Genomic DNA, 41672 nt, shown 5'->3' with positions numbered 1-41672 from the left:
GGGTTCGCTGCGGCCAGGGTGCGGTAGTGGCCGGTGGCTTCTTGGGTGACTGCCAGGCCTTCCGCCCGCCGCCCCGCGTCGCCGAGCCGGAGAGAGAGGCTGTTGAGGGCCATGGCGAGGCCGGGCAGGTGGGCGTCCGGATTCGCCGCGACCAGGGTGCGGTAGTGGCCGGTGATGGCGTGGGTGAGGCCGACCGCGCTGTTCGTGAGGCGGTGGCTGGTGTGGGGGAACAGATCGTGAATCGTGATGAGGGTGTCGAGGGGGGTGTCGGGGTGGGTGGTGAGGGTGTCGAGGGCGGCGATGAGGGGTGTGGGGTGGTCGGTGCGGGTCGCGGTGGTGACGATGTGCGGGGCCAGGAGCTCGTGGTGGCGGACGCAGAGGTCGGTGAGCCGGCTGTCGAGGCGGTTGGCGAAGACTGGGTGGGTGGCGGCGCGGCTGTAGACGGTGAGGAGCTGGGCGCTCTGGGCGTCGTCGGCGCCGTCGAGGAGCTGGTCGGCCAGGCGGGGGACGGCCAGGAGGGTGCGGCCGATGTGGCGTTCGGCGAGGCGGTCGGGCTGCAGCGAGCCCCACGGTGAACCGGGCACCGTGGCGGGATAGAGGGTAGCCAGCCAGGCGGTGACTTGGTCGCGGCGGTCGCGGGGCTGGTCCGCGAGGACGGGTAGGCGCCGCCACAGCAGGTCGGCGCTTTCGTCGTCGTCGGCGCCGGTCAGCTGGGCCGCGGCGAGCGCGGTCCTCAGGGTGTTCATGCCGAGGGTTGGGGCGAGGCCGCGGGTGGTGGCGGTGTCGCGCCAGTAGCGGGCTTCGTGGCCGAGGAGCCGGTCCTCGACGTCCTGTGTGTCCTCGTCGCCGCCGTTGCCCGCGGGTTCGGTGTGGGCGGTGTCGAGAAGGCCGGCGAGGACGGTCATGTGGAGGGTGAGCGCGTTCCCGTAGGCGGCGTCCCTGCCGAGGTGCCGGGGCGGCCGCAGGTTTGCGGCGGCTGCCGCCCAGTCGTGCCCGCTGAGGCCGGGCACGGTGGGGAGTTCAGCGGCCAGGGCGCGGGCGGCGTCGCGGTAGTGGACGGCGCGGCGGTCGGGGGCGTCCTCCAACGGTGCGAGGCGGTGGGTTCTGGCGGTGGCGAGGAGTTCCTCGGCCTGTCGGCTTCCCTCGCGGGCCTGCTGCCACCAGTCGCCCGCGGTGCGGGCCAGCAGCAGGAGCTTGAAGGGGCTGGTGCCGGGGTGGTCGGCGGCGGCCTCGACGAGGGCGCCGAGCTGGTCGGGGCGGGTCTCGGCGTAGTCGAGGACGATCAGCAGCGGCTTCGCCGCCCGTCGCAGCTCCAGTAGCTGGTCCGGGCGGGCGCCGGCGCGCGGCCACAGCACCGTCCAGCCCCGGGCGGTGAGTTCACGGCCGAGATGGTGGGCGAGGCGGGTCTTGCCCTGCCCACCCGGGCCGTGCAGCAGCCACGCCCCGAACCCGCCCTGGGCGCACCACCCTTCCAGGTCGGCGAGAGGCCGCTTGCGGCCGTGGAAGGGAACGGTCTGCCGGCCGGCTTCCAGCAGAGCCGCGGGGGTGACCGGGGGCGGGCCCGGCCGGACCGTGGGCGGAGTCGGTGAGGTGGTGGAACTCCACCGCCTCCAAGCCGTCGACCAGGTCGCCGCCGTGTGCCGTGAGTGCCGCCCGGAAAGAAGGGTCGTGGGTGAGGACGTAGGCGGGGACGACGTTCAGGCGGGCGTGACCGGAGCCGGCGCGGGCGGCGGCCACCACTCCGATCAGCAGCCGGTCGGTGAGGACGGCCGCGCCGGACAGCCCGCCCCACGGCGAGGCGCCTTCGGCCGGCCAGTGCGGGGGGTGCTGGTCGAGGTCCATGACGTACTGGTTGCCGACGAAGCCGGTGCCGGGGTTGATCCGGCCCGCCAACTGCTCGGCCTCCACCGCGGTGCGGAGACGCTGGGCCTCCTCCGGCACCCCCCACGTCTCACACAGCGCGCCGGGACGGGGGGTGACCAGACGCCCCCACCGCACCGGCGCCGTCGGCGGCTGCCAGTGCGGGGAGTCGTCGACCAGAACGAGCGCCGCGTCACCGCGCTTGCCCGCAGCGCCGGCCCACACCACCACGCCGGCCGCGGTGCCGGTGCCGCCGGGGTGGAACACGGCCACCTGTGCGCCGACGGGGCCGGTGACGTGCGCCGAGGTCAGCACCAGCCGGCCTCCGACCGCGTACCCCGAACCCGGCCTGCCCGGCCCGCTCACCCCGGCAAGACGTACCCGCTCCACCCCTGAACCCCCTACCCCCGCCCCGCATGCCGCTACCCGACTGCAGCGGCGACATCGTCCGCCAGCGGAACAGCCGTCAGACCTACCCCTTGCTCACAAGGCCGCGCAACCGTGCCGATGCCGACACCGTAGGGCCCGCGCCAGGGCCTTCACAGGGGAAGAACCGACTTTCCCGCGTCTCAGCTGATCTCATGGAGTGACACCTGCGGGCTTCACGGCCTCTGCTGGCGCGCCCGGCCGGGAGGTCGGCCCGCCCGCCCGGCCGGGCGGGCCGACAGCACACGGCTACACGCAGGTGTCGAGCATCTCGTTCAACGCGGTCTTCTCCGGCTCGGTGGTGCTGAGGCCGTAGACGTACTTGATGTCGGTCCAGGCACGGCTGTAGGTGCACCAGTACGACCGCAGCGGCGGGCGCCACTGGTCCGGCCCCTTGTCGGCTTTGGCCCTGTTGGACGCGGCGCTGACGGCGACGAGCTGGGAGTGCGCGAGGTCGTTGGCGAACGCGCGGCGCTTGTCGGTGGTCCAGGTGTCGGCTCCGGACCGCCACGAGGCGGCGAGCGGGACGAGGTGGTCGATGTCCAGCAGCTTGGCGTCCGTGAAGGCCTTGTCGTCGTACGGGCTCACCCAAGAACCTGACACGGCGCGGCACTGGTTGTCCTGGACGATGTCCACTCCGTCGCGTTGCAGGACGACCTCGCGGGTGTCGCAGGTGCCGTACTGCCGGATCCAGTGCGGGAACTTCTCCCGCGAGTACCCGTCCATGCTGTGCGGGGCCTCGACGACCAGCTCGTCGAGTTCCGCGCGGACCTGCTCGAGCGGCGGCGGCTCAGGCAGCTGACGGTGCTGGACGAGCGGGGCCGCGGCCGGCTCGGTCGCGCCCGCCGGGGCGGCCGCGGGGATCAGGGCGAGGGCAAGCGCGGCGAGAGCGGTGGCGCCGCGGCGCCACCGTGCTGAAGTGATCATGCAGCAAGGGCTACCGGTCTCCGCCCTGCGGCCGACGGTTCGTCACCCCCCGGGCGGCGTGCCGCTGTCCGGGTTGACGACGGCCGTCGCCGCTTCCGGCCCGGATCGTCTCGTCCTTCGGTCGGCGGCGCGGGCCTGGAGGTAGGCAGTCCAGTCGGTGGCCGCGCGCGTGCGCCACTTGGTGACGGTGATCAGGTGGAGGCCGAGCATGGGGGCGAGGACGGCCGGGGCATGTCCTGGGCGAGTTGGACGAGGGCGCCGGCCCGGGCCGGGCGGTTGGGGATGCCGTGGGCGGTGAGGCGGCGGGCCAGCGTGCTGCCGGTGATGTGCCGGCCGGGTTCGGCCGAGGGGAAGTGCCAGGGGTTGGGGTGGTTCGCCGCCCAGCCCGTCGGCCGGGGCCGGTCGGCGAAGGCGGTCAGGAGCAGGCCGAGGGGGTCGGGCAGGAGCAGGGGGACGCGGTCCAGTAACAGGACCGTGTCGCCGTTGGCCACGGTCACGGCGGCGGCGGGCAGGGCGGCGATCCGGGTGATCTCCTGGCCGAAGAGGAGGAGGATGGCGCCGGCGGTGCGGATGTCGAGCGGCATGGCGGTGTCGGTCAGGCACTGGTGGAGGATCTCCCAGTGGGAGTCCTCGTCCAGGGCGACGGGGTCGGGCCGTGGCCGCAAGGGGACGTCGAGGTCGCGGCGTCGGCCGACCCGGCCGGCGACCGATGGGATGCCGTCGACCAGGTCGAGGGTCCGGGTGACGTCGTTGACGTTGGCTGCGGTGGTGATCACATGGAACGGGATCCCGCCGCCGTCGCTGATCACGTGGTGCTTGCTGCCGGCCTTGCGGCGGTCGACCGGCGACGGACCGGTCGCCTCACCCCCTTTTTCGCGCGTACGTGGGAGGCGTCCACGCACGCGCGGGTCCAGTCGATCAGTCTGGCCGCGTTCAACTCGGCCAGGAGTAAGCGGTGCAGGACCTCGAACACCCCGGCCTTCTGCCAGCGGCCGAGCCGCCGCCAGCAAGTCTGCCCGGAGCCGAAGCCCAACTCGGGCGGCAACTGATGCCAGGCGATCCCGGTGTACAGCACGAAGAGAATCCCCTGCAGGCACAGCCGGTCGTCTACCGGGCGAGGGCCCGGCGACCGCTCCGGCCAGGCCGGCAGCAGCGGCTCGATCCGGGCCCGCAGCTCGTCGTCCACGATCCACGGCTTATTGCTCACTCCATCACGAACCGACGAATCGTCACATCGGTCACGCCCCACCAGCAACGGTCACCAAGATCGTGTTACGAGTTCATAGGTCGAACGGTGGTGGATGGGCCCGTGCGGCATTGCAGTGCCGTCAAGTACGCACGATGGAGCATATTTTCCTCCGGTCGGGCAAGTTCTGGTGCTGTTGCCAGCCGGTTCGACGTCGCGCTATTGCAGAGGACGGTAGGCAGTTACGCAGCACCCGTCCACTGCGTTGCCGTCACTACTGCCGTCACCGCACGCAGAAGCCCCGTCAGGCTACACCTGACGGGGCTTCAAGCTTACTGCCGCTACAAAGCGAACTACTCGTGAGTCCAGGGAGCGGAGCTACGTCTCACACTTCCGCTGACGCTCGGACAACACGACCTCCGACGCCCCGTATCACCAAGGCGCTGTGAAGTCTTCAGAAAATCTCGAGTTAGGTGGCTCTTTTGCCCCAAGTCGCCGAATCAAAGTTCCTCTGCTTTGAGGTCCCATGGGAGGCGATCCTCTGCGGCAACCTGAACCGCGCGGAGCCTATTTCGGTCCTCCTCAATAAGCATGAGCGACTCGAAGGCGTAAGCCGCTCCCGCCAGTGAGGTGCCATACATGACTTCTGCATACAAGAGCCATTGCCCCTGCCGTACGGCATCAACGCATTCCTTGGCGAAAGCATTCTCTGAGACGCTGGTACCTTCCACAGAAGTCGCCGCCCCAAGGATTTGCAGAATCGTACCAAGGGTCTCACGTCTGGCAGGTTCGGAAAGTGGCCCGGTGAGAGCAGCCATGGCCACCGCGAGGAACGCCGGAGATGCCGCCACGAGGCCGTCGGATCCCGTCAAGACGTGGTCGCGAAGTGACGTATTGAATGCCGCGCCACGACCGTGGTTCTGATCAAGCGTCACCAGTTCGGCGATCCTGGCTGGAAGATGCTCGGCACTCAGGCCGCAGCCGCATTCAATCTGCAGCCAATCAAATTTCTGTAGCTCAATCTCAAACATACTCATGGCGGTGCCCTCTTCTTTCATCTCCATGGACCACCAGGCTCGGCGGTAATTCCCGGCACGAAGTTGCCTCGACTCGGATAGTCTACTTGGCACCGAACACAGACAGGCTTGACGATAGCCGACCACGCTCCACTGCTGTCGCGACCAAGGGTATAGGCATGAGTGAAGATCACTTCATCCGCGTTTCCTCCCAGCGCGAGCAAAGCGTTCCCTTCGGCGCAGTACCCGCAACCGGAGGATGCGAGCACCGTATCTCCCGTCCGGGTGTTGAGTGCTCCGACATAAGTACGACTTCTTGTCTTGGCGCTGGAAGCGAACAGTGCGAACTGAGGTACTCGTTGCGAGACCTGTTCGAGACGCTCAGCCTGGGACCAGGCTGCCGGAGCCGGATCCACAACCACATCCGCGGCGCGACCGCCGGGCTCACCGCGTGTACTGGGTACATTGCAGTTGTGAACCAGGACCGGGCTCTTGCCCGCCAGCACATAGTACGTGTGGAGGTCAGCGACGGTGAGGTTGTAGGCGGTCTGCGGTCCGGTTCGGTAGGTGCGTACGGCTTCGATCGTGGCGGTGGTGTCGTCGGTGGAGAGGACTTGGTCGCCGGGCTTGAGGTCGCCGGCGTCCATCCAGCGGTTTGTGGTGATGTCCCAGTAGGGGTGGTGCTGGGTTGAGACGATGTTCGTGGTTTGGGCCTGGGCGGTGAGGGTGAGTTCGGTGAATTCGGTGTCGTTGTGGCCGATGATGGTCGCAGTGACCGGTTCGGGGTGGGTGGTGCGGGTTGCGGGATCGGTTGCGGTGACGGTGTCGTCGGTGGTCAGTTGGTCGATGGGCTTGGTGGTTCCGTCGGCCAGCAGAACCATGGTTCCGGCGGGGAAGCTGTTTTTGCAGCCGCCGCCATTGCCGCTAAGCCAGCCTCCGACTTTTTCGAGTGCCTCACCCCCAGCCTTCTTGAGTACCGGGGCTGCGAGTGCGAGGCCGGTCTCGGCTGTCACGGCGATTGCTGCGCCGGTCAGCTCGTCTTTGAGGAGTCCTCCCACTGAGTGGTCGGCGTTGCCGTCGAGCATGTTGTTGAGGCCGGCGCCGAGTGCTCCGACCGCCGCGGCGCAGCCGACCGCTGCTGCTACCGCGCTCGCGCCGCCGGTTGCGACGGCTCCGGCGATGCCGCTGGTGTAGCACATGGCGCCGGCGCCGATCTCGACCGCCATGACTACGACTGCGCGGACGACGGGGTGGTCGGTGGTGAAGTTCTGGACTCGCTTCGCGCCGTTACTTATGTGGCAGGTGAAGCCGGACCAGCCGCCGCCGCACTTCTTGGTGTTTCGGCCGTTTCCGGTGTTTCCGCCGCTGCCGTTGCCGTTGCTGTCGGTTGTGGCTGGGGTCTCGCTCTGATAGACCGGCTCGCTGTCAAGGTTCCAGACCGATCCGGAGTAGGCGTTGGTCATCAGTCCGGAGGGATCAGAGCTGTTGACGGGGTCGTTGTTGCTGTAGGCGTAGCCGTTCCATTGCTGGGGGTTGGCTGCGTCGATGAGTGGGTCGGGGTTGATGAATCGTCCGTGGACGGGGTCGTACTCGCGGGCTCCGAGATTGGTGAGGCCGGTTGCGGTGTCGAGGGTGCCGCCGACGAAGCCCTTGTCTCCGGACCAGGCGCCCGGTGCGGGTTGGGCGCCGCGGGGGTTGCCGAACGGGTCGACGGGCCTTCGGGTGACAGACTGGCCGGCGTCAGTGTTGATCTGGACGCTGCTGGTGCCGTGCGGGTCGGAGGCCTGGTAGACCAGAGTTCCGCCGCCGGTGGGCCCGGTGACGCGGGTGATGGTGAGGCCGCCGGGCGCGCTGTAGTAGCGGACGTCCGACATGGAGCCGGTGGCGGTGTCCAGGGTCAGTTCGTCGGAGCCGAGGTTGAGCGTGGTCTTGCCGGGGTTGCGGCGGATGAGCTGGTTGCCGTCGGCGTCGTACAGGTAGGAAGTGCCCTTGGCCTCACCGGTCTTGGTGACCGATTCGAGTTTGTCCTCGCCGTTCCAGGTGAGTGCGGTGGTGCCGCTGGTTTCGGTGATGGAGGTGGTGTGGCCGATCGCGTCGTACTGGTAGGACGTCGCGACGGTTCCAGACGCCGACTTGGTGGAGGCGTTCTGCAGGCCGTGCGGGCCGCCGGTGCCTCCGCCGGTGTTCGGGGCGGTGGTGGGGGTGTTGACGGACTTCGGCGCGCCGAAGGTCTGGGTGGTGGTTATGTCCTTGGCAGTGTTTCCGGTGACGTCGTGTTGCACCAGGGATTTGCGGTTGCCGCTGGGGTCGTAGTCGTAGGTCTGCCAGTACGGCGAGGGGCCGCCGACGCTCGGCTTGGCTGGGGTGCCGGTCATGGCGGGACCGGTGGCGTTCACGCAGCCGCCGATTCCGGGGACGGAGGGGCTGGCTTTGGTGGTGGTACCGGCGGTGTCGGTCCAGGCGTTGGTGAGCCGTCCCAGGTAGTCGTACGTGAAGCACTGGGTATCGGTCGCCGAGGCGTTCTGGATGTCGCTCACCGAGGTGATGCGGCCGGCCTGGTTGTAGGTGTAGGTGGTGACGTCGAGCTCTTTCGGGCCGACCTGACGTTCGAGAGTCGACTTGACGACGCGTCCGGTGGCCGGGTCGTAAATCGGCGTGGACGACACCTGGGTGCCGAAATCACCAAGAGTGGTCTGGAGTGTGCGGCCGAGTCCGTCGTATTGGACGCTCTGGGCGAGGGTGCTCAGGCCCGCGGAGCCCAACAGGAGGCCTGTGTCGCTGTAGAGGTAGTCGACCTCTTCGGCGGGCAGGCCGCCCATGGCGGGCAGGTTGGTGTGGTCCAACAGCCCCGTGATCGGGGTGTAGGCGTTGGTGGTGGTGTAGGTGCCGGCGAGCGCTCCTTCGTTGGCGGGGATGGTGACGCTGCTGCCGGTGGGCCGGTAGTTGGTGTCGTATGCGGTGACCGTCTGGGTGTAGGCGTTGCCCGTGGTTCCGCCCACGTACCGGGTGGAGGAGGCCGGCTTGCCCTTGGCGCCGGCAACGGTGTCGTAGGTCCAGCCCGCCAGTTGGTTGGCCGGTGCGACGCTGCCCGCATATATGCCGGTCTTGCGACCCAACAGGTCGTAGCTGTAGGCCAGCACGCTGCCCTTGGCGTCGGTGGTCGAGGCGACTCGGGAGTTGACGTCGTAGGCGGTGCGGGTGGTGCCCGTGTCGGGGTCGGTGACCGAGGTCTGTCGGCCGCGCAGGTCGTAGCCGTAGGTCCAGGTGTTGCCCTGACTGTCGGTGCGCGAGGTGGGCTGACCGGACGGAGTGAACGCGTATGTGGTGACGTCCGCGTCGGCGGCCCTTCCGGTCACAGCGGAGCCGCGGTACTGCCACAGCGCTGTGGTGCGTCCGCGTGCGTCCGTGAAGGTGCTGGTCGGCGTGCCGCCTTGAGGGGGTGTCACATCGACCCGGTCCGCACCGGGGTAGGCCGTGATGGTCGACCACTGCGTCTGGGCGTTGGACCTGAAGTCCGACTTGGTGACCCGACCCATGCCGTCGTAGGTGCTCCAGGTCTGCGCCAGCACTTCCGAGTCGACCTTGGGCACCACGACCGTCCCGTTGGGGGAGGAGTCGGGGTTGTAGTACGGGGCGGACGCTTTGGTCACCCAGCCGTGCGAGTCGTACTGCGTGTCGGTGACATAGCGGCCGGGAATGGTGGTGAGCGGGGTGGTCTGGGTCTGCCGCAGCCGGCCCAGGCCGTCGTACAGGTCGGTCTTCGTCTGGTACAGATCGCTTGCGGTCTCGTTGTGGGACTGCGACGTGACGACCGAGGGCCCGGAGACGCCGTTGACCGCGTAGGAGAACTTGTAGTTCGGGGAGAGGCTGGTGGCCCGGCCCGGGATCCACACGGCGGTCAGGCGGCCGAGGCCGTCGTACTGCTCGGTGGTGGTGCGGCCGTTGAGATCGGTGGAGGCCAGCGGCAGGTTGCGACCGGGGTCCTGGGTGGCGGTGGAGGTCCAGCCGCTGCCCATGGCGCCGGTCGAGGTGACCTTGGTGGGTATCGCTCCGGTGGCCGGGGTGTAGGTGGTGGTGGTCGTGGCAGCGGTCGCGGCCGGGTTGCGCCCGGTCAGCTGGTTGCCGTCCGTGTCGTATGTGGAGCCGTCGCTCTCGGTGTTGGACACCGGACGGCCGTACACGTCGAACGCGGTCGTGGCGGTGTGGATGTACACCGGGTTGCCGGCGTCGTTGTAGTGGTCCAGCGTCTGGGCGCCGGTTGCCTCGGCGAGCGTGCCGGCCTGGCCGAACGGCTTGGAGTCGTAGAGAGTTCGGGTGTTGCTGACTGTGTTGGAGGAGGTCGCCGTCGTGCCGCACGGGCCGGCGACGGACTTCTTCTCGCTGACCAGGGCCACCAGCGCGCTGTTGCTGCTTGTGGCGTATTTGGTGGTGGTGCAGATCTCCGGGGTGGCGGCGGTGCCGTCGCCCTTGTCGTCGACCTGCAGTTCGCGGTTGGCGTGCGCGGGGTCGCTGGTGGCGGTCTTCGTGGTGGTGCGCCAACTGCCGTCGGCCAGCTTGCTCTTGGCCACGGTGGTGACCTGGTCGGCGGGGTAGCGGGCCACGAGGTCGGGCATGCCGCCGGACTGCTTGTGCGTCGCGGTGGCTCGCTGGCCGCTGCTGGTGGTGCCGCTCACGCTGACGACCTGGCCGCCGGCCCGGTCGTAGACCTCGGTCGTGATCGGCGAGCCGGCCAGCCAGTCGCTGTCGGTGACGCTTCCGCCGAGCGGGGTGGTGACGCTCACGCTGCGCTGCGTGCCGTTGGCGAGAACATCGCCGTCCATGCCGCGCAGGTAGGTGACCCTCTGCTGGGTCTTGGGTGCTTCGCCCGTATTGCCGCTGCCGAGGAAGGCGTCCACCGACTGGTAGCCGCGGAAGCTGTCCCAGGTGCGGGTCTTCGGGTCGGTCCACTCACTGTCGTTGCGGTGCCAGGCCGCGCCGCCGTTGTAGGTGTAGGCCGTCGTCTTGGTCATGGCCCAACCGGTGACTGCGTCCGATTCGGCGACCGAGGTGACCAGGTACTTGTTGAACCAGTCGTTCACCGGGTCCGGAGAGGACGAGCCCGGCAGGTACCAGTGGACGGGTTGGCAGGCCATCGTGTTGCCGTCCTCGGAGGACGGCATGTGGTTCTTGACCCGGGAGCACTCCGGGGACGAGTAGTACACCAGGATCTTGCCACCGGTCTCGGTGGTGATCTGCTGCATACGCGGGCGCCTGAAGGCAGGCTGAGCGGGGACCAGGCCGTCGACTCGGTTGTCGAGTTCGACCGGCGTGAAGGAGACGAGTGGAAGCTCGGCCTTCTCCTGGCCGTTCGTGCCGGTGCGCTTGATCGATGCCAGCCACAATGCGGCCCTTGTGGTGTCTCCGGGGTCCTTGAAGATGTGGGTCAGATCCCAGGTGTCGACCGTGCGATAGTCGGTTGCGACCAGCACCTGTGTGGAGATCCCGGTCAGGCGCTTGGTGCTGAAGAAGGACGGCCCGGAGTTTGTGCAACTGGTGTCGCACAGCTGGTCCAACGGAACGTCCGGCCACTTGGTGGCGTTCGCTGAGGTGCGCTGCGAGGGGTCGCAGGCGAACGTCTTGTCCTCCGGCAGGCAGCGCTCGAAGGTGGTGAAGATTGCCTTGGCGGCGGGCTTGAGCGTGCCGTGGGCCGCGACCTGCTCGGGCAGGCGCTGGCCATAGGAGATCTGCGAGAGGGTGCCACCGCGAACGTACGACGTCAGTGTGCCGTTGCCGCTGTTCTGGCCGGCGCCGCGGCTGTACTTGTTGGTCTCGGTGGCGTAGCTGTAGCTGATGAGGTTCTGGTGGGTATCCACCACGTAGTCGAGGTTCCAGCGCCAGCCCATGGAGCACCAGGAGCCTTTGCCGGTACCGGAGTTGTAGCAGGGGTCGCCGCTGTTGGGCGAGTAGACCGGCTCGGACCAGGCGGAGTTCGACGCGGGGTCGGCATTGTCGCCGCCTGGCAGGTGGTTCTGGCCGAACCAGTACTGGGTGCCGTCGGCGACGGTGACCTTCCAGTACTCGCCGTTGTACAGGCCGTTGGGGGCACCCGTCAGCAGTTCGAGCTTCGTGCCGTCGTCGCCCTGCAGGTGCCACACGCCCGTGTCGTCGTCCCGGACGAGGGCGCCGGAGTGGCCGGCCAGCGACATGGAAGCGTTCTGGCCTCCCCAGCAGAGGTCGCCGGAGCCGTCAATGCCGTCCTTGGAACAGCTCTTGTACGACCGTTCGATGAAGCCCGGCTCGTAACTCCAGCCGTCACCCAGCCACGACGACTGGGAATTGGACGCGGACGTCTTGCCGTCCACCGCCGACGAGTCGTACGACAGCGCCACGGACGGCGCCGCCCCGGCTATGCCAGCGGGCATCTGGATCGGGTACGAGTAGGTGAAGTTACCCATGTTCGAACCCGCACCCCACGCCGCCGACGTCGACAGGGAGGTCGCCGCGTACGAGCCGGTGGGGCCCGAGGAATCCGACAGCGTCGCCAACACCATGGGCGCAGCGTTCCCGATCGGCAGGGTGACGTCGGCGCTGAGCCGGCTGGAGGACGTGTCGACCTTGCTCTCGATCCGCGTCTGGGTACGGCACTCGGGCTTGTCCGGGGTGGTCAGTGCGCAAGCGGGCAGTGCCACCAGCCGGGCCCGGTCCGCCCAGAGCGGCCCCGACCAGGCGTTGAGATCGATGTCGACGGTCACCTTTCGGCCCGCCGAGCCCGCGGCGGCCGCAGAGTCGGTCAGCGCGACGATCGGGCCGACCGCGCCGGCGGCCTTGGCCTTCGCCTGATCTGCGACCTCCACCTTCACCTTGTGCGCGGCGACGGAGTCGGCGGCAGCCACTGCCACGGGCAGTGAGCCCGCCTTCACCAGACCTCGGCCGCCGGCCGCGGGCGCAGCCCCGCCCGTGGCGGCGGCGGCGTCCTTCGCCTCCGCGGAACCGGCCCCAACGGTGACCTCCGCGCTGCCGCTCGGCGGTGTGCCCGCAGCGGTAGAACGCCAGTCCTTCGGCACCGGGAACTCGGGCTTGTTCGGCTTCGCGGGCACCAGGTCGGTGCCCTTCACCGGCTTCGTGTCAGACAGCTGGGCCTTGGGCTTCCAGTCCTTGCCGCGGTCCCGGTTCGCTGCCATTGCTTCGACCGACGGTGCCGTGAGCAGCGTCATCAAGACGGCCAGAAGTGCGACGAGGCCGATCCCCCGCGTTCGTTCTCGTAGCCATCGTCCTAGTGGTGTTCCGGCACGCCATGGTCCCACCCGAGTTCTCCAATCGGATTTCATCGCCGATCGATGTGCAATTTCGCAGTCGCGAGCACATCGAGCAGATCCTATGGATCAGCAAAGGCCCGGTACGCGGTAACTGGGAAGCAGCCACCTTGCCGATGCAATCGTTATCAAAAAACATGACGATCCGTCAGGATATGTCCGCCTGATGCAGGTTTCGTTGCATCGACACCAGTTGAGTCTCCGTCATGCGATTGTTATCGGATCTCAAAGTGGATATTTCAGGCATATGGCGACATTACTGTTTCGCTTCTCAAGCGCACGTCGAGACCATCGAGAAATCACAGCCGCACACTCGGTCGGCGAACTACAGAAATTGAGTACGATTTATGTCCAGCCGAAGTTCCGACCTGCGTAAACCGCGACTCCCGGGTCCCGGGAGGGGGCAGGTGCCCCCTCTGATTGCCCTGCTCGCGTCCGGTGCTCTCGGCCTCGGCCTGCTCGGGATCCCGACGGCCGACGCGGCCGCCCTCAGCGCCTCGCCGTCGCCAGCGCCGTCCGCTTCCGGGAACGAAGTTCTCGCCACGACGCCGGAACAACAGGCAATCGCGGATGCCCGCGCGCACGCCAAGTCCACCGGGCAGCAGGTCGTAGTGGAACCGTTGACCACCGAGTCATCACGAACCATGGCGAATCCGAACGGCACGCTGACCACTACCGACAACTCGATTGCCGTACGTACCAAGCGGTCCGGCAAGTGGGCCGATCTCGACCCAACCCTGCATCGCAACGCGGACAATTCCATCAGCCCGGCTGTCACGCAGGACTCGCTGTCGTTGTCGGGCGGCGGTGACGGCCCGCTCGCGACGCTCACCACCGTCGACGGCGAGAAGCTGGCCGTCACCGCCCCATTCACGCTTCCCGCGCCGTCGCTCGCTGGCGCCACAGCCACCTACGCCAACGTGCTGCCCGACGTCGACCTGGTGGTCAGCGCGCTTAGCAACGGCGGGTGGCGGGACGTGATTGTGGTCAAGACCGCAGCTGCGGCCGCCGACCCGCGCCTTAAGACACTGCACTTCCCCATGTCCGTGACTGGCCTGAGCATCGAGACCGACACGGCCGGCAACATCAGCTTCAAGGACTCCGCCGGTAAGGCACGCCTCCAGGCGCCCACGCCGCTGCAGTGGGACTCCACCGTCGCACCGGTCGCCGCTACCGGCTCGGCCGCGCCCTACTCGCTGACGTCAGCTCAACAGACCGAATCCGGGGCGCTGTCGAGTGCCGCTGGCCCTGGCCACACCGCTGTTGTCGCCCCCATGACCGTGAAGTCGACCGGTTCCGGTCTCGATGTGACACCGGACGGGGCCACCTTTGGCAAGGGCACCGGCCCGTGGTACTTGGACCCGACCGTCGGTGCGGTCAGCTACAAGACAGCCTCGACCCAGGTGCAGGAGTACCTCCGCGACGCCAAGTACTTCAGCACCGCCGACCAGGACCTCGGCGTCGGCTATTGCGGCTACAGCGGCTCCAACCCCTGCCCGGCCTACGGTCGGGAGCGTGCCTACATCAGGGTCGGCATCGCGCCCGAGATCTACAACCAGCCCAGCGGTGCCCCGGCCCCGCCGACCGTCTACGACTCCACAATGCTCGTGAACGTCGTCGACGCCTCGTCCCCGACCACCAGCACCACGTTCGGCCTTTACTGGACCGGGACCATCGACGCCGACACCACCTGGAACAACCAGCCGTGCAACGGCAGCGGCACCTTCGGCGGCTGCACCAAGGTCGCAGACTCCGCCGCGCCGATCACCGGAACCGGCACGATCTCCTTCAACGTGACCGCGCAGATGCAGCAGGCCGCGTCCCAGAAGTGGGGCGACTGGACCGTCGGCATCGCGCCCAGCGACGAGAACAACAAGCTCTACCGCCACCACATCCGGAGCAACGTCTCCATCACCACCAACTACGACATCACGCCCAGCTCGTGGTGGCCCCGCAGCAGCCCGACCCCGGGCTTCGCCAACACCGACGGCAAGGGCAAGCCGACCGGCGGCGACTGCTTCGGCAGCAACAACCCAGGCTGGATCGGCGCTACCCAGAACCTCACGCTGGGCCTGAGCCAGTGGTCCCCGACCGGGCAGAACCTCACCGACAACTTCGCCGTCTGGGACGAGACCGCCAACACCTTCCCCGGGGTGTGGTCCACCCCCGCACCCGCCTTCGGAGCCGGGTACGTCAACGTGCCGGGCTCCGCTCTGGCCGACGGCCACCAGTACCGCTGGTGGGCCAATGCCAACGACGGCCTGCTCACCTCTCCGAACTCCGGCCCCTGCTGGCTCCGCGTCGACAAGACACCGCCCAGCGTGAACGTAAGCTCCACCGACTTCCCGCCCTCCGGCTCCCCGAACCCGTCCAAGGCGGTCGGCAGCGCGGGAATATTCACCATCACCGGCAGCGACCTGGCCCCCGCCGGCACCAGTGCCTCCGGCCTCGCCTGCTTCCGGGTCAGCACTGACCCAAGCCCGGTGACCGGCTGGAACTGCGACCAGATCGGCGCCCTACTGCCCGACGCCAGCGGCACAGCCTCCTACAGCTACACCCCGCCGCGCTGGGGCACCAACGTCCTCTACGTACAGGCCCAGGACAACGCCGGCAACTACAGCCAGCCGTTCGCCTACAGCTTCTACGCCCCGTGGAGCGCGGCCCAGGGCGTCGTCTATGGCGATGTCACCGGCGACCGGCGTCCCGACATCCTCCTGCCGGACAGCACCGGCAACCTGCGCGTCGTCCAGAGCACCATCGACCCGACGCACGCAGGCTGGCTGGTCGGACCGGCCGTCACCTCGCCCACCGGCACCTGGCAGGCCGTCCAGGTCACCCATCACGGGTCCCTGCGCGGTGGCGTCACCCTCGATGATCTGATTGCCCACCCGGCTGGAAGCCCACAGCTCTTCCTGTACCTGAACTCGGCCGCCGGATTCACCACCCGCACCGCGTTCTATCTGAACGGCACCACCACGCAGGGTGCGGTCACCTGCACCGACGCCAACGGCCTCACCATCACCTGCCCGACCGAGCTCGGCACCGACTGGAGCAACGCGACCCAGATCCTCGCGGTCGGATCCGTCGAGGACGAAGTCGCTGCCACGCCCGCCAGGACCTACCTGATCGCGGTGATCGGCAAGAAGCTCTGGCTGTTCTCCCCCGGTAGCAACAGCATCAAGCTGCTCGCGCCCAAGGACACCCAGATTTCCGACCTCGACTGGAGCAACTACGACCTGATCGGCCCCGGCCCCGCAAACGGCACCACCACCTGCACCACCACCGCCGGAACCACGACGACCACCAAGCAGGCCACCCTGTGGACCCGCGAGCGCAGCACCGGCAAGATCCTCTCCTACCCGATCACCAGGAACCCCGCCAATAGCTGCGCCATCGACTACTCCGCGCTCGCCGATCCCACCAAGGGGACCGTCATCGGCAGTGGTATCAACCCCGCCGCCTACCCGACGGTCGGCTCGGTCGGTGACCTGACCGGTGACGGCATCGCGGACCTGTACGCGCAGAACTCGGCCAGCCAGCTCACCGTCTGGCCCGGCAAGATCGGGGACCCCGCCGGTCACCCCGGTGTGGTGACCGGCTTCACCGGCGTCAACACCGTCGGCGACCTGCGTCCGCCGCTCGCCCGCTACCCGCTCGCCGGCAACGCCAACGACGCCATCGGCCGCAACAACGGCACCGTCACAGGCGACGTCAGCTGGATCTCCACCGGCCGGGCCGAGCCGGCCAACGCCGCACTGCTCAACAGCACCGGCAACAACGGCGAGATCGACACGACCCTGCAGGTCAACACCCAGCAGTCGTTCACCGTGAGCGCCTGGGCCCGCGCCGACCAGCTCACCGAAGGCGTCGTCGTCAGCCAGGACGGCACCGGCACCAGCAACTTCATGATCTGGCCCAGCCTGGTCAACGGCGTCACCTACTGGAAGTTCGCCATGGCCACCGCCGACACCGCGAGCGGCTGGCCCTACGACGCCACGGACGCTGTCAACTCCGCCGGCCGCGTCCAGCCCGGCGCCTGGACCAAGCTGACCGCGACCTTCAACGCCACCACCAAGCAGATGGTCCTGTTCGTCAACGGCGCCCCCGCCGCCTTCGGCACCCACAACACGACCATCCCGGCCACCGGCAAGCTCGTCATCGGCCGCTACCGGGGCGGCAACGCCAACAGCAACTACTTCAAGGGCGCCGTCGCCGACGTCTCCGTCAGCAACTTCGTCGACACCCTTCCCACCACCCTCACCGGCGGCAGCATCCTCCGCCCCGGCGACACCGTCTACGCCGCCCACACCATGCTGGTCATGCAACCGGATGGCAACCTCGTCCTCTACGCCCTCAACATCCAGAACACCCCCACCGGCAAAGCACTCTGGGCCACCAGCACCAACGGAAACCCGGGCGCCTGGGCCACCATGCAGACCGACGGCAACCTCGTCGTCTACAAGCCCGACCCGACCTTCACCACCCCCGGCAGCAGCGCGAACTCCCTCTGGAACTCCGCCACAGCCGGAAACCCCGGTGCCGTCGCCAAAATCCAGGACGACTGCAACTTCGTCATCTACAAGCCGTCCGGAACCCCCGCCTGGGACTCCAAGACCTACAACCCCAACCCCTGAACCCTCTGCGACCAGGCCCGCCGGACGAACCAGGCCCGGCGGGCCCCTCACCCACCCATCAGACTCCAACCCCAAGGAATCCCATGCCCAAGCAGCCCATCCAGCTCAACAAGGACAGCGCAGTCGGCGGCCCCCTCGCCGGCATGAACGGCTGGCAGTTCCTCCTCACCTTCCTCCCCCTCGGCCTCGCCCTGGCCTTCCTCCTCGGCGCCGTCGGCGCAGCCATTGGAGCAGGTGCCGCACTGGTCAACATCAAGGTCGCCAAGAAGGAACTGTCTACGCCTACCAAGGTACTCGCCATGATCGGCGTCGACCTTGCCGCGGCCGTCCTCTGGTTCATAGTCGCGCTCGCCCTCAACGCAGCGATCGGATAGTCCCGCCGGCTCGAGCGCGCCTGGGTAGGCCAGCGCATCGGCTTCGCGCTCACGGGGGCGCCAGGAGACGTCGCACCGTGACCAGCGGCCGCTTAACCGCTGGCCCTTCCTACTCCCCCGTACTACCCGGGCTGCGCAACCAATCCGCAAGGAACCACACCCGCCGGGGATCGAAAACAGCCAATCAGGACCACGGCACTTAACGCTGCGACGGTGCCTGCATGTTGACCACGGCCAACACGCAGGCACCGTCACCGCATCGAACGTCATTTCGCGAGACCCTCCGCTGCGCCCTGGTCGCGACTGCGGCCAACAGGCCACCGCCCTTCGGCCAGTCCTGGACGACGACAGCTACACGGCCCTCATCGAGGCCCTCCACGCCCAGGTCCCTCTGCCGTTGCCCGCAGACCCACGGGACGTCCTCCCCACCGATGGGCGCCGCTCTCAGCCCCCCGAAGCCTCCACCGAGCGCACATATCGCCCGCGGACAACATCCCGCCGCCGCGCTACCACCACGAGCCGATCGCTACGGGAAAGGCCTCACATCCCGATCCCGGCCGCCTACCGTGGAGTACCAACTACCGGCGGGGGAACGGGGGAGCGGCAGCATGTCGTGGCTAGACGCGGTACCGCTGGCCCTGCGGATGCTGCTGCAGAAGGACAGCCGTGTCGACCCGCACCTGGAGATCCTGCGCCTGGGCGTCGAGCACGAGGACGTCGCAGCCCGCGACATCACCGTCACCCTGGTCCTGGACGGCGCACTCGTGACCGGAACGGTGAACAGCGGCGTCGCCAGCAGCAGCTCGACCAGCCCCCCGAACAGGCTACACAGAGTACTCCGCAGTAGCCACCGGTGCCATCACCGGCGAAACCCCGTCGGCCCGGTGCTGCCTGGTGGTGGCACAGGACAGGCGGCGGCCGGCCGTCCGGTGGCCGTGTGGGGCTGGCGGGGCGAGGCTCGACGGCATGGGGATCATCGTGCTCTTCGTCCTGCGGGCCGACCAGGAAGTGGGCTCGGGCGGCGTTGAGTCGGCCGTGGTCGCGGTCCACGCCGTCGGCGCTGACCCCGACGTGCCCGAGGACCCACTGCCAACCACACTGTGCGGCCTCGACACTGCATCGATGGAGCACGCCCGCTACGAGCGCACCGCGCCGGGCCAGCCCTGGTACCCGCCCCACCTCGCCGCGCAGCGCTGCCCGGAGTGCGAGCGGGCGCTGCGGGCGCTGTAGAGAGGGGTGCTGACGGGGTGTCGGAGGCGGCGGAGGTACTGCGGCGGGCGGCTGGACTGCTGGAGCAGCGGGCGGTGGCGGCCGCCGAGGCCGGGACGCGATGGATGGTCGACCAGGACGAGCACGGGGCGCCGGTGCTCGCCTCGTACCGGCCCGACGACACCATCGCCGGCGAGCCCGTCAGCACGAGCACCATCGCGTCGTACGCCTACACCGACCACCCCGACCGGCACGCCCCGCGGCTCTCGCTCGCCGCAGCCGCGCACAGCGCCGGCCACCGCGCTGGCCCTCACCGCCTGGCTGCGCGCCACCGCGGCATTCGCCGACCGCGCCGAGGAACTCGACGGCCTGGCCGACGCGGCGCCGCTGCTCGACCTGGCCGGCGCCCTCGCCGTGGCCTACCTGCGGCACGACCCGTAGCCGTGTACCCGTCCCGGCTCACCTCCCAGGCTGCCCTGGCGAACGGTGCCCGTCGGAGGCTTGCGCCTGCCGGGCTCTATCGTCCGGTGGCGCCCACGATGTCCTGGACGATCCGGCCATCGGTGCACTGCGGCTCGGCGTGGCCCTGGCGCGGTGACGGCACCGGCCAGGCGCTCGCCGAGGTCCGGGCATAGGGCGTTGGCACTATCGAGCTGGCTGTCACTTTTGTCCGAACTTTTCCCGCCAGGCGTCGCGTGCAGTCTCGAAGGTGTCGGTAGCTCGCAGCCACCGCCCCTCGGCCCAGTTCCGTACCGTCAGTCGGGCCGAGGTCCATCGGAACCACCAGGTCAGCTGCCGGAACGGGATGTAGGTCAGCGTGTCCTTGATCGCCGAATCCGCCGGTCCGCCCAGCCCTTCGGCTCGCAGCGCCGCGTAGATTCCGGGGGTCAGCCGGCCCGAGGTTCTGGCGAGGTCGCCGGCGGCCACGCAGGCCAGCCGGCGGACCTCGGGGCGGGCGGCTCCCAGGGCACGTTCGACCCTCGCCGCGACGGCCTCGAAGTCGCCGTCGGCCGCGTGGACCAGCTTGATCACCTCGGTGCCGACGTCGGGGTCGTCCCGGTCGAGGCCGGCATCGACTGCGGCGAGTCGCTGGTCGATCCCGTCCGGGGTCGGATCCGGCATGGCTGGCGTGCCCTCCTCTGTTTCGCTCATCCGGTCCTGCCTACTCCTCGCAGGGCTTCGGCGGGGGCAGGACTCGCTGCTTCTTGATGTTGTCGATCATTCCAGCCTTCTTCAGCTTGGTCAGGTCTCCCTCGGTGACGCTCTTGGACGGGTACTTGGACTGGACGTGTCCGTGGTAGTACTCGGTGACGTTCCCACGCGTGTCGGTCACCTCGCGGTGCCGGTCGAGGACGACGATCTCGTTGCTGTCGTAGTCGACGCCGAGTCGGCGGGTGACGTCCGGGTTGTTGGGGTCCATGTCGATCGACCGGTCCAGCGCGGCCTGCCCGTTCGAGGGCGCCCGGCTGACCTCACCCTTGCCGGACGAACTCGACGCGCTCCCGTGCTTGTCGTACTCGGAGTCGTCGAAGATCCGCCGGGGCTCGTTTCCGCTGCCGTTGCCGCCGCTGCTGTTGCCCTTGCTCTTGCCCTTGAGGCCGAGCGGGTCCGTCCACCACAGCGGGTTGGCGACGTAGCGGTGGTGGTTCGGCGCGGGTTCCAGGCCGAGGGGGTCGGGCGACAGGTAGCTCGCGGTGTCGGCGTCGTAGTAGCGGGCGAGGTTGTAGTCCAGTCCGGTCTCGGCGTCCCGGTACTGGCCGGGGAACCCGAGCGGGCAGTCGACGTCGCCGCGCCGTGTCTCGATGGGCCGGCCCCAGAGGCTGGCGGTGGTGCGCCACGCGATCTCGCCGTCGGCGGTGACGAGTTCGGCCGGCGCGCCGGCCAGGTCCGTGACGATCGCGTGGAATCGACGGTCGATCTCCTCCCGGGTCGCGCCCGCGAGCCGCCAGGACCGGTCGACCTGGGTGGCGGCGCGGTAGCCGGACGGCTCCCAGTCCCACGTGGTCGCCCGCTCCACGCCGGGCAGTTGGAGGAGCCGCTCGGCCAGGTGGGTACCGTCCCAGCTGAACAGGGCCTGCTCGACGACGGAGCCGTCCGGGGCGAGGCAGGTCTTCGACACGCGGCGTCCCAACGCGTCATACCGGTAGACCCAGGAGCGTCCGTCGGGTGTGTCGGCCCGGACGAGCCGGTCGTCCGCGTTCCAGGTGTAGCGCCACTCGCGGGCCTGGCCGGAGAGCGAGCGGCGGATCGTGCGGACGACTCGGCCCTGGTCGTCGTGCTCGTAGCGGGTGCGTCCCGCGCGGGTGACCAGCGTCCCGGCGACCTCGCGCTCGCCCTGGGAGTCGTCGTCGGTTGCGGGGAAGTCCGCGCGGGTGACGTTGCCCGCCGCGTCGTAGGCGTACGTCTCGGTCCAGGTCGCGGCCCGCACCGCGGTGACCCGGCCGACGGCGTCCAGCTCGAAGGACCGGTCGCCGGCCAGCTGGTCCGCGACGGCGATCGGGTGGCCGTCGGCCCGGTAGGTCCAGCTCCGGGCCTGGAGCTGCCGGTAGCCGCTGGCCTCCGCGGCGTCGGCGCCCCACAGCGCCTGCCCGGCCAGCCGGTGCGACGCGTCCCAGCTCTTGGTCAGCGCGACGCCGGCACCGAAGTGCCTCGTGGTCTCCCGGCCCAGCGCGTCGTGCTGGAACGCCAGCTTCTGGCCGTCCGTCGTGAGGCGCGAGGGCAGGCCGTTCCCGTCGTATGTCCACTCCGACACCACGCCGCTCGGGGTGACCCTGCGGACGGGCCGGCCGAGCAGGTCGTACTCGTTGGACACCGCCCGGCCGTCCGAGCGTTCGCGGATCACCTGCCCCAGCGCGTCGTAGCCGAACTCGACGACGGAGTCGGCGGTGGCCGCGCGGAGCATCCGGCCCGCGCTGTCGTATGCGAAGGAGGTGGCGGTGCCGTCGGCGGACCGGCTCTCGACGACCCGGCCGGCGCCGTCCCGGGTGTACCGGACGGACTGGCCGGAGCCGTTCACCCGCTCGACCAACTGGCCCGCGGCGTCGTACCCGTACCGGAGCGAGCGGCCGTTGAAGTCGTTCTCCCCGACCAGGTTCCCGGCCGGGTCGAACTCGTAGCGCCATCGCGCCCCCTGAGGGCCGGTCACCGCGGTGAGCCGCAGCTCGGTGTCGTGGGCGAACTCGTAGCGGACGCCGTCCGGACCGGTCCGGGCGGTCGGCATGCCGAACGGGCCGTACTCGAAGGCGGTGACCCGGTTGTCGGCGTTCCGGTACTCGACCACGTCGCCACGCGCGTCGTAGCCCCAGCGCTCGGTCCGCCCGTCCTGCCCGGTGTGCCAGGCGAGCAGCCCGTCCGCGGTCCATCCGCGTGTGGTCACGCCGCCGAGAGCGTCGGTGACGGTGTGCGCCCGTCCGAAGGCGTCCCGGGCGCTGGTCGTGACCCCGCCCAGCGGGTCGGTGACCGAGAGGATCAGGCCGGCAGGGTCGGTGGTGTACACGGTGGTGTGGCCGAGCGCGTCGGTGACCGACTCCAGCCGGCCGAACTCGCCGTACTGGCATCGGGTCTGCCCGCCGTTCGGCGCCGTGGTGACCAGCAGGTTGCCCCGCTCGTCGTACTCGTACTGCCACCTCGCGCCGTCGGGCTGGACTGCTTCCACCGGCAGGTGCAGGTCGTTGAACACCGCGGTCGACCGGGTACCGTCCGGCAGCCCCACGGCGACGAGGTTGCCGTCCACGTCGTACTCGTAGGAGGTGGTCCGGCCGAGGGGGTCGGTCTGCGAGAGCAGGCCGTCGCGGCGGTCCCACTCGGAGGTGGTGACCCCGCCGAGCGGGTCGGTCTCGGAGACGGTCTGGCCCGCATCGTTCAGCTGGTAGACGGTCCGGTTGCCGAGCGAGTCCCGGACCGTGGTTACCCGGCGCTCGAGGTCGTACGTGAACACCGCGTCCAAGACGCCGTGGTCGCCGCGGGTCTGCACACAGCGGCCCGCACGGTCATAGATGTACCGGTAGCGGAAGCCGCCTCGGCCGGTCCACGAGGTGACCCGGCCGGCCTCGTCGTAGGTGAGGCGCAGCGGGATGCCGGCGGCGTCGAGGATGTCCGCGAGGTTGCCGTTGCCGTCGTAGCGGAATCCGGCCAGCGGCGCGTCCGGGGACTGCTCCGAGGGGCCCGCACCGATCAGCCGGTATGCGGTGATCCGGCTATTGGTGGACTCGATCGCAATGCGGTAGCCGCCGCTGTGCCGGACCTCGACCGGTACGCCTGCCGCGGAGTACTCGATGTCGATCCGGTTCCCGTTGCGGTCGGTGATCGCGCGCAGCGGCAGCTGCACCGGGCCGTTCGCGGGATCGGTCTCCTCCTCGAGGGCGTCGAAGTGCAGTGCCAGGCCCTTGAAGGGGTCGCTGACGGAGATCCCGGTGCCGGACTCGGTGTCCCGCGTGAGGGGCAGCCGCGGGCCTTCCACCGGGAGTACCGGCTCGCCGGGAAGGGGTGTCGGGTAGACGAGGAGCATGCCGTCGGCGGAGGCGAAGACGACGCCGTCCTCGTCGATTTCCAGTCGCTGGTCCAGGGTCGAGGCCCACGAGCGGCCGAAAAAGCGGCCGGACCGGTAGGAGGAGATGTGGGTGCGGTTCAGCACCAGGGGCAGCACGCCCGGCAGGTCGACGTCTTCGTGCTGCATCACCATCTCGCCCGAGGCGATGTCGACCGGGTCGCTGCGGCAGTTGCGCCGCTTCGCCGGCACCGCAGTCTGCCGGGGCTCGGCCGCGCCGTCGCGCAGCCGCGGCGGCCGGGGATTCGCCGAGCCTCCGTGCCCCGCGCTACCGCCCCCGTGGCCGCTGCCCTTGCCGGTTCCGGTGCCGGGGTGGTGGAGGGCGTCCTTGCCCTCGCCCTTGAGGATCTTCTCGAGGTCTTTGACGTGCTTCTGCTCGATCTCGCGGGTGTTCTTGGCGACGGTCTTCAGGTTGTCGCCCGCGTGCCGGTAGAAGTTCTTGAGCGCCTTCCCGGCGTCCTCCGCCAGCGTCTTGCCAAGCTTCTGCGCGCCGTGCTCCAGCGCCTTGACGATCTGGTTGCTCATTCGAAGCTCACCCCCGCGATCTTGGACTGGAACGCCTGCGCGTGACCGGCGACCGCCTCCGCCTGGTCGTGCATCATCCGGGCGTGCTCGTCCAGCGCGTCCGGGTCGATCTGGAACCCACTCCCGCCACCGCCGCCACCCCCGCCGAGCGCGGACTCGGCGGCCTGGAACACCATCCCCTGAACGGCGTTCGCCACCGTGTCCACCAGCGGGCCGATCGCGGCCTCCACCACCTGCGCGATGATGTACTGCTCCAACTGCTGCTCGAGATAGTTGATCAGGCGCTTCGCGGTCTCCTCGATCAGGATCACCGCCGCCTCCGCCGCACCGAGCGTGGCGACCGCCGCGGCCTGGTCCGCGATGAACGCGGCCGCCAGCGCGATCAGTTCGCCGATCGTCTCGACCTTCATCGCCACGATCACGTCCGCCGCGATGTCCAGCGCGTCCGCGACCACGTGGCACGCCTGCACCAACTCATTCAGGTGCTGGTCCGAGACCGACGCCCACTTGGCGAGCAGCGCCTCGTACGACGCGCCCTGGTACGCCTGCCCCAACTGCTGGATCGTGGACGTCGACTGCTGGTGCACCGACTCCACGTTCTGCGCGAAGTCCCGCACATGCGCGCCGAACTCCCGGACCTTGTCCTCGTTCACCGTCGGCCAGTTGATACCGATGAACGACAGGAACTCCACTACCTCACCAGGCAGTTCAATTGCCACAGCATGCCCCCCGACAGCGACCAGAACTGGACAGACAGTAGTCGAACTGCCGGACACTGCTGGTGCTGTTTCAGGTTTGTGACGGAAGAACCAGCCGTCGACGGGGCCCGGGGCCACTCAAGCCCGACCCAGGCCCGCGCTCTACGGGGTGTCGCCCGCCCAGTCCCATCTCTTCGGGTCGTCGGGACGCGGCTCGTAGTGGGCGCGGCCCCACCGCCGTAGTGACCGAGCTCGGTGACCAGCGCGGCGCCGCATTCGAGCATGTCCGTTTCCCAGCCGGTGACGTCCAGCAGCAGCCCGTCCAGCGGACCACCCACCAGCTCCCGGTACTCGTGGCCCGGGCGCGGACCCGGATCGTCGTGCTCGGCGCCGTACACCCGGCCGCGCAGCAGCTGCTCGTCATACTCGTCCACCAGGCCAGCGTGGCACCGCCGACCGACAGCGCGCGGGTAACCGGCACCACCGGTAGGCGGCATCCGTCATCGCGACCGACAGCACCGGCACGGCGGCCGCGGACGCGGCCGGACTGTGACGGCGGCGACCGGGCAGAGGCGCGCTCCGGCCGGGTCCGCCAAGGGCAGCCAGCGCACTTCCGTGGGTGCCCTCGACGGCCAGGATCAGGCCGAGCGCGCGGCGGCCGGCTCCTCTCCGTCGGCGACCAGGCCGCCGGGCAGCGAGTGCTGTGCGTCACTGGGCCGGTGACAGCGCGGATCACGCACACCCGGCTGTCGGGGTCGACGAGCACCGCACACGCCCGCACCGGGATCGCGGCGGGCGGCGCGGGTCAGTCCTTGTCGGGTCGGCCGAGGCTCCAGCCACCGACTGCGGCGATCGGTCCGCGCCACAGCGCCAGGGTGTGCCTGGTGCGGCCGGCCTGGTGGGTGACGTCGCGCAGGTGCAGGAAACGCTGGTCGATCTCACGGCGGCGACGCCCCGTGTCCGCGGCGGAATCGAGATGGCCGACAGCGTCGCGGACGACCCGGCGCAGCGTGTCGTCCTGGTCGCCGAGTTGACGCAGGTACAGGCGCTCCCAGGTGTCGGTGGAGATCACCGTTCCGGTGACGAGCGCGCCGTCCAGGACCAGGGTGACGGTGATGTCGCGGGCTGCGACGTCCTCGTGCTCGACGCCCAGGCGCAGGATCTCCAGGTGCGGGTCGACCCGGCTGTCCTTCTGCAGCAGCATCCGCAGGGCCAGCGGTACCGCGTCTCGCCACGACATGCTGCTACTCCTCAGGTCTGGTGGGTGGTAGTCCTGCGAGGCAGCGCTGGCGGGGGTCTCTGGTGCTGGTGACGTTCTGTCCGCTGGCGTCCTGTCAGGAAATTAACCGCGGTTAATTCTGGTGCGGCTCGCCGGTGTCTGCGGGGGATTCGGTCTGATGGGTGGTTTCTGACATGCTGGGGCGGTCCGAAGTACCGGTGCTCGCCGGGAAGTCGACGGACTCCGAAGTACCAGGTCAGAAGCCTGGGAAGTCAACGGATCAAGGATCTGATTCATGGCAACAGTGATCGTCGTCCTCAATCGCAAGGGCGGCATCGGCAAGTCCACGATCACGGTGAACCTGGCCGCGACCACCGCGGCGGTCCTCGCCCCGGACAAGGGCTCGGCCCAGGACGGCGTGTTGGCGCCGGTGGCGGCCGTCTCGCTCGACCCGCAGGGCTCCAGCGCGTGGTGGGCGGAGAGGGTCGGTGAGGATCTCCCCTTCATCTTCGCCGAGGCGTACAACGATCTTGATGATCTGAAGCGGCTCCGTGAGGCGACCGCGGTGGACATCGTCATCGTGGACACCCCGGGATGGACCCCGCCGGAGGCCCGCGACGAGAACTCCGGCGACCCGCTCGGTGAGGGCCGCGTCGCGGATTCGATCCGGGCGGCGCTCGACAACGCCGACCACGTGATAGTCCCCATCGAGACCGAGTCGCTCGGCTGGAAGCCCACCGCCGAAACGATCGAGGAGGTCATCAAGCCCCGTGGCATCCCGTTCACGGTGGTGGTCTCGAACTGGGACCCACGTGATGGGGAGGGCGACCGGGACGACACGAAGCAGTTCGTGAGGGACAACGGCTGGCCGCTCGCGAACACCGTGATCCGCCACTACAAGCTGCACTCCAAGGCAGCCGCGCTCGGCCAGGTCGTGACGCAGTACGCCAAGAGCCGCACGGCACAGGAGTGTCAGGCCGACTTCAGCAACCTGGCGCTGGAGATGCAGCTGCGTATCGCCCGTGCCCGCGATGGGAGGAACTCCTGATGGCCGGCCGTCGTGTGAACGTCGCGGATCTGCTGGGCAAGCCGGCCGCGGTCAAGGAACAGGAGACCGAGGGAGCAGCTGACGCTGCGTCCTCCGACCGTCTGATCCACGTCAAGACCGCGCGCCTGGCACCCAACCCGCACAACCCGCGGGACTCCGTCGGCAACCTGTCCGACCTCAGCTCGATCGTGAAGATCCAGCGCCAGAGTCTGCTCGTCGTGACCCGCGCCGCATACCTGCTCCTCTACCCGGACGAGGCGGAGCAGCTGCGCGGCTGCGACTTCATCGTGGTGAACGGCTGCCGGCGGCATGCCGCCGCGTTGGAGTACGGCCGTGAGACGCTGGCGTGCGCGGTCAACGACACGGTTGCGCGGTCCCGGGCGGCGCTGCTGCGTGCCGCTCTCGACGAGAACGTCGAACGCAAGGACCTCGACCCGATCGAGGAGGCCAAGGCGGTCATGGCGATCGTCGCAGAGTACGAGACCGCCAAGGCCGCTGCGGAGGCGGAAGGCTGGACCGCTGCATGGATCTCGCAGCGCAAGAGCCTGCTGAAGCTGCACCCCGATCTGCAGGCGATGGTGCGGGCCCACGCTGCCGGCGAGGAGGCCGGCCTCTCGATCCGGAGGGCGCGGCGCCTCGGCACGGTCAAGGGCATCGAGGGCATGACGGCCGAGCAGCAGTTGGCGCAGCTTGACGTGCTTGAGCGGGACGACGCTTCGAAGAAGGCGGCGGCTGGTCGGCAGGCGAGTTCCGTCTCCCCCGAGCAGGCACCGGCCCCCGCCGGCAGTCGCAGGGCCCAGGATCCGACGACTGCCGGGGCGGAATTTGCCGCGGTTAATTCTGCGGCCCGGCTGGCACTTGCCGTGGAGGATCCTGCGCCTGCTGGCTCGCCTGCGGCACCGGCGTCCACGTCTGACGCGGCCGCCGAATTTACCGCGGTTAATTCTGAGCCTGGCGCCGGCGTGCCGGACCAGCGTGGTGAAGAGGCTGAGACGACCCAGCAGGTGCTCGTCGACTTGGCCGCGATGACCATAGATGATCTTGCTCAGGTCATCTTCTCCACGCTCAGTCTCGATGACACCTACAGGCTCGCCGACGCGCTTGCCACGAGGGTGCTCGAAGCGTCCGACTAGCCCCGCAAATGACGATGGCCCACACCCCGAGCCGGGTGTGGGCCATCGTCATGTTCTGGGATGTCAGGCGGCGGTGTTGAGGGCGGCCGCGGAGAGCGCGACCAGGGCGGCGATCGAAGCGTCGGACGCCCACCGCAGCATGACCATCTTGCGGTCGCAGATGGTGGCGAGGTCGCCGAGGCGGTGCAGGCGGCGGTCCGGACGGAGGGCGGCTCGCAGCTGGTCGTGGTCGAGGCCCGACCAGTAGGCAGGGGAGGAGCGGTCCCGGTCGCCGGCGGCCCGGACTTCGCGGCGCGGCCGGACGACGAGGACGGCGAGGACGGTGGCGGCCAGGAGCAGTGCGGCGGCTGGGGCGATGACGGCGAGTCGGGCGCCGTGGGATTGGGCGAGGATCGCGACGGCGGCCGCGAGGACGCCGTCCAGGCCGAGGAGAACGCCAGCTTTCTGGTCGGTGCGGGCGATGTCGCCCACGGTGTGCGCCAGCGCCTCGGCGAGATTCTGGTCGCCCCGATCAACCGCCGCGTCGGGGACGGTGCTCGTCTCGGTGGCGGTCACGGGCGCTCTCCCTGGGCGGCGGTGGCGGGGGTGAGGGCCATGCGGTGGCGGGCGGTGGCGAGGGCGGCGGTCCAGTCGCCGCCGAACTCGATGGCGCGGTCGTCGATGTAGCAGGCGGCGCCGAGCTTCTTGTTGGTGACGAGGATGCGGCCGCGGGTGGTCCAGTAGCAGCGGTCGGGGTCGTCGTCGACGACCGCGTCGAAGCCGTGGGCGGTCAGCCACTCGGCGATCAGCGGGTGAAAAGTCCGGTGTCGGGCGGTGACGATGAAGACTGCCCTCACCCTGAGCAGAGCGCGCAGGCTCTCCAGCGCCCCGGGGATCGGCTGGCCGTAGATGCGGCCGTCCTGCCATCCCTGGTCGTGCCGGATCAGGGTGAGGTCGAAGTCGACGCCGACGGCCTGGGTGGCGGCGGACTCGGCGCGGTAGGGGACAACGGTTCCGAACAAGGGGTCTCCTCGGTGGTCGGCCGCGGTGCGGCAATGGGCGGTCCGGTGACGGCGGGGCCGGCCTGCTCGTGGCGGCCGGCCCCGGCCGGTAGCGCGTCAGGCGCCGCGGTGGTGGCGGTACCTGAGGTCATCGGCGAGGACGACGCGCAGGGTGCGGGTGAGGGTCTGTCCGCAGCCGGGCAGTGGGCGCTGTAGCCGGTGCGGCCGGTGCAGTCGCTGGAGGGGTCGCGGGGCTGGCCGGTGCGGGGGTGGACGCGGTGGTCGCAGGTGGTGCCGTCGGCGTGGACGGGGCGGATCGTGGCGGTGGTCGTGGTCACGGGGCGTCCTCGGGTCGGGGCTGTCGGGTGCGGGTGGCGTCGCGCAGGCCGGTGATGCGGTGGGCCTGGCGGGCGATGCGCTCGCCGAGGGCGGCCAGGCGGTCGGCTGCCTCGGGGTGCGCGCGGTCGTGGCGCAGGTCGTCCTGGTAGCGCCGGGTGTCGTCGGCGAGTTGGGCGACGTCCAGGGCGTGGGCGCGGAGTTCGTGCGCGACCGCGCGGTCCGAGTCGAGGTGGTGGTCGGTCATGGGGTCCTGTCGCAGGCGGCCGGCCGGGCCTCCGGTGGGTGCCCGGCCAGGCGGTCGGGTCAGTGGTGGTGGGGCAGCGGGGGCAGGAAGGCGCAGGCAGCGGCGTGGGCGGCGACATCCTGGCGAACCGTGTAGAGGGCGGCGGCCTCGGTGCTGGTGCGGCCGTCGCGGCAGCCGGTGCAGTGCCACCAGGCCGGGGTGCCGGGCCGGGCCGGGGTGCCGGCAGGCCACGGCTCGGGGCCGATCAGCTCGACGGCGGCGCCGCCCTTGGTGGGCTGGTGCATCCAGACGTGGCCGGGGCCGCCGCCGGTCGGGGCGTCGCCGATGTGGACCTCGCCGAGCGCCAGGCGGACCTGGCCGTGGTCGGCGGCCTGCCGCAGCAGGGTCATCAGGCGGCGGTGCCCGCCGAGGGCCTCGCCGCCGGAGAGAGTGCGCGACCAGGTGTGGAGGTCGCCGATCGTCGTACGGCGCCGGCCGAGCGACTCCAGGTGTCCGAGGGAGGCGAGGACGACGGTGTATGCGTCGTCGTGGTGGAGCAGGCCGGTGGCCGGGTCGGCGGCCATGCCGTCGAGCAGGTCCTGGGCCGCCCGTCAGGGCACGGTGGTGAGCATCTGTCCTCATTCTTGGGTCGGGTGTCGGCCGGGCGGCCGCGGCGCGCACCGGCCCGCGCCGTCGGCGGTGGCCGGGAGCGGGTCGGTGCGCACCGTGGTGGTCCGGGGCGTGGTGGTCAGAAGAAGGCGAGCTGCTCGCGCTCCGCGCGGGCGGGTGCGAGGTCGGGCAGGCCGGGGGAGTCGGTGGGTGCTGGGCCCTTCTCGCCGGCGGTGTGCCAGTCGGCGAGGGCTTGGGCGTCGGCCGCGGTGCTGCACCAGGCGTCGTCGGTCAGCGCTCGGCGGGTGATAATCCGGCGGCAGCAGTTCACCCACCACCGGCCAGGCCGGGTCGGCCCGCTCGCCTGCTGGATGAGGGGCTGCTCGTGGTGGCAGGCGCAGCGGCAGATCTGGCGGCAGGGTGGTCCGGCGATCCATACCCACGCGAGGTTGTTGGTGCCGGAGTACTCGCGGCTGGGGTGGGTGTGGGGTTCGGGGTGGCGGGCCGGGTGCAGGGCGGCGGTCTGGACGACGGTTTCGTGGATCGGGCGGCGGTCGTGGCGGCACTCGGCGTGGCGGCCGGCCTGGCAGGCGGAAGACGGCGGCCGGTGGCAGGCGCAGTCGGTGAACGTGCCGGGGATGTGCTCGAAGGAGCGCAGCCAGCCCGTGGGCCAGACGTTCTCCCTCACCCAGGCGGCGGCGTTCGGGGGCATGGCGTCGGGGTGGTGGGCACCGGTGTCGTGGCCGTCTCGGGCGCGCTCGGTGGCGAGGCGGGCGCGGCCGGCGTCGGTGAGGCGGGGGCCGTCGGGGTGGTCGGTGATCAGCCCGCCCCAGATGAGCTCGACGACGTTGTTGGGGACGCCGTGGATGCGGTAGCGGTCGTGGTCGTAGTCGAGGAGGCCGCGGTCGGCGAGGTCCAGCCAGCGGGCGTTGACGGGCTTGCCGTCGGGCCAGGGGTCGTGCACGGCGGTGTCCTTTGTGGTGGATGTGACCAGAAGCGGCCCGGCCGCGTGGTGCGGCCGGGCCGGTGATGCGAAGTCAGGGGCGGGGCGGAGTCAGGCGTGGAGGTCGATGACGCCGTCGATGTACTCGGCGCGGCTGAGCGGGTAGCCGGCCATCTCCACCGGGGCATCGGCGGGGGCTTCGGCCAGGGCGGTGAGGAGGTCCTCGGCGGTGAGGCGGTTGGTGCGCTCGGAGGCCCGGGTGAGGTAGCCGGTGCCGCTGTCGGCCGCGGCGGGGCGGGGTGGGGGCCGTGGCGGGGGCGCGGTGGAGGCGGGCGCCGAACAGGTAGCGGCCGACCGGGTACTCGCCGTCCGGCTCGTCGGCCGGGACGGGGTCCGGGTCGGCGGGGAGGTCGAGCGCGGTCTGCCCCTCGGCGGCCAGGGCAGTGCGGGCGGTGAGGGCCTGCTCGGCAGTCAGGTGCGCGGGGTCGGTCTCCGCGCAGACCAGCTCGCCGCCGGCCAGGGTCCTCCAGCCGTGGTCCCGGGCGACGGCGACGACGTCCTCGGGGGACTCGTAGTAGCCGTACTCCTCGTCCAGCGGCTCGTTGCAGATCGCGCACCAGGCGGAGAACAGGATGTGCGGGTGGACGCTGCCGGTGCGGGCCTGACGCGGGCGACGCCACGCGGTGCCGTGGTGCAGCACCACGGCGTGCACGACCGCGTTGAACGGCGAGCCGTCGTCCAGGTCGGCCGCGACCGCGTTGTGCTCGGCGGCCTCGATCAGGGCCTCGCCGAGACTCGGCATCGGCACGACCTGGCCCACGGCGGTCAGCCACAGCGCCCACTCCTGGGACTCGGCTCCGACGACGAGCGGCTGCTCGGCGAACAGGCCCCGGCGGGCGATGGACTGGGCGGCGGAGGCGAGGACCGGCGCGGGCGCGGCCGGGACGGCGGCGGGGGTGGCGGTGGTGTTCATCGTGCTGTCCTTCCTGGAGACGGCGGGAATGGCGGGGAGCGAGTCAGCGGCCGTGGACGGCCGCGGTGCGGTAGTGCGGGTGGGCAGTGGTAACGCGATCGACGCGGTCGAAGCCCTCGGCCAGCAGCTGGTCGACACCCGGCACCAGGCACTCCTGGTCGAGGAGGACGTGGTCCGGGACGACCCGCTCCCGGACCGCGTTCAGCCGGCGGCGCAGCTCCAGCGGGAGGTCGAAGAGGATCGCGTGGGTGGGGCGCTGCCAGTAGCGGGCGCGGGCGAGGAGGTGGGTGCGCCAGGGCTGTTCCAGGGCGGTGGAGTCGATGACGGTGGGCAGGCCGCGGGCGAGGCGGGCGTCCAGGAGCAGGTCGAGGACGGCGGCGGCGACGGTGCTGGCGGACTGGTCGGCTGCGTCGTCGGTGGCCATGGCCCGGTAGGTGTCCAGGCACAGGAGCGAGGTGGCCGGCCAGCGGGCGGCGGCGAAGGTCGACTTTCCGGCGCCCGAGCCGCCGACGAGGACGATCAGCGTGTCGGGTTCGAAGGTGAGGTTCACAAGGGTCCTTCCAGAGGAGGTGGCGGCGGTGCGGGCCCGGGGCTGTCTCCCGGGCCCGCAGTGGTGGACCGGGTCAGCGCCCGGAGATGATCCGGAGGAGCTGGCGGGCGTCGGCGAGGATCTGGGCGTGGTCGAAGGCGAGCTGCTCGGGCAGGGCGTGAGCGGGACCCACTGGACGGCGGCGGCGTCGTCGCCGGCGACGGCCACGACGTTGTCGGGGACGCGGGCCAGGTAGGCGACGCCGACGTACCGGCCGCGCGGGTCGCGGTCGGGCTCGTCGTACACGCCGATGAGGACCAGGTCCGCGGGGGCGACCAGGATGCCGGTCTCCTCGCGCAGTTCGCGGGCGGCGGCGTCCCGGCCGGTCTCGCCGGCGTCGACGTGGCCGCCGGGCAGCGCCAGGAGGCCCTGGTACGGCGGCCAGCCGCGCTCGATCAGCAGCACGCGGCCGTCGAGCCGCACGGCGACGACGTCCGCGGTGTAGCGGATCGCCTCAGCCTTTTCGAGTTCGGTGTCGGCGGTGTCGGTCATGAACGTGTCCTCCAGGGAGTGGACAGATGGGTGCGGGCTCCTGGGTGCTTGCTTCACCCAGGAGCCCGACCGGGCCGCGGCGCGTTGTCTCAGAGCTGCGGCTGCTGCCGTTCGGCTCGGAGGTCGGGGTGGTCGGTCGGGGCCCGGATGCGCACCGCCCGCCCGGCTGGGTGGCGGGCGGGCGGTGTGGGCGGGGACTGGGCGGGTTGTCAGGCCGTGGTCTCGACGGCTTCGAGGGCCTGGCCGGCCTTGCGTTCCTTGCGCTTTGTCCCACCAGCTCCGCGCGTCCCAGTCGGTGGCGTAGCTCAGGAGCATGTAGGCCAGCGTGGTGCCGATCGCGAGAATCCCGTGGGCCCACCCCCACTGGCTGGTGTTGAGAGTGGCGCTGATGGCGCTTCCTCCGCCGATGGCGCTGAGCAGCGTGATGATGCCGCTGGCGAACAGCAGGGCGAACTCGGAGTCGGTGACCTGGCCGATGCTGTGGTGGATGGCGTGGCGGACGTGGAGGGCCAGCACGGTGAGCTGGACAGCCCACAGGGCCAGGACGACGGCGGCGAGGCCGGACAGGGTGACGAGGTGGTGCATCGGGTTCCTTTCGTGAAGGGTGCGCCAATTTTCGGCGGTCGTGCGGTACTTGATCCGGTCTTTGGTGGCTTTCGGCTGATTAGTAGCGGTCGGCGGCGAGGGCGCTTGGTTCGGCGGGCGAACCTGTCCGGCGCCCTCGGGTCGGGTTGTTCGCGAACCGGCCCCGGGGGTCGTGGTTCGCCCCGGGGCCGGTTCGCGGTTCGAGCGGTGAACCGGTTCGCGGTTCGCGGTTCAGGCGGCGGCACGGTTCGCGAACTCGCGGCGGGCGGAGGCGAGCCGGTGGTACGCGGTGGTCTTCTTCAGGCCGAGGTTCGCCATGACGTAGTCGAGGTCGACGGTGTCGTAGCCCACGGCTTCGATCAGGGCGAGGACCTGTCGAACCTGCTCGTCCGCGAGTTCCTGGGCGGCGCTGCGCCGGTTCGAACCGTCCGGGTCCGGGATGGTGCGCTGCTGGTCGGCGGCGGTTCGCGGACCGGGCCCGGTCCCGGCCGGTTCGCCGGTGGGGGTGGTGCGGTTCGCGGCTTCCAGTTCTCGGCGGCCGCCGGTCGCGCCGGAGCGTGCTGCGGGCAGTGCCGGGTTCGGCGAACCGCCGGGGCGGTTCGGGATGTGGTTCGGCGAACCGGCGCGGGTGAGGCGAACCGCGAACCGGGGGATGGCGGCCGGGTTCGGCGAACCGGAGGCCGCGACGATCAGGGTGCGGTTCGGCACGGCGGGCAGGGCGCGCAGCGGCATCCAGTCGCCGACGCCGATCGCGGCGGCGATGAACCGGCGAACCGGTCCGAGGCCGGTTCGGCGAACCATCGCGCGGTGTTTCGCGGCGGCACTCCAGGCGAGTTCGACCGTGGACAGCGACTCGTCGGTGATCGCCAGCGACCACGCGGTGAAGCTGTGCCCGGGGTAGCGGGCCCAGCGGATCGCCCCGATCGTGGGCCGCGACTTGGCGACCTTGCCGTCGGCGCGGAGCTTGGTGCGGTGGATGAGGCGGGCGTAGAGCTCCCACAGCACCATGCCGGTGATGCTCATGGCCGAGAACGCGACCGCCTTGGGGGTGGGGTCCCAGTAGGTGAGCTGGTCGACCATCTTCATCGCGGCCGGGTCCCACTTCTGGCCGGTGACGGTGGCGGAGGCGTGCCAGTAGTTCATGACGGCCGCGCCGACGGCGAACGCCCAGGTCGAGATGCGGTACAGGGTGCCGCTGTCGCCGACCTTGCGTGCCTCGTGGTACATCCACGCGACGAATGCCGTGGACAGCTCCCAGGCGGCGGCGAACAGCACGGTGAACGGAGCGATCCAGCCCAGGATGTCGTGGGCGAAGCCGGCCTGGCCGGTCCAGGCGACGGCCATCGGCGCGGTGATCGGCACGATGGCCAGCAGGCGCCGCGAGTTGGCCTTGGCGAACGCCTTCACACGGCTGGCGGCCGTGGCCTTCCCAGCCCGTTCGGCGGCCCGTGCCTCGCGCTTGAGGCGGCGATTCTCCAGCTTGCGGGTGGTGCGGGCGGTGGCCCGGTGCAGCGTCTGCGCGGCGTCGTCGAGGACCTGGGCGGCGAGTTGCTTCATCTCCTGCGCCTGGAGCGTCGCCTCGTTCGCCTCGGCCAGCGCCTGGTCGGTCTCGGCCTTGACCGCGGCCGCCGCCTGCTCGGCCTGGCGCAGGATCCGGTCGGCGTCCTTCTTCGCCTGCTGCAGCAGCCGGGCCGACTCGGCGGCGGCCCGGGCCTGCTGCCTGCCGGCCTCCTGCTCGGCCCGGTCCCGGACCTGGTCGGCCTCGGCGGCCGCCTTGGCCCGCACCTCTCGGGCGGCGCCGGTGGCCTGGTCGACCTCCCGGTCCGCGTCCTCGCGCAGCCGGCGGGCCTGGACGCGTAGCCGCTCGGCGTCGTCCTCGGCGGCGCGGCGCAGCTCGTCGGCCTGCGCGCGGGCCGTCTCCAGCAGGCCGGCCGCCCGGGTGCGGGCGTCGCCGATCAGGGTGTCGGCCTGTTCGGCGGCGTCCTTGCAAGCCTGCTCGGCCTGCTGCTCGGCGCGGGCGCGCAGGGCCGCGGCGGCCTGGTCGGCCTGGATCCGGGTCCGGCCGGCCTGCTGCTCGGCGGTGCGGGTGAGCTCGGCGGCCGTCTGCTCGGCCCGGGCCAGGATCTGCTCGGCCTCGGCGGCGCCGGCGCGCCGGGCCCGCTCGGATGCCTGGACACGGATCTCGTCGGCCTGCTCGGCCGCGGCCCGGGTCAGGGCCGCCGCCTGCTGCTCGGCTTCCTCGATCCGGCGGCGGGCCTCGTCCTCGGCCTCGCCGCGCCGCTGTTCGGCGTCCTCCGCGGCGGCCTGACGGATCAGGTCGGCATGGTCGGTGACGATTTCCAGGGCCCGCCGGGCCGTCTCCTCGGCACGCTGCGTGACCGTCTCGGCCTCCGCGGCAGCAACGGCGCGCAGCGTCTCGGCCTCGCTCGTCCACTGCTGGGCAGTGGCCAGCTCGGCGTCGGCGGCCAGGCGGGCACGGCGCAGCAGGGCGTCGGCGTCGGCCCGGGCGAGGTCGCGGATGTCGGCGGCGCGGTCGGCCGCGTCGGCCAGGACCGGGTCCGCGGCGGGGCGTCCGAACGTCGCCGAAACGGTCAGGGTCGGGGTCTTCGGCGGGGTCCCGGCGGGCTTCGGCGCGGCGGCCGGACGCGGCTTCTGGGCGGTCTTCGCGGGCGGCTTGGCGGGGGCGGTACGGGTCTTGCGGGGGGCGGTGGTGCGGGCCGGGGTCATGGCCGGTCTCCTCTGATCGGTCACGGCGGGTGAACATCTGGGCGGTGGAGCGGGCTGGGGGGCGGGTGGAGGTGCAGCGGGGTCGGAAGCGGCCCCGGAGGGGGGTCCGGGGGCCGTTTCGAGGGGGTGTGCGGATCTGATCCGTCTGATCTGTTTTCGCAGGTCACGATCCGTTTTCTGATCCGTCGCCGATCTGTCTTTGATCTGTCGCGGAGACGGATCAGGGACAGATCGGCGACGGATCGGGCGACGGATCGTCGTGGGCCGCTGACGGTGACTCTGGGTGTCAGTCCGGCAAGCCCTCGAAGGCGGCTTCGACGTCGCGCAGCCAGTAGCCGGAGGGCGGGTTGTCCTTGTTGAGGTCGACCCGGCGGTCCGTCTTGAGAGGAGGCAGGCCGGCCTTCTTGAACTCCCGGGTGATCTTCTTGACGGCTTCGCGGCGGCGGTCGACCGGGTCCTTGTCCTCCCACTGGCGCCACTCGGGCCCGGTGGTGGCGAGGTGCTCCAGGACCTGGTCGGTGAGCAGGAAGTCGGGGTCGCCGTGGCTGTCGAACGCGGCCCGGATCGCCAGCAACACCGGCGGCAGGTCCTCGTCGCCGTCCACGTCGGCGGGCTCCGGGGTGATGGTGACAGTGCCTGCGGCGAGCCGCTCCTGTGTACGGAGCGTGGCGGTCTCGGCGTTGAGGAAGGTGGCCTTGCGCAGGATCGGGTCACGCAGGCCGGGGGCGACGATGTAGAACGCGCCGGCGTCGGCGAGGTCCCAGTCTCCGGGGCTGGGGACCAGGCGGTGCGGCATCCAGCCCTCGGAGATCGCGGTGTCCGAGCCGACCACCAGCGGCACGTCGGCCTTCCGGCACGGCAGCATGATCCGGATGCCGAAGACGTCGGCGATGGCGTCGCCGACGACGTCGCTGGTCGCGTCCTGTGAGAGCAGCACCACGGTGACGCGGGCCTTGCGGCCGATCCGGCCGAGCTTGATGACCTTGGCCTTCTGCGTCTTGGTCAGCTGCGGGTGCTCGTCGACGATGACGAACACCGCCGGCGAGTCGTCCGTCACCTGCCAGTTGTCGACGTCGTCGCCCATCTGCTCGGTGCGGATCTCCGCCTCGCGGATCGCCCAGTCCAGGACGTCGTCGATCCGCTTCTCGTCGTAGGCGGTCATCGCGGCCAGGTGGCGCAGCGGCCCGAGTCCGCGGCCGGTGGGGTCGACGTCGACCGCGATCGCGTCGGTGCAGCTGGTGATGTAGTCGGCGAGCGTGCGCACGATCGCGGACTTCCCGCCGCCGGGGACGGCGATGACCATGATGTTCTGCCCGGCGATGGTGACCTGGGTGGGGCTGCCGTCCATGGACGGGCCGAGTGAGAACGGCCGCAGGATCGAGTTCGAGCGCGGGGCGTAGACCGGGTGGGGCGGCATCGGGTCGAACGGGTCGCCCAGCAGGATCCGCAGCACCACCGAGCCGGCGGCGGCGGTCTGCGGCTGCGCCATCACACCGCCGGCGCGCACGCCGAGGGCGACGTCCAGTTGCGGCAGGCGCAGGACGAGGTCGGCCGGCTTGCCCTTGACGAGGTGAGCGGTGGCCTTCCATCCCCACTTCTCACGGGTCACGTCGGTGACCGATCCGACGGTCAGGCCCTCCCCGAGCAGGGCCTGGAGGACGGCGGCGCCGGCCTGCTCCTCGGTGGTCGCCTGGCGGATCGGCAGCGGCGGGGCGTCGGTCGCGGTCGCGGTCTCCGTCTCCTTCTTGTCCTTGGCGGGCTTGCCGGTGGCGATCTCGTAGGCGAGGGCGGGGACGTCCGGGAGTTCGCGGCGCCAGCCGGTGATGCGGCCCTTGGCCCAGGCGGTGAGCAGCAGGCCGGCGGTGGTGATGGTCGGCAGGACCAGGTTTCCGATGGCCAGTTCGAGGCCGCCGAGGGCAAGGGTGAGGGTGGCGAGCGCGGTGCGGCGGCGGTTGGCGGTGCGGCGGCGGTGGCGCTCCAGTTCGGCGTCGGTCGGGTCGATGTGGCCGGTGTAGGGCTGGCGCTGGATGTCGCGGGCCCGCTCGCGCCAGTCGGCGGCCTCCTGGTACATAGCGCCGGAGAGGGTGGTGGCCTGCTTGTGGTCGGCGGTGCTGGCTTCGTCGGTCTGCCCGGCGGCGAGGGCGCGCTTGGCCTTCTTCTCCAGTTCGGTCGCCTTCTCCTCCAGGCGCTCGACCTCGGCGGCCTGCTTGGCGGTCCAGGTCGCGTAGCGGCGGTTCAGCAGGGAGGCGCGCAGGTGGGCGGGCGTCTCGCGGGAGGCGCTGGCCCAGGTGCCGGTCTCGGTCTTGAGGACGGTCAGGCCTTCGCGGAGGGCTGTGTACTCGCGGCGGCCCTGGCTTGCCAGGGCGGCCGCGAGTCGGGTGGCGAAGCCGGTGCCGTTGCCGTCGGCGCCGGTGCCGGTGCCGGTGCCGGTGCCGGCGGTGGGGCCGTCGGCCGGGCGGCCCGGGTGGGGCTGGTCGTCGGTGAGGAACTCGCCCTCGGCTTCGAGGTCGATGACGATCGGTTCGGGCGAGTGGGTGGTCACGGCTGCCTCCGGGGCGGTTCGGGCGGGTGGGTGGTCCGGGCGGTTGCGGCCGTCCGCACACGCCGCGCCGCCGGCTTCCGCGGGTGCGGGCCGGATGGCGGGTGGGTGCGGGCGACCGGTGGCGTCCGGAGGGTCAGGCGATGGTGCCGACGAGAGCGGAGCCGAGGTTGTTGGCGGCCGGGATGACGGTGGCCATCACGGCGCCGCCGAGGGTCGCGGACAGGCCGAGGAGAACGCCCGAGACGATGCCGACGCGCATCCGCGGCTTCCAGTCGGCCGGGATCTTCTTCCAGCCGCCGAGGACGACCACGGTCAGCAGCAGGAGGACCAGGTTGCCCATGCCGCTGAGCTCGTAGCCGGGGGAGCGGACGGCGAGGTCCGCGTCGCCGCCGGTCGCGCCCCACATCGCGAGGGTGCCCGCGCCGTTGCCCAGCCAGGTGATCGCGCCGGTGGCGAAACCGAGCAGACCGGACGTGGTGGCGGTGGCGATGCCGCCGTAGGCCATGCCTGCGGCGAGCGGGACCAGGTCGTCGACCGCGCCCTTCATCGCGCCCGCGCGGTTCTTGATGTTGGCCATCGCGAAGCGGCTGGTGTGCCACAGCGGGATGGCGATGCCGACGAAGAGGCCGCCGATGGTGAGCGACGCGGCGGGGATGTTCACGGGTGACCTCCGGAGAAGGGGAAGGAATGAGGGCAGGGGAGGGCGGCCGCCGTCGGGCGGCCGGGGTTCAGGACTGGCGGGTCTGTTCGGCGTCGCCGTCGTCGTGCGCCCGGATCCAGCGGTCGGCGGCGACGATCATGGCGATCGCCGTGGCGAGGACCGCCCAGCAGACGATGTCGATCCAGCCGGGGTGGCCGGTCAGGGCGATGCGGGCGGCGTGCCGCAGGGCGGGCGTGCACGCCGCCGTGCCGACGGCCGCGCCGAGGACCGCGCCGCCCAGGTAGTGCCGGGGCCGGATCGCCTCCCAGGACGGGCGCGGCACGAGGAGCGGAAGGGCGTCGAAACCGGCGCCGAGCAGGGCCGCGACGGGGATGCGGTAGAGGTGGTCGAGGTCCATGGGCACATCTCCTGACGGCTGGTCACTGGAGCGCGCCGAGGAACTGGGCCCCGGCGGCGTTGACGACGGGGACGAGGGTGATCGCGGCCAGGCCGGAGACGCCGGCGGCCAGGCCGAGCGCGGAGCCGGACAGCACGCCGGTGCCGATCTGCGCGCGCAGGCGGGCGTCGCAGCAGCGCCACAGCAGCACGGTGGCGACGACGAGCAGGAGGGTGGCGACGCCGCCGGGGCGGGTGAGGCCGGCCTCGCCGGGGTGGGCGAGCAGCTGCCCGCCGTCGTGGCCGAGGGCCTTGTTGCCGAGCGGGTTGGTCGCGCGGGTGACGAGCAGGTGGGTGGCGAGGCCGAGCAGGCCGCCTGAGCACAGGGCGGCCAGCAGGCCGGACAGCAGGCCGCCGGCCAGCGCGAGGGCGTCGGGCAGCGGAAATCCCTGGCGCCACCAGCGCAGGGCGGTGGCGAGCAGAAGGGCCAGGCCGAGGGCGAGACCGCCGACGGACAGCTGAGTGGATGTCATCTCCGCCTCCGGCGGGGTCAGGGGGCGAGGACCAGGTGGACGAGCACGGGTACGACGTGGACCCCGGTCAGCGCGGACACGGCGGGCGGGGTCAGGAGCACGAGGAGGTCGCCGGCGGCGGCGCGGGTGTGGGCGGAGCCGCGGCGGGCCAGGCGCCACAACCTGACGGCGGCTAGGAGGTAGACGGCTCCGGCGGCGGCGCGGCCGGGCCACCACGGCACGGACAGGGCCAGGCCGGCGACGTCCGCGACGATCGCGACGGCGGGGCGGCGGCCGGCCTCGGCGAACCGGCCGCCTGGGGCGGGCAGGTAGGGGATCCCGGCGGCGGCGACCACCAGGTCACGAATGATGATCACGACATCCCTCACGGAATCGGGCGGTGCCGGACGGTGGGTCAGGTCAGCAGGCGCGCCAGGCCCTGGACAGCGGCGGCCGCGGCGTACAGGACGGCGGCGGCGACCATCGCCCACAGCAGCGGGGCCTGACGGCGGCGCAGTTCGTCGCCGCTCCACGGGCGGCCGAGCCGGGCGGCGACGGCGTGCGCGATCACCACGTACGCGGCGTACGGCACCGCGAACACGGCCAGGACGGGCAGCAGGATCGTGGGCATCAGGCACCCGTTCCGATCCAGGCGATCCCGAGCAGGCCGGCCGGGGTGATGAGCCCGGCGGCGACCCACGAGCAGGTGTGCACCCGCACCAGCCACCGGAGCTTCCGGTGGTCGTGGTAGGCCCATTCCAGGACGCCCGCGGCAGCCAGCATCGCGACGATCACGCCCCACGAGTCGCCCGCGACGTGCAAGAACTTGTTCCAGACCGTCTCGGTCAGGACGACACCGAACAACATCGCGAACCCGTTGCGAACGGGGTGCACGAGGCGGACGTCGAACCGCGACGGGGGCGCCGCCGCGGACGCTTCCGCCATCGCGGCGACGAGCTCGCGGGCGCCGACCCAGGTCCCCGGCACGGGCTGCGCCCAGGCGGCCGGGGCGGTCATGGTCGCCGTCCC

The 41672-nt window shown here is 70.8% G+C and carries 32 protein-coding genes and 2 pseudogenes; 6 read left to right on the top strand and 28 right to left on the bottom strand.

Annotated features, from left to right (window positions below; genetic code table 11):
- From KCH_RS43105 to KCH_RS36270, 8 genes and pseudogenes are all read right to left on the bottom strand, one after another.
- Positions 1 to 1433 (bottom strand): annotated as a pseudogene (locus KCH_RS43105) (hypothetical protein); the annotation flags it as partial.
- Positions 1378 to 2175, bottom strand: coding sequence for a hypothetical protein (locus KCH_RS36295; RefSeq protein ID WP_035875975.1), 798 nt, complete (start codon positions 2173 to 2175; stop codon positions 1378 to 1380). The pseudogene KCH_RS43105 and the gene KCH_RS36295, both read right to left, overlap by 56 nt.
- Positions 2176 to 2535: 360 nt before the next feature.
- Positions 2536 to 3213, bottom strand: coding sequence for a GmrSD restriction endonuclease domain-containing protein (locus KCH_RS36290; protein WP_051654118.1), 678 nt, complete (start codon positions 3211 to 3213; stop codon positions 2536 to 2538).
- A 42-nt stretch (positions 3214 to 3255) separates the two neighbouring features.
- The gene (locus KCH_RS42045) at positions 3256 to 3423 is read right to left on the bottom strand and encodes a hypothetical protein (protein ID WP_157032497.1); all 168 of its coding nucleotides are present in this window, start codon (positions 3421 to 3423) and stop codon (positions 3256 to 3258) included.
- Positions 3405 to 4022 (bottom strand): hypothetical protein, encoded by a 618-nt coding sequence (locus KCH_RS36285; RefSeq protein ID WP_035875972.1) that lies wholly within the window; start codon positions 4020 to 4022, stop codon positions 3405 to 3407. The genes KCH_RS42045 and KCH_RS36285 overlap by 19 nt, the downstream gene beginning before the upstream one ends.
- Positions 4019 to 4399, bottom strand: a complete 381-nt coding sequence (locus tag KCH_RS36280; protein WP_167574270.1) for a transposase — start codon at positions 4397 to 4399, stop codon at positions 4019 to 4021. The genes KCH_RS36285 and KCH_RS36280 overlap by 4 nt, the downstream gene beginning before the upstream one ends.
- Positions 4400 to 4899: 500 nt before the next feature.
- Positions 4900 to 5463: a hypothetical protein gene (locus KCH_RS36275; RefSeq protein ID WP_035875966.1), complete on the bottom strand. Its 564-nt coding sequence runs from the start codon at positions 5461 to 5463 to the stop codon at positions 4900 to 4902.
- Positions 5454 to 12608, bottom strand: a complete 7155-nt coding sequence (locus KCH_RS36270) for a polymorphic toxin-type HINT domain-containing protein (RefSeq protein ID WP_157032495.1) — start codon at positions 12606 to 12608, stop codon at positions 5454 to 5456. Before KCH_RS36270 ends, KCH_RS36275 begins: the two co-directional genes overlap by 10 nt.
- Before the next feature lie 65 nt (positions 12609 to 12673).
- On the opposite strand from KCH_RS36270, the gene KCH_RS42040 reads away from it, so the two are divergent.
- The 4 genes from KCH_RS42040 (at position 12674) to KCH_RS38460 (ending at position 18945) form a co-directional block, all read left to right on the top strand.
- Positions 12674 to 12874, top strand: coding sequence for a hypothetical protein (locus KCH_RS42040; RefSeq protein ID WP_157032494.1), 201 nt, complete (start codon positions 12674 to 12676; stop codon positions 12872 to 12874).
- 240 nt (positions 12875 to 13114) lie between these two features.
- A complete protein-coding gene (locus KCH_RS36265; protein WP_167574268.1) occupies positions 13115 to 17341 on the top strand; it encodes a LamG-like jellyroll fold domain-containing protein in 4227 nt (1408 codons plus the stop codon).
- Positions 17342 to 17424: 83 nt separating this feature from the next.
- The gene (locus KCH_RS36260) at positions 17425 to 17715 is read left to right on the top strand and encodes a hypothetical protein (protein WP_035875960.1); all 291 of its coding nucleotides are present in this window, start codon (positions 17425 to 17427) and stop codon (positions 17713 to 17715) included.
- Positions 17716 to 18681: 966 nt separating this feature from the next.
- A complete protein-coding gene (locus KCH_RS38460; protein ID WP_157032492.1) occupies positions 18682 to 18945 on the top strand; it encodes a hypothetical protein in 264 nt (87 codons plus the stop codon).
- A 639-nt stretch (positions 18946 to 19584) separates the two neighbouring features.
- Here KCH_RS38460 and KCH_RS36250 read toward each other — a convergent pair.
- The 5 genes and pseudogenes from KCH_RS36250 to KCH_RS36230 form a co-directional block, all read right to left on the bottom strand.
- On the bottom strand, positions 19585 to 20076 hold the full coding sequence (locus KCH_RS36250; RefSeq protein ID WP_157032491.1) for a hypothetical protein: 492 nt from the start codon (positions 20074 to 20076) through the stop codon (positions 19585 to 19587).
- A 10-nt stretch (positions 20077 to 20086) separates the two neighbouring features.
- Positions 20087 to 23995 (bottom strand): DUF6531 domain-containing protein, encoded by a 3909-nt coding sequence (locus KCH_RS36245; RefSeq protein ID WP_051654114.1) that lies wholly within the window; start codon positions 23993 to 23995, stop codon positions 20087 to 20089.
- Positions 23992 to 24687, bottom strand: coding sequence for a WXG100-like domain-containing protein (locus tag KCH_RS36240; RefSeq protein ID WP_244305753.1), 696 nt, complete (start codon positions 24685 to 24687; stop codon positions 23992 to 23994). The genes KCH_RS36245 and KCH_RS36240 overlap by 4 nt, the downstream gene beginning before the upstream one ends.
- Before the next feature lie 168 nt (positions 24688 to 24855).
- A pseudogene (locus KCH_RS36235) lies at positions 24856 to 25127 on the bottom strand (hypothetical protein).
- 371 nt (positions 25128 to 25498) lie between these two features.
- Complete coding sequence (locus KCH_RS36230) at positions 25499 to 25933, bottom strand: hypothetical protein (RefSeq protein WP_035875954.1); 435 nt, start codon at positions 25931 to 25933, stop codon at positions 25499 to 25501.
- A 274-nt stretch (positions 25934 to 26207) separates the two neighbouring features.
- On the opposite strand from KCH_RS36230, the gene KCH_RS36225 reads away from it, so the two are divergent.
- Together KCH_RS36225 and KCH_RS38455 are read left to right on the top strand one after the other, a co-directional pair.
- Positions 26208 to 26960 (top strand): peptide transporter, encoded by a 753-nt coding sequence (locus KCH_RS36225; protein WP_035875951.1) that lies wholly within the window; start codon positions 26208 to 26210, stop codon positions 26958 to 26960.
- Complete coding sequence (locus tag KCH_RS38455) at positions 26960 to 28093, top strand: ParB/RepB/Spo0J family partition protein (protein WP_051654113.1); 1134 nt, start codon at positions 26960 to 26962, stop codon at positions 28091 to 28093. The genes KCH_RS36225 and KCH_RS38455 overlap by 1 nt, the downstream gene beginning before the upstream one ends.
- A 63-nt stretch (positions 28094 to 28156) precedes the next feature.
- Here KCH_RS38455 and KCH_RS36215 read toward each other — a convergent pair whose 3' ends face one another.
- The 15 genes from KCH_RS36215 to KCH_RS36135 form a co-directional block, all read right to left on the bottom strand.
- Positions 28157 to 28648 (bottom strand): Pycsar system effector family protein, encoded by a 492-nt coding sequence (locus tag KCH_RS36215; protein ID WP_035875948.1) that lies wholly within the window; start codon positions 28646 to 28648, stop codon positions 28157 to 28159.
- Positions 28645 to 29094, bottom strand: a complete 450-nt coding sequence (locus KCH_RS38450) for an HAD family hydrolase (protein WP_051654112.1) — start codon at positions 29092 to 29094, stop codon at positions 28645 to 28647. The genes KCH_RS36215 and KCH_RS38450 overlap by 4 nt, the downstream gene beginning before the upstream one ends.
- A gap of 313 nt (positions 29095 to 29407) precedes the next feature.
- Positions 29408 to 29656, bottom strand: a complete 249-nt coding sequence (locus KCH_RS36205; RefSeq protein WP_035875944.1) for a hypothetical protein — start codon at positions 29654 to 29656, stop codon at positions 29408 to 29410.
- 59 nt (positions 29657 to 29715) lie between these two features.
- Entirely contained in the window at positions 29716 to 30219 is a 504-nt protein-coding gene (locus tag KCH_RS36200) for a hypothetical protein (protein WP_035875941.1), read from the bottom strand.
- A gap of 164 nt (positions 30220 to 30383) precedes the next feature.
- On the bottom strand, positions 30384 to 31208 hold the full coding sequence (locus tag KCH_RS36195) for a hypothetical protein (protein ID WP_035875938.1): 825 nt from the start codon (positions 31206 to 31208) through the stop codon (positions 30384 to 30386).
- A gap of 73 nt (positions 31209 to 31281) precedes the next feature.
- Positions 31282 to 32160: a hypothetical protein gene (locus tag KCH_RS36190; protein ID WP_035875935.1), complete on the bottom strand. Its 879-nt coding sequence runs from the start codon at positions 32158 to 32160 to the stop codon at positions 31282 to 31284.
- A gap of 43 nt (positions 32161 to 32203) precedes the next feature.
- On the bottom strand, positions 32204 to 33826 hold the full coding sequence (locus tag KCH_RS46935; protein WP_341865503.1) for an NUDIX domain-containing protein: 1623 nt from the start codon (positions 33824 to 33826) through the stop codon (positions 32204 to 32206).
- Positions 33827 to 34057: 231 nt separating this feature from the next.
- Entirely contained in the window at positions 34058 to 36553 is a 2496-nt protein-coding gene (locus tag KCH_RS36170; RefSeq protein ID WP_051654111.1) for a hypothetical protein, read from the bottom strand.
- 286 nt (positions 36554 to 36839) lie between these two features.
- A complete protein-coding gene (locus tag KCH_RS36165) occupies positions 36840 to 39095 on the bottom strand; it encodes a hypothetical protein (protein ID WP_035875926.1) in 2256 nt (751 codons plus the stop codon).
- Positions 39096 to 39228: 133 nt separating this feature from the next.
- The gene (locus KCH_RS36160; protein WP_035875923.1) at positions 39229 to 39756 is read right to left on the bottom strand and encodes a hypothetical protein; all 528 of its coding nucleotides are present in this window, start codon (positions 39754 to 39756) and stop codon (positions 39229 to 39231) included.
- A 67-nt stretch (positions 39757 to 39823) separates the two neighbouring features.
- Positions 39824 to 40153 carry a hypothetical protein gene (locus KCH_RS36155; protein WP_035875918.1) on the bottom strand — a complete coding sequence of 110 codons (330 nt, stop codon included), beginning with the start codon at positions 40151 to 40153 and terminating at the stop codon, positions 39824 to 39826.
- 22 nt (positions 40154 to 40175) lie between these two features.
- Entirely contained in the window at positions 40176 to 40664 is a 489-nt protein-coding gene (locus tag KCH_RS36150; RefSeq protein ID WP_035875915.1) for a hypothetical protein, read from the bottom strand.
- A 17-nt stretch (positions 40665 to 40681) separates the two neighbouring features.
- The gene (locus tag KCH_RS43100) at positions 40682 to 41020 is read right to left on the bottom strand and encodes a hypothetical protein (protein WP_035875912.1); all 339 of its coding nucleotides are present in this window, start codon (positions 41018 to 41020) and stop codon (positions 40682 to 40684) included.
- 38 nt (positions 41021 to 41058) lie between these two features.
- A complete protein-coding gene (locus tag KCH_RS36140) occupies positions 41059 to 41274 on the bottom strand; it encodes a hypothetical protein (protein WP_035875909.1) in 216 nt (71 codons plus the stop codon).
- Positions 41274 to 41672, bottom strand: a 399-nt coding sequence (locus KCH_RS36135; protein ID WP_208866103.1) for a hypothetical protein, incomplete at its 5' end; no start/stop codon positions are given. The genes KCH_RS36140 and KCH_RS36135, both read right to left, overlap by 1 nt.

Source organism: Kitasatospora cheerisanensis KCTC 2395 (genome assembly GCF_000696185.1).
In the GTDB taxonomy this organism is placed as follows: Bacteria; Actinomycetota; Actinomycetes; order Streptomycetales; family Streptomycetaceae; genus Kitasatospora; species Kitasatospora cheerisanensis.
Note: the sequence above shows the minus strand (reverse complement) of the source record. Positions and strands in the feature narration are given on the sequence as shown.

Excerpts from the sequence above, each read along its gene's own strand:
- KCH_RS36290 (WP_051654118.1), bottom strand. The coding sequence starts at position 3,213 with ATGATCACTTCAGCACGGTGGCGCCGCGGCGCCACCGCTCTCGCCGCG.
- KCH_RS42045 (WP_157032497.1), bottom strand. The coding sequence starts at position 3,423 with ATGCTCGGCCTCCACCTGATCACCGTCACCAAGTGGCGCACGCGCGCG.
- KCH_RS36275 (WP_035875966.1), bottom strand. The coding sequence starts at position 5,463 with ATGGAGATGAAAGAAGAGGGCACCGCCATGAGTATGTTTGAGATTGAG.
- KCH_RS36270 (WP_157032495.1), bottom strand. The coding sequence starts at position 12,608 with ATGACGCTGCTCACGGCACCGTCGGTCGAAGCAATGGCAGCGAACCGG.
- KCH_RS36260 (WP_035875960.1), top strand. The coding sequence starts at position 17,425 with ATGCCCAAGCAGCCCATCCAGCTCAACAAGGACAGCGCAGTCGGCGGC.
- KCH_RS38460 (WP_157032492.1), top strand. The coding sequence starts at position 18,682 with ATGGGGATCATCGTGCTCTTCGTCCTGCGGGCCGACCAGGAAGTGGGC.
- KCH_RS36250 (WP_157032491.1), bottom strand. The coding sequence starts at position 20,076 with ATGAGCGAAACAGAGGAGGGCACGCCAGCCATGCCGGATCCGACCCCG.
- KCH_RS36245 (WP_051654114.1), bottom strand. The coding sequence starts at position 23,995 with ATGAGCAACCAGATCGTCAAGGCGCTGGAGCACGGCGCGCAGAAGCTT.
- KCH_RS36230 (WP_035875954.1), bottom strand. The coding sequence starts at position 25,933 with ATGTCGTGGCGAGACGCGGTACCGCTGGCCCTGCGGATGCTGCTGCAG.
- KCH_RS36225 (WP_035875951.1), top strand. The coding sequence starts at position 26,208 with ATGGCAACAGTGATCGTCGTCCTCAATCGCAAGGGCGGCATCGGCAAG.
- KCH_RS38455 (WP_051654113.1), top strand. The coding sequence starts at position 26,960 with ATGGCCGGCCGTCGTGTGAACGTCGCGGATCTGCTGGGCAAGCCGGCC.
- KCH_RS36205 (WP_035875944.1), bottom strand. The coding sequence starts at position 29,656 with ATGACCGACCACCACCTCGACTCGGACCGCGCGGTCGCGCACGAACTC.
- KCH_RS36200 (WP_035875941.1), bottom strand. The coding sequence starts at position 30,219 with ATGGCCGCCGACCCGGCCACCGGCCTGCTCCACCACGACGACGCATAC.
- KCH_RS36190 (WP_035875935.1), bottom strand. The coding sequence starts at position 32,160 with ATGAACACCACCGCCACCCCCGCCGCCGTCCCGGCCGCGCCCGCGCCG.
- KCH_RS46935 (WP_341865503.1), bottom strand. The coding sequence starts at position 33,826 with ATGCACCACCTCGTCACCCTGTCCGGCCTCGCCGCCGTCGTCCTGGCC.
- KCH_RS36170 (WP_051654111.1), bottom strand. The coding sequence starts at position 36,553 with ATGACCCCGGCCCGCACCACCGCCCCCCGCAAGACCCGTACCGCCCCC.
- KCH_RS36155 (WP_035875918.1), bottom strand. The coding sequence starts at position 40,153 with ATGGACCTCGACCACCTCTACCGCATCCCCGTCGCGGCCCTGCTCGGC.
- KCH_RS36150 (WP_035875915.1), bottom strand. The coding sequence starts at position 40,664 with ATGACATCCACTCAGCTGTCCGTCGGCGGTCTCGCCCTCGGCCTGGCC.
- KCH_RS36140 (WP_035875909.1), bottom strand. The coding sequence starts at position 41,274 with ATGCCCACGATCCTGCTGCCCGTCCTGGCCGTGTTCGCGGTGCCGTAC.